The sequence below is a fragment of the Agrobacterium sp. 22-210-1 genome (genome assembly GCF_053522525.1).
Genome location: NZ_JBNWCI010000001.1, coordinates 1 through 55,281, shown reverse-complemented (window position 1 = coordinate 55,281; position 55,281 = coordinate 1). Strand labels below are relative to the sequence as shown.

The following is a 55,281-nucleotide window of genomic DNA, read 5'->3' as shown; positions in this document are numbered from 1 at the left end:
ATCGCCAGCCCATTCTCACCGGCATCGGCAAGGGCGGAACGCTGGCACTGGCGATGATCGCGCAAAGCCCGGTCTCCACCATCCGCGACGCCATTGCCGTCGACCCCAAGGCAGGCCTGCCGCTTGAGAAGATACTCTGCACGCCCGCCACCAAGGACAAGGTGGATGGCGAAACGGTCTATGGCCTGACCGATGGTCCGCTGCCAGCGCCCGTCAGCGTGCTGTTCACCCCCGCTGCGGATCAGAAGGGCCGCGACCATGTCAACACGCTCGTCAAGCTGCATCCCGATATCGATGTGACTGACGTAGATGACAAGGCGGACGAAATCCTGACACAGACCCTGTCCGACCAGATCGACGCCGCCGGCGATACCGACAACCCGCTCGGCCTGCCGATCAAGGTTCTGGAAACGAACCCTGTCATGGACACCATGGCGGTGATCTATTCCGGCGACGGCGGCTGGCGCGATCTTGACGAGGAAGTGGGCGGTGCGCTGCAGAAACAGGGCATTCCCGTGATCGGCGTCGATGCGCTGCGTTATTTCTGGAAAGAAAAGCAACCACAGGAAGTGGCAAGCGACCTTGGCCGCATCATCGACACCTATCGCAAACAATGGAAAGTCCGCAACGTCGTATTGATCGGCTATTCCTTCGGTGCCGACATCATTCCTGCAACCTACAATCTTCTGCCGGAACGCGCGAAATCCCACGTCGTGCAGCTCTCCCTGCTGGGTTTGTCGACGGAAGTGGATTTCGAAATTTCCGTTCAGGGCTGGCTTGGCGTGGCGGGCGAAGGCAAGGGCGGCAAGACGGTGGACGACATCGCCAAGATCGATCCGAAGCTGGTACAGTGCGTATACGGCACGGAGGAAGAGGATGAAGATCCCTGCCCCGGCCTGAAGGCGAGGGGTGTGGAAACGATCGCTATTGAAGGCGGTCACCATTTCGACGAAGACTATGAGGCACTCGCAAAGCGGATTGTGACATCGCTGAAGACCCGGCTGCCTAAATAGCGTATTTTTGACCTTAAGGGGCTTCGGGAGAATTTCCGAAGCTCCGAACGTAAATTGGCAGCCTCCCTCCGCAGAAACATCATCTCCCGCAGCCTTCCGACTCCCCTGAATGACCGGCGGCAGTTCGAAACCCGTCTTCGATCGACACCCGCGCTTGCGGAATCGATTAAATTATTATTCAAAAGAACCCGGCCGGCGGCGAATGTTCATGGCGTTTCCTCAACCATGCTTCTGTTGATTGCCAACCATGGATTTTATATTTTCGGACCGGTTCAGGGAGCCGCCGCATGCCCGCCTTAAAGCGAAAGACAAAAACACCCGTCCTCGTGGAACGCATCGACCAATTCGTCGCTGGCGTCAGAGAAGCGATGAAAAGCAGCGACGCTGTGCGGAACAAGAAAATCCGCGATCTGTGGGATGCCGAAGTCCGCTACCATTTCGACAATGGCCGCACCGAAAAGACGCTCGAACTCTACATCATGAAATATCGGTATGCCCTGAAGGCCGAGTTCGGCCCAAAGAGCACACCGCTTGCCATCTGCAACATGAAAAAACTGCGCGAGCGGCTGAATACCTATATCGAGCGGGCCGACTATCCGAAAACCGGCGTGGCGACATCCATCGTCGAAAAAATCGAACGGGCGGAATTCAACACCGCAGGACGAAAGCCGACGGTTCTTCTGCGCATCGCGGATTTCATTGCAGCAATGAATGGCGTGGCCAAAAAAGAGGAAATGCAGGCCCTCTGGAATGCTGAGCTCAGCATCATGAAGGACAGGGCGCAGACGACGATCATCTCCTACATCACCAAATACCGCAATGCGATCCGCGAAGCCTTCGGCGACGAGCATCCGATGCTGAAGATCGCGACCGGCGATGCCGCGATGTATGACGACGCCCGCCGGGTCAAGATGGAAAAGATCGCCAACAAGCATGGCGCGCTGATTACATTCGAAAACTACCGGCAGGTTCTGAAGATTTGCGCCGATTGCCTGCAGTCGGCCGATCCGCTGATGATCGGCATCGGCCTGATCGGCATGACGGGACGGCGTCCCTATGAGGTCTTTACCCAGGCCGAATTTTCCCCCGCCCCTTATGGCAAGGGCGTTTCCAAATGGAGCATCCTGTTCAACGGCCAGGCCAAGACGAAACAGGGCGAAGGAACGAAATTCGGGATTACCTACGAAATCCCGGTGCTTGCCCGCTCCGCCACCATTCTGTCCGCCTATGAACGCCTGCGCGCAAGCGGGCAGGGAAAACTGTGGCACGGCATGTCGATCGATGATTTTTCATCGGAAACCCGCCTGCTGCTCCGGGACACGGTTTTTAACCTGTTTGAGGATTTCTGGCCGAGGCAAGAACTTCCCAAGCCCTATGGCCTGCGGCACCTCTATGCCGAGGTCGCCTATCACAATTTCGCACCGCCCCACGTCACCAAGAACAGTTATTTCGCCGCCATTTTGGGACACAATAACAACGACCTCGAAACCTCGTTGTCCTACATGACCTACACGCTGCCCGAAGATCGCGACGACGCGCTGGCGCGCGCCAAGCGTACGAATGAGCGGACATTGCAGCAAATGGCGAGCGTTGCGCCGGTCTCAGGCAAAAAGCCCTAAGGCAGCCGCAGCCACTCCCCCCAAAAAACTGGCACACCTTAAAACTGCACAGGAAGCGCGGCCGGCGGGGATTTCCGCCTGCCGCTTTCAGACGCCTGTTGCCCTTGTGCAGTTTTTATCTGCGCGAGAACCCACGGGGTAACATCAAGAAAAATCCTTTATATCTGAATATAAATTTTCTAATTTAACAATACATAATACTTATTATGAATATAATTTTATTAAATACAGTCTCGCGCAAGAAAATACTGCGATAATTCATTTATAGTATTTGTTCACGCATGGATTTCGACAACAATTTTCCCGGAGGCACATGGTGCTGCCCGCATACACGACTTATGCCCTCTACAATCGTGACCTCGGCCTGTCGCTGAAACGTGTCGCGAACGACTCCGCAGTATCGCGAGACGCCAAATATTATGCGGACAATATCGGCAAGGTTAAAAACCTCGATGAGTTTCTGAAGGACTACAAGCTCTATTCCTACGCCATGAAAGCCTATGGGCTGGAAGACATGACCTACGCCACCGCCTTCATGAAGAAGGTGCTGGAAAGCAACCTCAACGACCCGAACAGTTTCGCCAACAAGATGAAGGATACACGTTACCGCGACTTCGCGGCAGCGTTCGATTTCGGCAGTATCAAAGCGGAAAAATCGGTTCAAACCAAATCCCAGCAGGAACGGCTGGTTGCGGCCTATCACGATACGGTCAAGCAAAGAAATGAGGAACTTAAAGAGGAAACGCGTTATTACAATATCGTCATCGACAAGGTCGGCCATGTGGACGACATCTTCAAAAACACGCGGCTTAGGGATTATGTTTTCAAGTCTTTCGGCATCGACGCCGGGATCTTCAGCTACAAACATCTCAGGGATGTTCTGACCAGCAATATCGGCAGTGCCGACAGCTATATCAACAAAACCTACAAGCCAATGATCGCTGACTGGCAGGCAAAAACAGCCGATCTGCGCACAGAGCGTGCAAAAATCCCCTCCACCGACAAAACAGCGCTCGAAAAGAGCGATTATCTGATCAGCCAATACAACAAACGCATCACCGATGCCTACAAGCTGTTCGAAATGGCGGCGGCCGTTCAACTTCCGCGACGATGGCGTCGTCGATACCGGCATGCCGGCGCAGACGGCAGCGCAGAAGCGGTTGATCAACGAAACCTACGTTCTCTCAAATCCACGCCTGACGCAGACCGGAGCCATTCTCAACCGCGACTTCTTCGAACAGAAGATGAAGGGCATCACCGATGCCGAGCAGATGATCACCAATGTCCGCCTGAGGACGATGCTGATCGTCGCCTTCAATCTGCGCGACGACGCCGACACCGACAAGAAAATCCAGTGGGCTCTGCGCGAAAACCCTGATGATCCGCAAAGCGGGCTTCACAAGGAAAGGGACAAGGGTCTTCTCAATCTCGCCAAAGCCTTCAATTTCGGCAAGGACGGCAAGGTTGCGACGGGAAAGACGGTCCAGACCGATGTTCAACTGAGCACGATGATGAACTTCTATTTCAGCCATTACGACGACAGGGATGAAGTCGCCGATGAAAAGGCGATCAAGGACTACAGGCGCTATATCGGCCTGACAAAAAATCTGGAGGATTTTTTGTCGAATGCGCAGGCGGCAGTCACCATCCGCAACTTCGCGCTGAAGGCGTTCGGCATCAGTCCCGAGGAGGCCTCCACATTTAAACTGAAAAAAGTTCTTACAAGCGATCTGTCGGATCCGAAAAGCTATGTTCGCAATTTGAAAGACGACAGGTTCGTGCGACTGGCGAAAGCCTATAATTTCAATACCGAAGGCATGATCGGCTCGCCGCGCCTTGCCCAGGCAGAAAACGAGATCACCCGCATTTCGCGAAATTATCTGACGGAAGTCACCCGTTGGGACAAGGACAAGAAAGTCAGGGAGAAGGGAGAGAAGGAAGTCTCCTACTATCGCGAAAAAATGGAGACGCTCGAAACCGTCGATCAATTGCTTGCAGACCGCCGCCTGCTCGATTTCATGCTGGTCGCGGAACGCATCGTCCCCAAATCGGTCACCACCGATTATCTGAAGAAGATTTTCAAGTCCGACCTCAAAGACCCAAAAAGCTTTGCCAATACGGAAAAAGATGCCCGCTTCCGTGCGCTTACCGGCTCGTTTAATTTCGACGCCAAGGGAAATATCGCCGCGAAAGCCGGCCAGAGCGTTCAAAATGCCCGCAGCCTCATGGAAACACGCGACAAATATGTTCGCCAGACCCTGGAGGAGCGGGTCGGCGAAGAAAATTCCGGCGTTCGCCTTGCCCTCTATTTCAAGCGGATGGCCGGCGGCATTTCCAATCCCTACGACATATTGGCCGACAATGCGCTGGCTGAATTCACCCGTACCGCTCTTGGAATCCCCGCCGAAACCGCAAATTCCAAGGTGGATGTGCAGGCAAAGATGATCGAGAAGAGGCTTAAAATAAAGGACCTGCAGGATCCCAAGGAAGTCGAAAAACTGGTCAGCCGCTTTTTGGTGATGTTTGAAGCGAACAATTCAACCTCCGACCCGCGCATGGCTCTGTTCAGCAACAACACAGGAATCAGCGGCAATACGCTTGCGACCCTGGCGCAACTCCGCAGTGGTCGCAGAGGCTAGAGTTTGTCTCCTCGGGTATGCTGGCCGCAGGTTTTACCCCACGGCCAGCATCGCGTCCGTCAAACCCGCTCGTCGCCCGATGTGCGGTAAAGCAGCGTCAACACCGTCAGCAACAAGCCTACCAGCGCGACCGAGCCGAAAATGTAGAAATTCCACTCTGGAGCCAGCCCCCGTTGCAGGACGAGGCCGCCGATCATGGGGCCGGCAATGCCGCCCAGCCGCCCGACCGCCAGCGAAAAGCCGAGACCGGTGCCGCGAATATGGACGGGATAAAGCCGTCCAACCAGAACATTGGCAAGGATCTGGGTGCCGATCGTTCCGGCACCCGCAAGCGCGACGAAGAGATAGAGCAGCGGCCCCTTGTTCACCGTCAGGGCCCAGATAGAGGCGGCGCCGATGGCAAAGAGCACGGCGACGACCACCTTGACGCTGCCCTTATCGGCAAACCGCCCGCCAATGAGGATGCCGATCGCGGCCCCGACATTGAGCATGATCGAGAAGCTGAGCGCCGAACTGATATCATAACCCATCTTGTTCATGATGGTGGGCAGCCAGTTGACCATACCGAAGGTCAGAAGCAGCGAGCAGAAGTGAATGCCCCAGGCATTCAGCGTCGAAAGCAGCCGGCCTTCCGAAAACAGCGCGCCGACACCACCCTTTTGAATTTTCGCATGCGGTACGATGCGTTGCAGACCGTAGCTGTCGCAAATGCCGTCAGCCTCCGCCTGCCGGCCTTTGCTTGCCAGCCATTCCGGCGATTCCGGCAGAAACCGCATGAACAGCGGCAGAAGAATAAGCGGCAGACCGCCGATCAGCATCAGAGGCCGCCAGCCATAGCTCTCCAGCAGAAGAATACCCATGAGGCCGGATATGATGCCGCCGAAGAGATAACCGAGGAAGGATAGGGAATTGGCCTGCGCCCTGCGTTTGGGCGGCGAGAATTCCAGCACCAGCGCCGTGACCGTTGGCAAAAGTGCGCCAAGCCCGAGACCGGCGAAAAAGCGCGTGATTTCGAAAGCGAGAAAATTCGGTGTCATGGCAGAGGCGATCATCATCGCCGAAAATCCGGCAAGGCTGATGAGGACGACCTTGCGGCGGCCGATACGGTCCGCCATGGTGCCGGCAAACAGCGCGCCGAGCAGCATTCCCACCAGCGTCAGCGCCGCAGCGCGACCGACCATGGCAGGATTGAGCGCCCATGCGCCCTCTTTCAGCAGCGCCGGCGCAACCGCGCCGTAAACGACCAGATCGTAGCCGTCAAACATGATCATCAGACCGCATGTCGCGATGACGCCAGCCGGGTTTTTCGTCCGCACTGAGGCGGCGCTCATATAATTCGTGGACATCTTCCTCCCTTTCACGCCTGAACGCGCTATCCGGAATGGATTGCGTCTCCCGTTCTTGGCGATAGCTCCGCGAGTGCCCGGCCTGCTCCACCCTGATATGTGTCCCGCTCCTGTCAAGACACATATCGCCGATATCACCCGTCTTCGATTAAGCATTGCATTTGCAAAAATTGCAAATGCAATATTGATCATTATCAGGTCCCACGACCCGACAGAAATGTCAGCCAGGCTTCAGTCCAGGAAACCTCGACAGTGTCGGTGTCCAGCGCAGAATACGAACGCGCTTATAGACACCGTGAATGACGAATGGATCGGCATCGCTGAAGGCAATCATATCTTCAATGCAACGGGCTTCGGCAATGACGAGTGCGGCGGATGACCCGCCGTTTTCCGCCTGCAAGGGGCCGGATGCCAGGATCCTGAACCCCAAGGGCGCGGTCTCCTCGCTGCGCAAATAGGCCTTGTGAGCGTCCATCTGCACCGTCCGCTGTTCCACGGCGGCGAGGTCGCTTTCGGCAAAACGCACATAGAGTCCTGTCTGGTTGCCGCCGCTCATCGGGCCAGCACGAAGTCGTGGTTCACCGACCAGAACCAGTCGCCGGTGAAACCCAGTTGCCCGGCCTTTTCCGCATCCTCCACCCGCTGGAAATCGGCCAGCAGGCTCTCCTTCACGCCGAACACCGCATCCGAACGGATATAGGGATCATCAGGATCGAAAATATGCGTGACGAGCGTGGTAAACCCTTCTGCCGAAACGATATAATGCAGATGCGCCGGCCGGTAGGGGTGGCGTCCCATGGCCCGCAGCAATCGCCCGACCGGGCCGTCATCCGGGATCGGATAATATTTCGGCTTCGTCGCCCGGAACCAGTAGCGCCCGTCCTCGCCGGTGACGAAAACACCCCGCAGATTGAAATCGGGCTGAATGCCCTTCTGCTGCACGTCGTAAAAACCTTCGTCATTGGCCTGCCAGACATCGATGCGCGCGCCGGCAACCGGTGCACCTTCGGTATCGAGAATACGACCGGTCACGACCATGTCCTCGCCCTTGCCATCGAGGCAGATATTGGCGCCCATCGGCATTTCCGGTGCGTCAGCCACATGGAAAGGCCCGAGAACGGTGGATTCCGACGCGCCGCTCGGCTTGCGGTGATTGATCGCGTCAACCAGCATGGAAACGCCGAGAATATCGGAAAACAGGATCCACTCCTGTCGCCATTCATTGCAGATCTGGCCAACCTCGGTGAGAAAATGAATGGCCTTCATCCATTCTTCCTCGGTCGGCTCGATCTCTTTCACCGCCTCGTGCAGCTTGCGCGTCACGACCGCCATGATCTCCTTCAAGCGCGGATCGTCACAGTCGCGCATACGGGCAATCACGGTTTCAGCCGAACGCTCCTCAACGAAATAGCCGTCATCGCTGGTCATCTTCGTATCCGTCATGTCTTCCTCCCATCACTCCGGCCGCGCGCCCTCAAAGGCGCGCTGCAACAGGTCGCGGATCGCGGTTTTTTCGATTGGCCGCGGGCACCAATAGGGATTTGCCGTCGCAAGCTCGGCCATGGGGTCGAGATCGCCAAGCTGCAGCCCAAGAGCGGCGAGGCTAGATGGGGCGCCAAGTCGGGCGGCAAAATCGAAAAGCCCGGCCCCGGCCTTGCCACCGACAAGTGCGGCAAGCGGCGCGAGCAGATCCGGCACCGCCTGTTCCACATAGGCGACGGTGTGCGGCAAAAGCACCGCGTGGGTTTCCGCATGTGGCAGATCGAGACTTCCACCCAGCGTGTGGCAAAGCTTGTGATGCAGCGACATGCCGACGGCGCCTAGCACCGTGCCGCACAGCCATGCGCCATAAAGTGCCGTTTCGCGCGCCGCGATATTCTTTGGCTCGGCCTTCACACGGGCAAGCGCTTCGACCATTGCCCGCAATCCTTCGACTGCCATCAGGCTGGCGATAGGGTTGCGGTCCTGGGCATAAAGCGCCTCGGCCGCATGGGCCATGGCGTTCAGTCCGCTCGTCATGCTGATAGCCACAGGCAGCCCGAGCGTCAGTTCCGCATCATAGATCACCACTTCAGGCAGGATTTCCGGGCCCCGCATAGTGGTCTTAACCCCATTTTCCGTCTGGCCAAGTATGGGCGTCGCCTCGGAACCGGCATAGGTGGTCGGAATGACGATCTGCGCCGCATCGGTGCGCAACGCAATGGCCTTGCCGAGACCGGTGGTCGAGCCGCCGCCCAGCGCCACGACACAATCGGCATTGGCGGCGCGGTAGTCTTCGACCGCCCTTTTCGTCACCTCAACCGGCGTGTGCATGGCGGCCTCCGAGAAGACACCGACCGCAAGACGACCGAGCCGGGCGGCCAGCACTTCCGCATCACCCTTCTGCTGTGGTGTGGAGAGCACCAGCGCCCGCGACAGGCCAAGGCGGCGGATTTCCTCCGCCACCCCCACTGAGCTGCCCACGCCGAAGACGATGCGGGCCGGCGCTGCCATGTAGACGAAGGGCTGCATGGCTCAGGCCCCGTCGAGCTTGAACAAGCGGCGCGCATTGGTGCGGCCGATCTTCACCCGGTCGGCTTCCGCGATGCTCGTGGCGTTGAACCAGTCCGAGGCGTGGTCGATATTTTCAAAGGGCCAGTCGGTGGAGAACAGGATGCGGTCCGCCCCAACCTCAAGAATTGCGTCGATCAAGGTCTGGGTCCGGAAATTACCCGAGGTGGTGATGTGGAAATTCTCGTTGAAATAATCCACGAAACGGCGCTTGGCCGGATAGCGCGGCGGCAGCTTCACCCAGGCATTGCGGTGGTCGATACGCCACATCATGTAGGGCAGCCCCTCGCCCATATGACCGAGAATGATGTTAAGGCGCGGATGTTCGTCAAACAGGCCCGACGCCATGAGGCGCAGCGCGTGTACCGCCGTTTCCTGCGCAAAGGCCCATGTGGGGCCAAGCAGCCAGGGATGGCCGTCATAGATGCGCGAATCCTGCGGCAGCGGATTGCGCGGATGCAGGTAGAACGGCACGTCAAGCTTCTCGACCTCTCCCCAGAACGGGCGATATTGCGGCAGGTCGTAATAAAGCGGCGTCTGGCCGTCGCCCTCCTGGCTGAAACCATTGACGAGCGCACCGACGAAACCGAGATCGTTGACGCAGCGCTGAAGTTCCTCGGTCGCCGCATCCGGATCCTGCAAAGGCAGAGCGGCGAAGCCAAGGAAACGATCCGGCCGCTTGGCGCATTCTTCTGCAAGAACGTCATTGGCGCGCCGCGCGATCTCGATCGCCTTCTTTTTATCAGGAATAGCCTGCACAGCCGGCGCATTCAGCGATAGGATCATGGTTTCGATACCATGCGCATCCATCAGCTTCAGGCGCGTATCCTGAATGTCGAGCAGGCGGTGCTGCAGCTCCTTCCAGTAATCGCCGGGTACGAAACCGGCCGAATCCTGAAGTGTTTCAGGAATTGCGAAATGCTCCTCGAGAGCGACCTTGCCTTGCATGTTGTTTCCTCCGAAATCGCTGTTCATGTGCCGCCGGCCAGACGTTCCATACCGGCGGTCAATATTGGCCCTTGGGTTCCAGCCCGAGCATGCTCTGGCCGATCATGGTTCCCACGGCATCCCAGTTCATGCTGATGTGGCGGCCAACCGCATTGGCATCGCGCCAGGCCCGCTGCACGGGATTGGCAAGATCAAGCCCGACGCCGCCGGTGGAGTCGTTCAGCGCCTGCACGGCGCGTAGTGCCAGAGACACCGCAAAGGCCTGCCCACGACGGCTCAAAAGGCGGTCATCCACCGTGAATTCCGCCCGGCCTTCGATCCGGGCCTGTGCCAGCACCTGTGAACGGACAACATCGCGCAGCAGGATTTCGCAGGCGGCATCGACGCTCGCCGCCGCTTCGGCAACGCGCAGCTGAATGGTCGGGAATTCCGCCATACGGTTATTGCCACCGGCCACCGCACCTCGCGTCACCCGGCCGCCGACATGATCGACATAAGCGGCAAGCGCGCCCTTGGCCGCGCCGACGCCGGCCGCCGCAAGACAGGAAGGAATGCCGGTCAAAAGCGGCATGTTGAACAGGCCTTCCTCGGCATAATATTGCCCGCCGGGCGTCTTGCCGCTGGTGGCATCCGGAAAGGTGAGAACCCGATGTTTGGGAACGAAGACATCATCGAGAACCAGTGTCTTGGAGCCCGTGCCGGCCAGCCCCACCACATGCCAGGTGTCTTCAATGACATAGTGGCTGGCGGGAACGAGAAGGAACGCGGGAACCGGCCTGCCCTCACCCTGCGGCGGCAGAATGGCGGCACAGAGAGACCATTGCGCATTTTCGCAACCCGAGGCGAAGGCCCATTTGCCGCTGAGGCGATAACCGCCTTCAGCCACATCAGCCATTTTCACCGGGGCGTAGGAACCACACAGCAGCGCGTCAGGGTTTTTACCCCAGACATCGGCCTGCGCCTCTTCCGGAAACATCGCCAGCAGCCATTGATGCGCGGAAAGCAGACCGGCAACCCAGCCGGTTGACGCACAGGCGGCCGAAAGCTCGATATTGGCTTCGACCAGTTCTGCGAATTCACCGCCCTTTCCGCCGAAGGCGCTGGGTTTGACGATATCGAAATAACCGATACCACGCAGCGCCTCGATATGGCTGGCGGGCACGCGTCGCGCCTCTTCCGTCTGGCGGGCGCTCGCCCGGAAAAGATCGGCTATCTCGGCAACACGACCCGTCAGGCGGACACGCGGGGTCGTCTGCGCCGGCTGTGGCGCATGGCTCATATCGTTCATGATTGTCTCCTTCCGGAAGTGACTTGGCCGGGAATTATCTGGCCGGAAATATCAGGCCGGCAAGCCAGCCGGACTTGCGGCGCAATATTGGGCATTTTCGTAAAGCAGCGGCCGTGTTGTCTCGCTGACATCAGCCGAAACCACCTGCCCGATGAACACGGTATGCGTTCCATAGGGCATCGCCGCCACCCGGCGGCAGGCGATGGCCGCATGGGCCGTGGGCAGATAAAGGACACCGTTTTCGTGGCGCTGCCAGTCACCATTACCGAAGCGCTCCTCCGGCGACACCTTGCCGCTGAAGGCATCCGAAAGCGCGGTCTGATCCTGCGTCAGCACGTTGACGATGAAATCCGGCCGGCACAGCAGCAATTCATGCAGCAAGGTGCGGTTGTTCAAGCAAACCAGAAGAGAGGGCGGCTCCATCGAGACCGAAGTGACAGCGGTCACTGTCATGCCGTGATCACGCTGATCGCCGGAAGCACAGGCAGTAATAACCGTCACGGTTGCCGGAAAACGGCGCATCGTCGTGCGAAAAGTCTGGCCGACGCCTTCCGGTGCAAGGTTGTTCAGGCCGAACAGTGCTGATGTCATGAGATCCTCCCAAATCCTGCATTCTTATTTATTTGCGTTTGCAACATTTGTCAATGCAAATGTTTTTTGTCATTTCAGGCAACGAGACAGCCTCGCATTCCCCGGTCTTCTGGAGCGAAGCTATTGAAACGGATGAATTGTGCCGGTACAGCCGATAGGCACACATCAGCATCTGCGCAGATGGTTCTCAAACGGGGATTTGCTTCGTGTCTTATCAGTTCACCGACTCGGTACCCTACCTGCTCAACTGGGTGGGCGTTCGGCTTGGCGAGCGTTTTTCCCTGCGACTGGCCTCCTATGACATCACTCTGCCGATGTATCGCGTACTGGCGACACTGAGACAGCAGGAGAGCAAGACGCTAACCGAGCTTTCGGACATGGTGTCGGTGGAGATTTCCACGCTGTCCCGGCTGGTGGGACTGATGGTCCGGCGCAACCTCGTCAGCCGCGAGCGACCGGCCGACAATGCCCGCATCGTGCGCATCACGCTGACGGCAAAAGGCAAGGAATTGGCCGACGAACTGATGCCCATCGCCGCCATGTTCGAAAAAACCGCGATCGAGGGTCTCGATCCCAATGAGGTAAAACTTTTCAAGAGCATCCTGCGGCATATCGGCCGCAATATCGCCGGCCTCTGACACCCGCTCCCCGCTCGCCTTACGATCTTTACGTGCAATGTACTTGCAATGACCGGTTCCTATCCCTGCGAAAATCCACCGCAGCTGAAAGGAATTCCCATGTCCGACAGATCGTCACTTGCAGTCCCGGCAGCGATCATCCTCATCGCCGCCGTATCGGCCGTGCTCACCGCCTGCGCCTCGACGGTCATGAAAGGCTATATTGGCGCGCCTATCACCAGCGTTATGCTGGACTACGGACCGCCGGACAATATTTACAGCATGGGTCCCGGCCAGCAGGCTTACCAGTGGCGGAAGAACAAGACACAGGTCGTTGCCGGATCATCCAGCGGTGAAGTGCGGTCGACCCGGCATGGCGAGCGCTACGAAGTGTCGGAGACACCGGGTTATGTCGAACGCATCGATTGTTTCTATACATTCTACACCCGCAATTCCGGGAGCGAATGGTATGTGACGAGCTTCCGGCAGCCTTCGCTCGAATGCGAATGATGGTTTCGGGATTTCATATCCCCCGGCCCTGCCCGTTTCGCGCCATGCATTGTTTTACCGCCGCTTCCAAGCTGAAAGCGGCGGTATTCTTTTGAAATCTCCCTGGAATCAGTCATCGGATCGGTCTCAGAAACGATAGTTCAGGCCGGCTTTGATGACATGATCGGTCACATCGGTTTTTGACCGCCCGCTGGAAGTCGTCGTGCTGACATTTCCGGTGCTCACATAATTATACTCAAACTTGGCCGACAGACCGCCGCCAAAGCTCTGTTCCAGACCTGCTCCCAGCAGATAACCCTGTTTCCAGCCATCGGGACCGTTAACGCCATTCGTATCCTTGAATTTCGTCGTGGTCAGGCCGGCGGTGCCGTAAACGAGGGTGCGGTCGAGCGCGACACCGGCCTTCAGCTTGGCTGCACCCCGGAAGCGCTCTCTCAACCGGCCGTTCGGCACGCGTGCTTCATTTCCAAGATAGGAACCTTCAAGTTCCGCACCGACAACACCGGAGCCGAACTGGAAATTATAGCCGGCCTGTACACCACCCGTCAGACCCCGGCCGCTGGCCAGCGGATTGAATTTTGGGGAGGCGATGCCGCCATGGGCACCGACATAAGCCCCGCCCCAGGAAAAGGCCGGGGGATTGGCATAGTCGTATTGCTGCGCGTTATAGTTGGTAAGATCAGCCGAATAGGCACTGGTTGCCACCATCATGGCAGCCGTTACGGTGACAAGCGATTTTGCGATGAACGACATGAATGACTCCAGGTGAAACCGATGCGCCATGCTCTGACGGCTGCAGGGTTTCCGTTCGCGTTGAAGAACCGGAAACCGGCTCCCGTTGATCTCCTGTGCGGATGGGCTCAGCAGATACGGACATTTTCCCCACGAGAATTACGCCTGGATTGCATGAAACGAATTTGTTGAAAAATAATTCAGTAATTTAATATAGTTAAATGAAATTCCTTAACTAAATTGTAAGAAATTTCCCCATGCCGACACAGCCTGATGCCTGATATTTTTAGACAGCGGTAACAGCCTCATCTCGCAAAATTATCGATCGAATTTCCAGCCGAACGCCAAAGCCGGGGTCAAGGTCGAGGAACTGAACCCGGCCGCCATGAAGCTCCGCCGCTCTCTGGACCAGGTTGAGACCCAGACCGGCACCGGAAGAGTTCGTATTGATGCGATGGAATGGTTCAAATACCTGCTCCCGTTCCGCAACGGGTATGCCCGGCCCCTCGTCGCAGACATCTATGGTTCCCGCTGCGCCAATCCGGATGACGATTGCACCTTCGCCGCCGCCATGATCGATGGCATTGCGAATGAGGTTGACGACCGCCATCTCGATGATCGAGGTCTGAACCGTAAAGAGAGCCTTTCCTTCGCTCGGTTCGAAATCGAACTCATAACCGGCATCCATCGCAATCGGCGCAAGATCGGTCGCGATACGTTCGACGAGAACGTTCAGATCCTGCTCTTCGGCAGGCAGCTCCACCGCGCCCACCGCCTGCATTTCGAGAAGCTGATGCGCGACGCGGGTAAGCCGGTCGATATCCGCTCGCAGCTGCCGGCTCAGCGCGTCATCGGGCAAAAGATCGGCGCGAATGCGCGCAATCGCGATCGGTGTCCTCAGTTCATGGGCGGCATCGGCCAAAAAGCGGTTGCGGCGATTATAGCCCTCGCCCAGTTTCGAGAGCGCAACGTTGAAGGCATCCACCAGCGGAATGATTTCATTGGGCACCTTCGAACGATCGATCCGGGCGGATCGGTTCTCGAAATTGATCGATTGTGCCTGGGCGACCGTTTCCATGAGGCCGCTCAGCGAACGGCCAACCGCACGGGGCGTCACCAGCAATGTCGCAATACCCGTCAGCAGCAGCATGGGCACGACGGCGACAAGGATGATGAAACCGACACCGGGCAGTACTGTCAGCCAGCGAATGGCGCCATTGGCATCCTTTTCCAGATCCAGCTGTACATTGATCCAGAGACTGATGCCGTCATTCGGGAAGCCTTTTTCCGTCCCGGCAATGAACTGCAGCCGCCCGGCCGGTGTATCGCGGTTTTCCATGGTGGCCCGGACTGTTTCCCCCGCCTCCAGACGCGCCCTCTCGATGCTCCGGGGAAACACCGCCGCCAGGGCAGGCGCCGGGATATCCCCATATTGCAGGACGATTGCGTCGGCGTCCCGCACCACAAACCAGAGATCAGGATAGCGCTGTTTCAGCGCTTCCAGATCGGGCGTAGCCGACACCTGTGCCCGGCCCTGCCCATCCTTTGTCACGCTTTCCGCAATGATGCGGGCAGCCTCTTCATTGGCACCCTCAAGTCGCGGATCGATGATCCAGATCCAGCCGATGAGAAGGACGACGAAGAGAACGAGAAAAAAAGCCTGCAGGGCGAAAAGGCGCTTCATCAGCCCCCATCGCAGGGATCGGTTGCGCTCCGGCCTCATGTCTTTGCCCGAATGAGATAACCAATGTTGCGCACGGCTCTTATTTCCACCGTCGCTTCGGCCTGCGCCAGCTTCTTGCGAATGCGCGAAATATGCGCATCAAGCGCATTGGACTCGATCTCATCGTCGAGCTTATAAACAGACTCGATCAGGCTGGACCGTGTCACGATGCGGTTCGGACGCCGCATCAGGGCTTCGAGCGCCAGATATTCCCGGCGCCGCAACTCGAGGATGGAACCGGCAACGCTGACCTCATTGCTCTTCGGATCGATACTGAGATTTCCGAAGCTCGTATATTTGTCGGAAATCGAAGGGCTGCGCCTGTGAAGCGCTCTGAGGCGGGCAAGCAGTTCCTCGATTGCGAAAGGCTTGGCGAGATAATCGTCCGCCCCCGCATCCAGCCCATCGACCCGGTGATCGACACTTCCAAGCGCCGTCAGAACCAAAATCGGCACGGAATGTTTCCGGCGGCGAAGCGACGATACGAGGCTCAGCCCCTCGCCATCGGGCAGGCGGCGATCCAGAACCAGCACATCGTAGGAGCCATCACGCGCAAGGGCATCGGCATCGCTGATGGTGCTGACATGATCGGCAAGCACATCACGCCGGCGCAGGGCTTCGAGCAGCGCACGCGCCATTTCGGGTTCATCCTCAAGAAGCAGGATTCGCAATGACTTTCCCCCAAAGATGAGCTCTTGCCATCCCCACCACTGTTCGGTGAATGTTGCAGGTAGATTGCAGGCGGCCGGCCCTTCTTCTTGTACCACCCCAACCGACATAATCCGACTGGCATCGCAGGTGTTTTGGCGACACCACTTATTGCCGTACCGTGGGTCGTCCGGGCATGCGGTGATCAGCAAACGGGCGTCAGGCCTCGGGGTTTGGCCTGTATCCATGCCTGGCATAAAAGCGGTCAAGCTCACGCTGCTGCGGCACCTCACCGGTGTAGATCGCGATATAGTCCGCAATCCTTCTCATCCGCACTGCCACATCTTCCTCGACCTGCATGGAAATATAACCGATCTGCACGAGATAAGTGGTGCGGGCGCGCACATCCGCCATGTTCTCAGGGTGGCCGAAACGCATGAACATGCGCGAAAGCGCCTCCATTCTCATCTGGTCGGCCTTGCGAACCTCGGCAAGAATATCAGCAGACTGCAACGCCCAGCTTCGCACCGCGAATTCGAATTTGCTGTCGAAAAGCGAGGAATCCAGCCAGCAATCGAAAACATTCAGCATCGCCTCGGCCAGGGTTTCCGCATAGGCCTCCGATTGCCTGAGGATACTTCCCGTATTCTTCTCGCGCCAACGGGATAACAGCGCCGCCAGCAATTCCTCCCGGTCCTTGAAGAACCAGTAGAAGCTGGTGCGTGAGAGATTGAGCTTTTTCGCCAGAGGCAGGATCTTGACGGAATCCACCCCGGATTCCAGCAGTGCCGCGTAGGCGGCCTCAAGCCAACCTTCCTGCGATCCACGCCAACCGGTCTCGTTCAATGTCGCTTCCATGACAATTGCGTAGCAAATCAGTCCCTGCGCGACAAGGCAAAGCGTACACTCTTGTCGAACTCATAAACACCAGTGTTTTCTTAATTGACACATATGTACATTTTCTCTTAGCCTTGTCTCATACCCGTTTTGGAGCAGGCACATGTCGAACGATCCCCTTCTTCAGCCCTATCAACTCAAGCATCTGACGCTGCGCAACCGCATCATCGTCACCTCCCATGAACCCGCCTACCCTGAAGACGGCATGCCGAAAGGGCGCTACCGCGCCTATACCGTCGAACGGGCCAGGGGCGGCGTGGCGCTGACGATGACGGCAGGCTCGGCCGCCGTATCGAAAGACAGCCCGCCCGTCTTCAACAACCTGCTGGCCTACAAGGATGAAATCGTTCCGTGGATTCGGGAAATGACCGACGCCGTGCATGAGGCGGGTTCGGCGATCATGATCCAGCTGACGCATCTTGGCCGCCGTACCCGCTGGGACAAGGGCGACTGGCTGCCGGTCCTCGCGCCATCGCATCAAAGGGAAGCGGCGCACCGGGCCTTTCCGAAGAAGATCGAGGACTGGGATATTGAGCGCATCATCAAGGATTTTGCCGATGCTGCCGAACGGATGAAAGCGGGCGGCATGGATGGGGTGGAACTGGAAGCCTATGGCCACCTCATCGACCAGTTCGTCTCACCGCTGACCAACGAGCTTGACGGCCCCTATGGCGGCTCGCTTGAAAACCGCATGCGCTTCTGTCTCGACGTCTTCAAGGCGATGCGCCAACGCGTCGGCGACGATTTTATCCTCGGGGTTCGTTATACCGCCGATGAATGTCTCGAGAACGGCACCGGCAAGGCGGAAGGCATCGAAATCTCCAGACGGCTGAAGGAGAGCGGCCTGATCGACTATCTCAACGTCATCAGGGGACATATCGACACCGATCCCGGCCTGACCGACGTCATCCCCATTCAGGGCATGGCGAGCGCGCCGCATCTTGATTTCGCAGGCGAAATCCGCACGGCGACCAGCTTCCCCGTCTTCCATGCCGCCAAAATTCAGGATGTCGCCACCGCACGGCATGCGATTGCCGCCGGCAAGGTCGACATGATCGGCATGACCCGCGCCCACATGACCGATCCGCATATCGTCCGCAAGATCATGGAAAAGCGGGAGGAGGACATCCGTCCCTGCGTCGGCGCCAATTATTGTCTTGATCGCATCTATCAGGGCGGCCTCGCCTTCTGCATTCACAATGCGGCAACCGGCCGCGAGGAAACCATGCCACATGAAATCACCAGGGCTGAGAAAAGCCTGAAGGTGGTGATCGTCGGCGCGGGGCCGGCAGGTCTCGAAGCCGCACGGGTCTGTGCGGAACGTGGCCATACGGTCATGGTCTTCGAGGCCGCCAGCGACGCCGGCGGCCAGGTCCGCCTGACTGCACAGAGCGAACGCCGCCGCGAAATGATCGGCATCATCGACTGGCGCATGAGCCGGTGCGAGAAGCTCGGCGTCATCTTCCATTTCAACAGCTGGGCGGAGGCGGATACGGTTGTCGCCGAAAAACCCGACGTGGTGATTATCGCTACCGGCGGACTGCCACATACCGAGGTGCTTTCGAAGGGCAACGAGCTGGTCGTCTCCGCATGGGATATCATTTCCGGAGACGTCAAGCCGGGCGCCAATGTTCTCGTTTATGACGATGCGGGAGACCACAGCGGTCTCCAGGCTGCCGAATTCATCGCCAAGGCGGGCGGCAAGGTCGAAATCATGACCCCGGATCGCTCTTTCGCTCCGGAAGTCATGGCCATGAATCTCGTGCCCTATATGCGCTCGCTGCAGAAACGCGACACGACATTCACCGTCACCTACCGGCTGGAAGCGGCGGAAAGAAGCGGAAATCAAATCATCGCCCATGTCGGCAGCGATTATGGCGGCGTTTCGAAACAGCGCATCGTCGACCAGATAGTCGTCAATCACGGCACAATCCCGCTGGACGAGCTTTATTTCGAGCTCAAGCCCGGCTCAAAGAACCTCGGCGAAATATCCTACGACGCGCTCATTGCGGGCACGGCCCAGACCGTCGAGCGTAATCCGGCCGGCACCTACCGGCTGTTCCGGATCGGCGATGCGGTTGCAGCACGCAACACCCATGCAGCAATCTACGACGCGCTGCGCCTCGCAAAGGACATCTGAAAGAGAGCCGCCCCGTGGCGGCCTCCTTTATAACTCAAGCGATACTGCGAACCGCTGACCGAATTGCGAAAACTGCAATCGCCCGCCCAGCCGGTCGATGGCCATCTTGACAATGGCAAGCCCAAGGCCGCTTCCACCGGGTTCCGATCGCGGCGAACGGTAGAAGCGCTGCAGCACCCGTTCCTGTTCGTCCATCGCGATCCCCGCCCCTTCGTCGATGACCACCACATTGACCTTGCCGTTTGCCAGTTCCGCCCGGCATTCCACCGTTGATCCCTTCGGCGAGTGCTGTACGGCATTTTCCATCACGTTACGGATCGCAAGACGAAGCAGGGACCGATCCGCCTCGATGAGGATCCTATCCGCCTCTTCCGAAAGCTGGCAGGTAATTTCAACCTCGCGTGCTCGCCTGAGCGGCTCCAGCTCCTGTATGACATCGAGGACCAGACGGGGAATGTCGACGCCGGATTTCACCGCCTGCGCTTCGGTGGCGTCGACGGCAGCCAGATCGATAAGCTGTTTTGCCATCCGGCTTGTCCGGTCAACGCTCTGTTCGATGCGCCGCAGCGCCTGTTGCTGCACCTCGGGATCGGTGGAACGCATGGCCACCTGCGCCTGCGTCTTCAGGCCGGCAAGTGGCGTCTTCAATTCATGTGCGGCATAGGTCGTGAACTCCCGTTCCCTTTCCCGCGTCGCCTGCACACGCGCCAGAAGGCTGTTCAGCGCATGGATCATCGGCCGAAGCTCTGATGGCGTTCCCTTGTCGGCAAAGCCGTGGAGTTCAGTCGCGTCGCGCGCTTTCATGCCGTTTGCGAGCTTTTGCAAGGGCGCAAGCCCCCGGGAAACACACAGCCAGATAAGGCCAGCCATCAATGGCATGATGAAAAGCGCCGGATAAAGAAGCCCCTTGATGACATCGTCAACCAGCCGGTCGCGAACCTCGACACTGTCACCCACCAGAACCCTGACACCGAGGTCGGGTTTCACGACCGCATAGACACGCCATTCGATGCCGTTGATGACCGTATTCTGGAAGCCCGAGGCATGATCCGAAAGGGAAGCATCCGGGGCGCTGTCCGATTTGCTGAGCAGACGGCCGCTAATGGACCAAATCTGGCAGGCGAGCTGGCGTTCGTAGGAGGGGATCGCCGCAGCATCAGCGTCCGCGTCCTCATCATGCGTCGGTGAATGGCCGTCTATCAGGCGGATATCGACCGGGCGGTCGCCGACGAGGGATCCGACCATTCTTGCCGATTCCACCAGCCGCGCATCGAGAACATGCTCCAGCCGCGCCTTCGTGCTGGTATAGATCCACACGCAGGCCGAAAGCCAGACGAGGCCCGTCATCAGCAGAAGCACGGTAAACAATCTTGCCCGGATCGACATCACGCAACCCTCCCGACGCGGTAACCAACGCCGCGCACCGTCTCGATGAAACCGGCGCCCAGTTTGGAACGAAGCTTGTGGATGTGGACCTCAATGGTGTTGCTTTCCACATCCTCCTGCCAGCCATAGAGCTTTTCTTCCAGAACCGGCTTTGAAAAGATCATGCCAGGGTTCTGCATCAGGGCATGGATTATCGCGAATTCACGGCGCGACAGCGCAATGACACTGTCATCCTTCTTCGCCACCATCTTCGCCGGATCGAGCGTCACGCCCAGCGCCGACAGCGTGCCCTCGGAACGGCCCTCGCCGCGGCGGATGATCGCCCGCAGCCGGGCGGCCACCTCATCGAGATCGAAAGGCTTACCCAGATAATCATCTGCGCCGGCATCGAGGCCGCAAATCTTGTCCGTGGTCGCATCCTTGGCGGTGAGCAGGAGGATCGGCACCCGGTTGCGCTCATTGCGGGTGTGGCGCAGAAGATCGAGGCCTGACCCGTCAGGCAACATCACATCAAGGACAACGGCGTCGAAACGGCAATTCTCAAGGGCGATTTTTGCGTCGCCAAGCGTCATGACAGCATCGACGGTGAAGCCGGCAAGCTGCAGCCCGACACGCAGACCATCAAGCAGGACATCATCGTCCTCGACCACCAACAGACGCATTGAGCACTCCATCATTCCGGCACACGGGTATTTTGATGCGCGGGAACCTGAAAAACGAACCTTAAGGCTGGCTTAAGCTTCCAGCCGGAAGCCTGCGCCATCCATGGCTTATCCCACAAGGCCTACCCCATAAGGAAAGAGAATGCGTTTCAATTTTTCGTTCGTGCTCCTCGTTCTGCTGTCCATTTGCGGACCGGCGCTCGCGCTCGGTCCGCCGATGGACATGGCGGATGCGTTCAAGCTTTCGATAGACCGCACGGGAACAGCGGCCACCTTCCGCTGGCAAGTCGCCGAGGGATATTATCTCTACCGGGAGAGCCTGCAGGCCACCACTGACGACGGAACGAAGCTTGATCTCAGGACGCCGGCCGGCGAGATGAAGGATGATCCCGGCTTCGGCAACACCGAAGTCTATTTCGGGCAAGCCGCCGCCACGCTTGCCGACGCGCCGCAGACGATGAAGCTGACATTTCAGGGATGCCAGGATGGCGGCATCTGCTATCCGTTCAGAACGGTCGCCATCGACGGGTTGCGGATCGAAGCGGAGGCGCCATTCGGCATAAGGCCGCAGGATCCACCCGCATTTCAATCCCTCACCCCGATCGCACCGTCCGCGGAACCGGAAAAGGCTGAGCAGTCAGTACCCGCACCCGTACCAGCACCTCTGGCCGAGCCGGGCATGGTGGAGGGCTTTCTTGCCCGGGGCGGAACCGTGCTGCTTCTCGCCTCCTTCATGGGCCTTGGCGTGCTCCTCGCCTTCACGCCCTGCGTGTTTCCCATGTACCCGATCCTCGCGGCCACGCTCGGCCGGCAGGGCGCTTCACTGTCGCCCGGTCGCAGTTTTCTCCTCTCCTCAACCTATGTCGTCGCGCTTGCCGCCGCCTTCAGCCTGTTCGGCATACTGGCCGCATGGCTTGGCCAGAGCTTCCAGATCGCCCTCCAGTCGCCACCGGCCATTCTCATCACCGCCGCCGTCTTTACCATTCTGGCAATCGCCAGTTTCGGCATGGTCGAGGTCCAGCTTCCGGCTGGCCTTCGCGACCGGCTGGCCCGATCGCAGCGTTCGCTCGGCGGATCCTTCGGCTCGACCGCCATTCTCGGTTTCAGCTCGGCGCTGCTGATCGGCCCCTGCGTGACCGCACCGCTTGCAGGCGCACTTCTCTATATCGCCAAGACCGGCAACCTGCTGCTCGGCGCAGCGGCGCTCTTTGCGCTCGGCATCGGCAAGGGCATTCCGCTCATCCTCATCGGCACCTCCGGCGCGGCATTGCTGCCGCGGGCCGGCGCATGGATGGCACAGATACGCTGGCTGTTCGGCTTCATCTTCCTTGCCACCGCGATCTGGTATATCGACCGGCTCATTCCTCCGCCTGTAACGCTCGCGCTCGCCGCAGCGCTGCTCGTTACCATCGGTGTTTTCTTCGGTGCTCTCGACGCGCTGCCGCAACAGGCCGGCATTGGCCGCCGGCTGATGAAATCGGCCAGCCTTCTTTCCATGCTTTATGGGGCGTTTCTCGCTTTCGGCGCGGCAAGCGGCGGCACCAGCATGCTCCAGCCACTGCAATTCTCCGGCGGCCCGGTCGCCAGCCGCTCCCTGCCCGGCCTGACAAAGGCGAGTTTTGCAACGGTTAGTTCCAATGGGGAACTGAAAGCCGCGGTCGCTGAAGCAGGAAAGCCAAGCCTTGTCTACTTCACCGCGGACTGGTGCGTTTCCTGCCGTGTCATCGAGCGCTCCGTTCTGAGCGATCCGCAGGTCGCGGAAAGCCTCAAGGATACAAACCTCGTCTCCGTCGATCTTTCGGACATGACGCCAGACAAACAGCAATTGATGAAGGACAGCAATGTTATCGGCCCGCCGACCATGCTGTTCTTTGACAGAAAAGGCGCCGAACTCCCCTCCATCCGCATGGTGGGCGAGATTTCGGCCCGTTCACTCATCGATACGGCAGCGCAAACGCAGCAGGCGCTTGCAAAACCGGCAATCGACAATACCGCAGGAGCCCGCCAATGACCCTTACCCGCCGACAGCTTGTCGCTATGGCCGGCTTTGCCGCCATAGCTCCCCCATCACTTGTTTTTGCCAGGACAGACCCGACAAGCCAGGAGATGGTGCTGCACGATCCGGAAGCCCCGGTCCTCGGCAATCCGAAAGGCGACGTGACGGTGGTGGAATATTTCGACTACCAGTGCCCCTATTGCAAATCGTCCTACGGCATGGTGCGCGACGTGGTCGAACAGGATGGCAAGGTCAGACTTGTGCTGAAGGATTGGCCGGTCTTCGGCGGCGCATCGGTCATCGCGGCGCAGGCGGTGCTCGCCAGCGCCAAACTCGGCAAATATGAAAAGACGCTCGACGCCATGTTTCACACGCCGAACAAGCTGCAGCAGACCGATGTCGAAAAAGCCCTGAAGAAGGCCGGCCTGACTTTCGACGGTGTCGGCAAGGCCGTTATCGAGCATCAGGCATGGATTTCCGGCCTGCTGGATCGAAACTGGATACAGGCCGCTGCCTTCAAATTCGTCGGCACGCCATCATTTGTGGTGGGAACGACGAGCTTTGCCGGTGTCCTCGACCGCAAAGGCCTGAAGGAAGCAATCGCCAAGGCACGGGGATAGGACGGAGACGGCAAAGGGCATCGGCACTGCCACGCCCGGCCAGAATGTCGAAACGATGGTTTCAGTCCGACTGGGGCTGAAACCATCATTATCGGAACGCTACGCCTGTTCACGCGCTCTTTTGAAAAGATCCGTAAAGGCTTCCGCGCTCTGCACCGCGCCGGGAACGAGGAACTTGCCGATGATGAAGGCAGGCGTTCCCGTCAATTGCAGCGACATCGCCTGTTCATGATTGCGCGCAAGCAGATCATCGATCTCCGCTGCTTTCGATTTCATGTCACGCTCGAGGCGGGCAAAATCGATACTCGTCGCGCGCACGGTGTCGCGCATCTCGTCGGCCTTCACTTTCGGCGTCTTGATCGCCATCAGCGCATCATGGACGATATGGTAGCCGTCCTGATATTTTGCCGCCAGCGCCAGTCGCGCTCCCTCGACGGAGTCAGGCGTTATGATCGGCCAGTCCTTGTAGACCATCCTGACATCCCCGTCTGCCGAGACCGCATTGCTCATGGGAACAGCCGTCTTTTTGCACCAGGGGCAATTATAGTCGAGAAAGGCGACCATGGTGAGCTTGCCGGCAGGATTGCCGGAGACGGGTGCCGCCGGATCGCGCAGGATCATCTCGAGCTTCAGACCGTTGGGCGAAGCCGCCGCCGGTGATGCGGCGGCCGAGACCACCGAAATCGAGCCGAGGAGAAAGGCACGGCGTCCGAGCCCGGCAAGGGCTGAAACATCCGCGCGGTTTCGAACGTCATGTGCCATGGTGATGGGCCTTCTTTCTTTTCCGTGTCGATCGTCAGACGCCAAGTTGCTGGCGTTTCGAGGGGTCGGGAATAACCACGATGGTGCTGCCATCCCTCACATTGTTGTAGAGGTCGATGACATCCTGGTTCAGCAGCCGTATGCAGCCGGAGGAAACCGCCTTGCCGATAGAAAAGGCCTCCGGTGTTCCGTGCAGGCGGTAAAGCGTGTCCCTGCCGCCCTGATGAATGTAGAGCGCCCGCGCGCCAAGCGGGTTCTTGAGGCCGGGCGGCATTCCGCCATTGGCGATACTGTAGGGCTGAAGACTGGGCTGCCGCGCCACCATCTCATCCGGCGGCGTCCATTTTGGCCATGCCCGCTTGTAGGCAACCGTCGCCCGGCCGGCCCAGGAGAAGCCATCACGGCCGACGCCAATCCCGTAACGGGTCGCCTTGCCGCCCGGCAGAATGTGATAGAGAAACTTGTTCGGCGTATCGACGATCAGCGTACCCGGCTTTTCGTCGGACGGATAATCGACGACCTGCCGCCAGTAGCGTGGGTCCACCTGCTTGATGTTCACCGCCGGGATCGGGAATGTCTCATCGGGAAGCGCCGCATACATTGCCGGCGTGGCCGGCGCAGGCGTCTCGGGCAAGGGGTCGTCGTTCCTCGACAGCGTCGCCGGCTTTGGCGGCTGACCGGACGTGGCGCAACCCGCCAGCAGGCCCGCAAGCCCAAGGGCAAGAAGGTTTCTGCGGGTGGTGAAAATCGGGATGTCGTGCATTCTGGGCTGTGTCTCCTATTCGGCGACACATAGCCGGCCCGCACCTTAAGCCAGTCTTAAGGGCATCACCGGCATGGCAATTCGTCCAGATCAGCCGCACCGCGGATCGCCGGCAAGATAAAATGACCACCCCTTGGGGCGGCCATTTCTTCCATGTGTTTGATGCAGTTCACCAGCGGGTCAGGCCAAGCAGCTTTTCACCGCCGAACTGGCGACAGCAGGCCTTTTTGCTGATTCCAAGGTTGGTGCCGCAATCAGCGGATTGGGTATTCCAGATCACTCGGTGCCGTCCCGGCAACATTCAAATGTCGAGATCGACCCAGAGCGCAGCATGATCGGACGCGGCGTCCTCCTGGCGCTTCACCTCATCATAGCTTTCCCACTTCTTCGGCCGAACACCCGGCCACATGCCCTTGCGGAACACGCCACCGTCCTTGACCTTTGCAAAAAGGGCGGGAGACAGCAGGATATAATCGATCTTGTTGGAGGCCGTGCACCCGCCATAGGTGCCGGGGTAACCGCCATCATCGAAAGCGTCATGCTTGAAGATGTCTTTTAACGAAGTGCCGCCAAGAAGTGGCTCCAGCGGGTCACTTTCGGGGGTATCGTTGAAGTCACCGATAACAGCGACATATTCAACGCCCCGTTCGATCAGTTTCTCGTAGATTTCGGCAATACGTTTTGCCTGGGCCTTCCGCTTGGCATCCGACTTGGCTTTCCCGCCATAACCCTTGCTCTTGAGGTGATTGACCATGACGATAAGCCGTGCGCCGGCGGGCGTGGTAATTTCATATTCCGGGCAATCGCGCGAAAAAATCGCTTCACCGTTCGGGGTACAATCATCCACATGGCTGTGCATGGCGCCGATGGGATAACCCTTGCGGGTCATCATGCCGACATCGATCCCGCGCTCGTCATTGCCGTCGATCACCATCACGTGCCGAAACGGTGTGCCGCCGATCGCCGGCAGTATCTCCCGGTTGAAGGCGGAAAGCACCGGGCGGCTCTCGACTTCGACGATACCGAGCACGTCGGCCTCAAGATCGACCATCGCCCGCGCGGTATTGCGCATGGCGTGCTCATTGACCGGCTCGTCACGCAGTTCCAGCGACCCGACCCAGTCAGCCCGGCCATCGGCAACGACCACCACACCGCCCGTCGTCGGCCGCTTGAGCAGACCGCCACGGTTTCGGCGAAGGATGACGAAAGGCCCCGTATCGGACTGCTCCATACCCAGCTCGACGACGAGCCGGGCGATCGCGACCTTGTCTGCATCAATATATTCGACCTGACCAAGCAATTGGTTCAGTGCGGCGAAACGCTCCAGAACGGGCTTTCCCTCTTCCCAGCTGCCAAGGTTCATCGCTTTGGCACGATCAAAGAGATTTTCAACGTTGTAGACAGCAAGACGCATCTGATCCTCCCCAGGTTGCAAGGATGATGCCAGTTTTACATTTCAAAGACACGACAGTTCGGTCTGACAGAGGAAATTCACGACAGGCACGCCGATGGACAAGATCGTCCTGACATCGGCGGACGGCAAGATGGAAATCAGGTTTCAGAGCGATCCCGCTGAAATCTTTACGATTCCCGCACCACGAAAACCCCGCGGAAGCTTAGGCGTTTCGCCAAGTCCGCGCATTGTCCACCGCACGTGCGAAACGATCATGATCTGCGGCATCAACCGACCCATCGGGCGTGAATATCTCGGTATCGTTTCGCATGGCGGCGACATCGATACCGCACAGCTCCGCCAGACCAAGCGCCGTCAACTCCCGCATGGCCGGCACGCAGATGGTCCGGCCGCTGGCGGCGGCCAGAAAACGAGCGAAATAGCGACTATTCGACAGGCCACCGTCGATGGAGATCGTGTTACCGATGGCAGTTGCAGCCGGCATCGCATCGATCAATCGAACCGTCAGCATGGCAATACCTTCCAGCAGCGCGCGCACCATGTCGCGCCGCTCAGTGGCATGTTCCATACCGATGAACAGCGGCACGGCCTGTCTGTCCCAATAGGGTGCAGCAAGGCCCGAAAATGCGGGCACGCATACAAGGCCGCGCCGAATGGCCGATGATCCCTCGAAACCGTCGAGTTCGTCATTATCGGTATATAAGCCGATCTTTCGCGCCCATTCCAGCGCCGCACCCGCATCGTAGACCCCTCCCTCGATGGCGAAAACGGCCGGTGCGCCTTGCCTGTGCCAGCCAATGGCCGGCAAAAGCTCCCCCGTCAGCGGGCGCTCGTTACCAGCGACAGCCAACAGGAAAGCTCCCGTGCCAAAGGTTATCTTGCAATCACCGGGTTTGCGGCAACCATGCCCATAAAGCGCCGCCTGTTGATCAACGATGGAAACGCGGACGGGCGTTGCCTCGATTGCACCGAAACCGCCATCGACAGGGCCGATGGCGGGCAGGCAATCCAGCGGCACACCGTGAAGCATGCAGAGTTCCGGGCTCCAGCCTCCCTTTGCCAGATCAAGCAGCCCGGTGCGCGACGCCGTTGCAAGATCGGTGCGGAAACAGCCGGCCAGCCGATCCAGAAAAAACGCATCGGTGGTGCCCAGCCGCAACCGCCCGGCCGCCCTTGCCTGCGCCACCGCTGGATTATGCTCGACCAGCCAGGACAGTTTGCTTGCCGAAAAATAGGGATCGAGCGGCAACCCGCAAATCTCTTTCGAACGATCCGCCGCCGATGGCGGCAGAGCGGCAAGAGCATCGGCGGTGCGGGCATCCTGCCAGACGATAACCGGCGACAGCGCCTCACCGCTCTCGGCGTCCCACGCCAGGCAACTCTCGCCCTGATTGGCGATGGCTATGGCATCCACCGGCCCGGCGGCGGCAAGCACCGCGCGGATATTGCGCAACAGTTCTTCGGGGTCATGCTCCACATGACCGGGCGCCGGATAGAACTGCGCATGGCGCAGGCTGGAGACGACCTGTGCCATGCCATCGCCGACCACAAGGCATCGGGTCGATGTCGTTCCCTGATCGATCGCTGCAATGCGCATCAATTTGTCTCTCCAACGTGAAAGGCAATCTGGCTTGCTTCAAACGCAGCGCGGGGAATGGGCACGAGCACACGGCGCTCCGGCAGCCACAGGCCGATCTTGCTCCACACTTCCGCTCCATCGAGATGAAGCGAAAGCCGGCCTTGAACACGTTTGGTAAAGCGCAGCTGAAAGTCGCGAAAAGCTGGTCGGTCAAGCCCTCCCGGACGCACCATGGTCGGTACCACGAGTTTGAGCGGGTCGGCGAAAGTGACGGGTACCACCCGGTCGTTGCGGGGTTCGCGGGCGAGATCGTCGGCAACGGCGGCACCCACGCGGCGGCCTTCGCGAAACGACCAGCCACCCGTTTCCACGGCCCGCAACAGGTTTCCGCTGGCGAAAAAGATGGGGTTGGCCATCCGGCCGTCCTGATCGATCATCGGCCCGGCGCTGCCTGCCGCCACATCGACCGCGGATGCATTCAAAAGCGCCGCCTCCGGCGTGAACCGCCCGGTCAGAAGAACACCATCGCACTTGACAGTCAGGAGACGGCCATCCGCCAGTCGGATGTCAGCCTCCTCGACACGGCCGCGCCCGCGAATGTCCATAAGCACGGCACTACAATGAAACGGCACCCCGACCAGTCGCGGAAACCATTGGAAAGGCGACCGCGCCAGCGGTTCCGGCTCTGGTTCGATCATCGCCACCGGCCGCGCGCGATGCGTCAGACAGGTCAGAAGCGCAGAGAACGAAACCAGTTCAGAACCAATAATAAGCGGCCGACGAAAAGGCATGATGCCATGAAAGGCAACATAGGATTGCAGCGCTCCGGTGGTGATCACACCCACCGGCCGGTCGCCCGGCAGAAGCAGCGCCGAGCGTGGTTTTTCCCGTACGCCAGTGGCCAGCACGATGCGCCGGGCCTTCAAGCTCTCGACACCGCGTGCCGAGGTGACCAGCAATGCGCCATCCTGTCCCAGTTCGACCACGGAATGACCGGTGCGGATATCGACACCGGCATCCTGCGCTTCCCTCTCAAGGCGTCTCGCATAGGCCGGGCCGAAATAGACGCGCCCGAATTCGCGCATGCCGAAAGGCGAGTGCGAGCAATGCCGGGGCGCGCCGCCAAGGGCCGGCTCGCGCTCGAGGATCATCACACGCGCGATGCCACGGGCTTTCAGCTCCAGAGCCGCCGCCACGCCCGCAGGGCCGCCGCCAACCACGATGACATCGGCATATGAAGCGTCTTTGCGCTCTTGCTGAAAAAGCTGCACGGTACTCATCGCTCGTCTCCCGCGCCGACCGCGAGCGGTACGGCCAGACGGTCGCCCGTCATCGCCGCAAGTCTGGCATTGCAATAAAACCCCTGGCAGCGACCCATGCCGGCGCGGGTGCGCCGCCGCAGCCCGCCGAAATCGCCCGGAGGCACCGGGCTGGAAAATGTCGCATCGATCTCACGCCGGGTGACGAGTTCGCAATGGCAGATAATTTCGCCATGATCAGCACGCTGCCAGTCCCGCTCGCAGGTTTCAGTCAGGTTGGGCATCGTCACGTCAGGCACGGAGAGAGGCAGGTCAAAGCGGGTACCGAAACCTGCGTGGAGCGTCAACGCATGCTGCGCCAGCCCGAGCGCAGCGCTGAGGCCCGTGGAACGCACACCGCCGAGCGTGATCGCCCGGCGGTCCGGCCGCTCGGAAATCCGGTAATGCTTCTTTTCAGACGCCGGGCGCAGGCCGGCATAGACGGCGGTCACGGAAATGGAGGCCAGCGCCGGAACGATCTCAGCGCCGCGCTTCAGCAGCGCTTCCAGCGTCGCCGTCTCCACGGTCGCACGCTCGCGATCATCCTGCTCTTCCGCCGTCGGGCCGACAAGAACATTGCCGAAAGCGGTGGGACAGACCACGATGCCCTTGGTTATCTCGGTGGGAACGGGCAGGACGATGCGCGGCACATGCCGACGGGCGGCCTTATCGAGAACGACGAATTGTCCCTTGCGCGGCATGATGGTGAATTCGGAGACAAGACCCAGCCGCGCATCGACGATATCGCCAAACAACCCTGCGGCATTGACAATGCTTGCGGCAAGGATCGGACCCGCCGTTGTCTCGATCCGCCACGCGCCATCGAACGAACCGGAGAGGACTTCGGCATTGCGCACCAGTTGCGCCCCCAAACCCACCGCCTGCGTGAGATAGCCAAGCGGCGCGGACCACGGATCGATGATGTGTTCACCCGAAACTTCGAGCGCGGCGGTGAGGTGGCCGGACAGGCCGGGCATGGTTTCGCGGGCCTGCCGGGCCGTGAGCAGGCCGAGTTCGGAAATACCGTTGCGCCGCCCCTGCTCGGCAATCGCCGCCAGTCTCTCCGCCTCATCCGGATTCCAGGCGCACACAAGTGCACCGGTCTCGACAAGGCTGAGGCCCATCTGCCCGTGGATGGACAGATATTCCGCCCGACCCGCCTTTACCAGCTCCAGCTCCAGACTGCCTTCCGGCGCATCGAAGCCGGTATGGAGAATGGCGCTGTTGGCCTTCGAAGCCCCGGAAAGAATATCAGCGCCCTTCTCGATGACGACCACCTTCGCACCAGCCAGAGCGAAACGACGGGCGACCGCGCAGCCGACAACTCCGGCACCGATGACGGCAACGTCGAATTCCGTGGAGAGGCTCTGGACCATCGGCTTCCCTTTACCTTCGTGGTTCAAAAACGAAATCAACAGACGTGACGCGTCGCGCCGATGCAGCAGGCGTTCATCAACGGGAATGAAATTAGCGCTGGTGTCAGTCGGACAGAGCTGGCGCCGACCCTTCGAATTTAATCGGCCTTACGAGGCATATTTCTCGATATGTCTGCCGCCCTTATTTTACGAAAGTCTTCGTCAGGCCCGCCGTTCGGTCGACGATCAGGACGACGGCAAGCGTCAGCACGATCAGAAGAACGGAAATGGCCGCAACGAGCGGATCAGCCTGGGTCTCAACATGCTGATACATGGCGACCGGGAGTGTTGTGATACGCGGACCGGTGAGAAACAGCGAAATCACGGCCTCATCGAACGAGACGAGAAAGGAAAGCGCCGCCGTTGCGACAACGCCCGGCGCGATCATCGGCATGGTGATGCGGCTAAAGACGGTGAACGGCGATGCCCCGAGCGTCGAGGCGGCCTCTTCGAAGATCAGCGGCAGGCCGGCGAGCGACGTGGTGAGCACACGCAGGGCATAGGGCAGCACGATGATGAGATGCGCGATCACCAGGCCGGTGAACGTGCCGAGCAGACCTGCACCGGCGAAAACGATCAGGATCGCAAGACCGAGAACGATGGTCGGCAGAAGCAGGGGCGCAGTGAAGAAGGCAAGCAATGCGTCAGCACCGATCACCCGCATGCGGACGATGGCGTAGGAGGCGGGCAGTGCAATCAGCATCGACAGCACCGTGACGATGACGGCGAGGAGCGTACTGGTGCCCAGCGCGCCAATCATCTTGGAATTGTGCATGAGGTCAATATACCAGCGCAGGCTCCAGCCGGAAGGCGGAAAGGTCATGTAGCTGTCGGCTGAAAAAGAGATCGGCACGACGAGCACCACGGGCGCAAGCAGAAAGAGGAACATGACAAAGGCGACAATTTTCAGCGCCAGCGGAACGGGACGTTCTTCCATCGTCGATCTCCTTTAAAGAACAGCCCGCAGAAGCCGGGAATAGAGCACGAGGGCGGCACCGAAAATCACAAGGATGATCATCGAAAGCGTCGCGGCGAGAGGCCAGTTGAGCGTTACAATGGCCTGATCGTAGATTTCCGTCGCCAGAAGGAAGACGCGCCCGCCGCCGAGCAGCTTGGGGGTGATGAACGAGCTGACGGCGAGAACGAAGGAGAGCAGGCAACCGAGCGCCACACCGGGCATGGTGAGCGGCACGATAATCCGCCAGAAGACTTTCCAGGGCGATGCGCCGAGCGTTTCGGCAGCCTCCTCGACCCGTGGATCAAGCCTGCCGAAACCGGCAAGCAACGCCAGGATCATGTAGGGCATCAGGATTTCGGTGAGGCCGATGACCACGCCGATCTTGTTAAACAACAGGCGCACGCCGCTTTCTGCACCCAGTGCAAAGAGGATGTTGTTGATGAGCCCGTCATCCGCAAGGATCGCGATCCAGCCATAGGTGCGCACCACGGCCGAGGTGAGCAGCGGCGAAATGACCAGCACCAGTAGCAGCGTCTTCCAGCGGCCCTGCGCCCGGTGGAGGTAAAGCGCAATCGGATAGGAGGCGATGAGCGTCAGAACAGTGATCATAAGGCTGGTCAGGATGCTCTGGCCGATCAGCTCGATATAAAAACCGTCGGTAAGCGTGGATGACCAGTTTTCAAGCGTGTGGGCCTCCCCGAGACCGCCGCCACCAAGGCTTTCACGGAAGGAAAGCAGCAACAGGTTGAAGACCGGCATCACGAAGGCCAGACCGTTGACTGCGATGATCGGTCCAAGCAGGAGGGTTGCAAGAAATACGATGGACGAGGTGCGGCTGCCGGGAGCCGTGATCATGACTGACGCTGTCATGGATTCGCTCCGAAAACCAGCGTATCTTCGACGCGCCAGACGAGGCTGACCGCGCTGCCCGCCGCCACCGGCGTTTCGCCGCCGGATGTCGCGCGCTCCACGGACAATGTCTGCCCGCCCGCGGCGATCTCGTAGTGCAGGATGTCACCCGCATAATAGACATCGCGCACCTCGCCGGCGATGCGGTTGACCGGCGCGCCGTCGAAATCAGGCAAAGCGTCACCGGCGACCGTCATGGCCATACGATGCGGCCGTACCATCAGATCGATGCTGCCGCTGTGCGCGCCGGGCGCACGCAAAACCGCATCGCCGACCGTGATGCGATCGCCGGCCGCGTTGCCGACCAGCCTGTTGGTGCGGCCAACGAAGGAAGCGACGAAAGCCGTCGCCGGGCGCTCATAGAGATCGTGCGGTGTGCCGAGCTGTTCCAGACGCCCGCCATTGAGCACGGCGACCTTATCGCACATGCTGAGCGCTTCGACCTGATCATGCGTGACGAAGATGGAGGTGATGCCGAGCTGTTTCTGGATACGGCGGATTTCGGCCCGCATCTCATCGCGCAGCTTGGCGTCGAGATTGGAGAGCGGTTCGTCAAACAGAAGGATGGAGGGCTGGATGACGAGGGCGCGCGCCAGTGCGACCCGCTGCTGCTGGCCGCCGGAAAGCTGGGCGGGACGGCGGTCCTCGCGCCCTTCCAGATGCACCATGGCAATGGCTTCACGCGCGCGGCGCTCGGCCTCTGCAGCAGGCACCTTGCGCATCTCAAGACCGAACATGACGTTCTTGAGAACCGTCATGTGAGGGAAAAGCGCATAGCTCTGGAAAACGAGGCCGATGTCGCGCTTGTAAGGCGCAAGCTGCGTCACGTCCTTGCCGCCAATCAAGATCGAACCCGAGGAGACGGGAGAGAGACCCGCAATCATGCGCAGCGATGTCGACTTGCCGCAGCCGGAAGGACCCAAGAAGGCAACCAGTTCGCCCTTGGGAATCTCGAGGTTGAGATCATCTACGGCGACCATGGTCTCGTAGCGCTTGGTCAGTGAACGAATCGAGAGGAATCCTGGCTGCATGGTGTCTGAAGTTCCCATTCTGGCTTTTTGCCTTTCTCCAGGACATGTCCGGCCGGTTAGGCCTGTCCCTTGATCTATACAGTCGCAGCAGAACTTCGCTGCGCTGTTTCACGGCGTTTCCCGTATCGCAGACATGTCAGAGGCCAAAGGAAATGCATGTCCGTCTACCCACCCCCTCCGCCGACCAGAGCGTCGACAGAGGGAATGCAATGTTCTTGTCCTTCCGCAGCCGCATGGGTGATGCGAAAGATCTGCCATTCTGCACGAGCCTTAGCGGCTGAGCGGAATGACCTTGCGACGCCAGTCCTGCGTGATCTGGTCACGAACCTTTGAGAGGCCGATCCAGTCAACCGGGATAACCTTGTCCATCGCCTTGATGACCGTGCGCTCGCTGACATCGTCGGCAACACTGGCCTTGGTGTTGGTCGGCGCATAATACATGGCGGCGGTAAAGGCGGCCTGCGCTTCAGGGCTCAGCGCATAATCGACGAATTTACGCGCGCCCTGCGACGATGGGCCGCCCTTGACGAGATTGAGCGTATTGATCTGGAGGATCGTGCCTTCCTTGGGAAGCGCAACCTTCATCTTGCCCTTGGAGCCATCGGCATTCACCTGGCTGCGGGCATTCCAGCCCACGCCCAGTGAAACCTGGCCGTTGACGACATTCGGATAGACTTCCGGCTTCGGCTCCCAGGTCTGAATGTTTGGCGCGACTTCAGCCATCGCATTGATGCCGGCGTCGATATTCTTGATGAAGTCAGTGCCGCCATTCATGTGGTCCATGATGATGGTCGTGCCGATACCGACAATATCGGGCGCGCTCAACATGGCGACTTTCCCCTTGAGGGCACTGTCCTTCAGAGCGTTCCAGCTGTCCGGAGCAGTCTTGATCGCATCGGTATTATAGATGAGCACAAGATTGTCGAACGTCACCCCTACGCCGGCCACACCTTCGAAACGGGCGTTAGGATAGAGATCGGCGGCGTTCTTGGTCACGCTTTCATCGATCTTGTCGAACAGACCTTCATCCGTCCCGGTTTTGGCAACGGAGACGTCCATCAGCGCGACGTCGGCCTGCGGCGCAGCCTTCTGGGCGCGCAGCGAACCAAGCATGGCGGCGGAACCCTGCTGCGGGAAATATTCAACCTTGATGTCAGGGTTGGCGGCCATGAAAGGCTCGATGACGGCCTTGGTGTAACGCTCCTGGAAAAGGCCGCTATAGCCGAGGAACGTTACGGTCTGCTGGGCGTGCGCCGGCAGAGCAGCCGCGCCAAGCATGAGAATCCCGCTCAGAAGTATAGATTTCTTCATTGTCCTGTTCTCCTCTATTATTATTGGGAGTGGCGGACTGATCCGCCACCCGTAAGGCGGTGTCAGGCGCTCAGCTTGGCCTGAACGAGCTTGTTGGCGCCGGAAATATCCGGCAACTTCTCGCCGTTGCGCAAACGCTCCAGAAGCACGAGTTCAGCTTCCTGCATGCCGATGGCGCGCTCGGCCATGGCACGGGCCTGGCTCGGATGAAGGGCGACAACGCCGCTTTCATCGCAAAGGATCGCATCGCCCGGATTGATCATCTGGCCACCGACGCTGATCGGAACATTGATCGCGCCTTCAAGGCCAAGGATCTTGGTGGTGATCGGCGAAGGGCCGCGGCACCACATGGGCATATCGACCTTGACGAACTCCGAAAAGTCGGTCGCCGGGCCATCGACCACACCAGCCTTGACGCCGGCCATTTTCATCGTGTTGGTGATGACGCCGCCCCAGCAGGCGTGGCGGGTATCACCGCAGCGATCGATGAGCACGATATCGCCCGGGCGCACAATCTGCGTCAGGTAGTGAAGCATGGTCGAATCGGCGTTCGGGATGCGCAGCGTGACGGCGGTGCCGGCCACCCGCTTGCCCGGAAGGACCGCGCGGATTTCCGGATCGACGAAACCGGAATGAAGCACATGGCCGATCGTTGCGACCTCGACCTTTTCAAGAAGCTCGACGATATCGGCGTCGATCTGCTCCGGCATGGGATTGACGATAAACATAAGTCTTTCTCCGATCAGAGCACGTGGTGGTTTGCCACCGGCACGTTGGCGCGCACCTTGGCCGAATAGTCGAAATCGAGGGCAGCGCCGGCGGTCCCGACAGTGTCGGAGCACTGGGCGACGATGTGGCCCCAGGGATCGATAACCATGGAATGCCCCCAGCAGGCCTTTTTGCCACCCGCATGGGTGCCGATCTGGCCGACAGCCAGAAAGTAGGTCTGGGTTTCGACGGCGCGGGCGCGGGCCAGCACTTCCCAATGGTCCTTGCCCGTCATAAGGGTGAAGGCGGCTGGCAGAACGATCACGTCTGCCCCCCTGTCCCGCAGGGCGCGGAACAGTTCCGGGAAGCGGATATCGTAGCAGATGCCGCAACCAACCGTCTTGTCGCCAACCTTATAGGTCACGACGTCTTCACCGCGGGCGACGGAGTCGGACTCACGGTAGCTGATGCCGTTCGGCGTATCGACGTCGAACAGATGCATCTTGCGGTAACGGGCAATCTGCTTACCGTCAGGACCAAAAACGAGCGTCGAATTGTAGAAACGGTTGCCTTCCTTCTCGACGATGGAACCGGCATGCAGCGTGATCGCGTGCTTTTTGGCGAGGCCCGAAAGCAGCGTATAGATTTCGCCATCGGGAAATTCTTCCCCGCTTTCATGCATCTCCTGAGGATTATCGCCAAGAAATGCAAAGTATTCCGGAAGAACAACAAGGTCAGGATTATCCGACTTGACTGCATTTTCGATAAGTTCGGCAGCAACCTTAAGATTTTCTGCCTTGTCGTTCTGGGTATTCATTTGAACAAGTGAGACTTTCACGTTGCTCTCCTCTCATGTTGCGAGGAGAATTAAGAACGGGAACGGTTTTCATGACAAACGGAAAAACTCTATCGGAACCCATAAGGTAAGCTTATAGATTAATCATTTCGTGTTGCAGCGCAAAATTTAGGCGGGAACGGTCATCCATTGTGTTGTGGTTTCACTGACGATTTCCGTCGCCATGTCGGCAATGGCTCGGGCGAGCGCGTTGTCGCCACGTTCCTGATAAACAGTGTGGAATGTCAGAGGCGGTACCGAAGGCGCGATATCGAGGATACGTGCTTCCCCGGACTTGATGATGCCGTCCACCAGCACGCGCGGCAAAGCGCCCAAGCCGACGGCCGCTGCCACGAGACGGGTCATGATCGACAGGGAATTGGAATTATAAATACGGCTGTCAGACAGTCCGTGGGCATCGAGCAGCGCACGCAATGCCTGATGCGGCTGGGAGCCGGTCGAGAAGGTAAGTAATGGAAAATGCGCGATATCTTCGAGCGTGACCCCTGTTTCCGGCAATGGCAGATCAACCGCGCCAACCCAACAGGACTCGAACGTGCAGAGCGGCGAATTATAGATGTTCGCAGCCATGACCGGTCCCATGATGAAACCGACATCCACTTCGCCGTTTTGAATGCGCTGGGATAATTTCAGGCTGGTATCGATGGTCAGATCGAGGCTGACACCGGGATATTGTTCGTTCATCCGGCGAATAAGAAGCGGCAACCAGGCATAGACAATAGTATCCGCGGCGCCGATACGCACGGTGCCTCTCAGCGCCTCGCGACTGCTCACGATCTGTCGGAATTCCCCGGTCAGGTTGACGATCTTTTCGGCATGTTGCAGCGCCAGACGACCGGCCGGCGTCAGGTTGACGCAGCGCACATCGCGGGTGAACAACACGACGCCAAGCTCTCTTTCCAGAGCGGCAATCCGGTTGGACACCGACGCCTGAGTGGTGTGCAGACGTTCCGCCGCTGCCGAAAAGCTGTTCAACCGTGCAGCCCAGAGGAAGGTTTCGAGAAATCGCGTATTCATGAGGTAAAATCTTCTCGCATGGCTCCGCGATCCAGCAATGCATTGCCGGCTTCGTCTTGCCCTTGGCCCTTGTGGTTCGAGTGTCAGTATGTCCGATGCAGACGCCCATAAGCAAGGGATCGGCGTCGAGTCACTTGGCACGGTGCGCGACGCGCTCATCGAGCTCCCGATCCCGGTGGCTTTCGCGACCATTCAGACCGAGTCGGGCTCAATGATTTTTCCGCTCTTTTCCGCCTCCCGAAACGTCAGACGTAAGCCGCCCTGAGCAGCTTCATGACTGAAGCTTTAAGAGAGCCGATGGCTCCAACGGAACGGGTGTGGATTAAACAGCTTCCTGCAGTGTTCTCTTGGGTATGACTACGCGCGTACAAAGGAGCTTGCGCCGTGAAATCCGCCTATTCCGCCACCTTCTTGCTTGTGACATTGGCTTGCACGCCCGTGTCTGCCAATCCGTTCTCTTCCGCCGCCGGACATTATCGAATTGATTCCGCGTCTCACATCGGGTTTTCAATTGCGCAAGTTGCCGGCCCGGGAATCAAGGGCATCATTCCCGACATATCCGGTCGCTTCGACATCGACCCGGACCAGCCTTCCAGGTCCTTCGTGGAAATCAAACTGAACCCTTCCAGCGTCCAAACGGGGCAGGAACGCGTGGAAAATTTCCTGCGATCCAGTGCGGTTTTTAATATCGCCGCCTATCCGCAAATCATGTTCCGCTCCAGCCGCATTACCCAGGACGGACCGCGCAGCGCGGTGATCGAAGGTGTCCTCACGGCGAGAGGTGTATCCAGATCCGAAACGTTTCATGCAACATTCGTTGAACAGCAAAAGGGATCCGTCACCTTCCACGTCACCGGAAATGTCCCCCGGATGCCCTATGGCATGGGTGTCGGCGTACCGCTCTATTCGAATACCGTCACGTTCGACATAGATTTGAAGGGCGTCAGATAGAACGAAAAGCCAAAAAAAACGTGGCGTGGGATTAAGCGCAGCTGGCTGGTGTTCTGTTTAATATCGGACATGTTGTCCGACCCGTTCCTCTCAACGGACTGACTTATGCATGTACATCATCTCGTCGATGGATCGTCGGCCGGCTATGATGATTGCGCGAAGAAATGGCTGCCACGCGCCGCCTCTAAAACCCACGCGGCGGATGATGACGACAAACCGATCGCCCGCAAGAATAGGACGATGCAGTGGTTATATGGCGGAAAGCCGCCGTATCGCTGGGAGATGAACGAGAAGCCCGGCAACGTCACAGATGATGGCGTCGGCAATATCTGGCACCTTATCAAGGAATAGCACCCATGCCGGATTTTCTGGACGAGATTACAGGTTGCATACCAGCGCTTCGACGCTACGCGAATGCGCTCACGCACGACCGCGACACAGCTGACGATCTGGTTCAGGACTGCCTGGAAAGGGCCATCCGTAAAAAGGCATTGTGGCGACCGCAGGGTCCGTTGCGCCCCTGGTTGTACCGGGTGCTTATCAACATCTACCGCAACAATCTGCGCGGTCGAAATCGGCGACCGTCGCAAATCCCGATTGATGACGTTGCGGAACAGCTGTTCGTGCCGGCGGCGCAGACAAGCCGGATAGCACTTACCGAAATGGCCCACGCTATTGACAAACTCTCCGGCGAACAGCGGGAGGCGCTCCTCCTCGTCGTCGTCGAAGGTCTAAGTTATGCGGAAGCGGCAAAGATTCTTGAAATTCCGTTGGGCACTCTGATGTCCCGTCTGGGGCGAGCCCGAACAGCCTTGGCCCGAATGACCCAGGAAGACCAGCCAAACCTCAAGGTGATAAAATGACTGGCAGCCAGCCGCAGATAACAGAAGCCGATCTTATCTCTTATGTCGACGGGCAGCTTGAGGACCAGCGGCGTGACGCCGTTCGTACCCATCTCGCCGCCAATCCCGCTGACGCACGCAAGGTTGAGCTATGGCAGCAGCAAAATGCCACGTTGGCGGCTCTCTATCCTCCTCTTGATGTAGGCGTTCTACCCGAACGCCTTGATGTTTATGGCATGGAGCGGCGATTGCGCTCAGAGCGCGCCGATTGGCGCAATATGGTGGCGGCATCCATCCTTGTTCTGGCTGTTGGACTGACAGGCGGCTGGTTCGGGCGCGGGCTTGTATCACAGGTCGCGGAGCCTGCCCGTTCCATCGTGGCGGATGCAGCGCAGGCACATCAATTGTTCGCGAGCGACGTTCTCCATCCCGTGGAGGTTCGCGCCGATGGCGAGGACGCTGCCAATCTGCCGAAATGGCTGTCGAAACGGCTCGATCGCAAACTGAATATCCCGGACCTTACGCGCCATGGTCTGTCCTTTGTCGGCGGCCGGTTGCTGCCGAGTTCCGAAGGCGCTGCAGCCCAGCTTATGTACGAAGACAAAAGTGGACAGCGCGTCACTCTTTATATCGTGGCTGCGGCCAACTCGAGCGACACCGCCATGCGGCGCTCCAATGTCGGCTCGCTGGAAACAGTATCCTGGGACGACGAGACGATCCGCTGCGCCCTGGTTGGCAACCTGCCATCCGACCGCATGGATGCCATTGCCAAAGACACCTATCAACAGCTGAGTTAGCCGATGACACATTTCGAGGATCATCGCGATAGCGCACCGACGGATAAACCACTGTGGCGCAATTCGCCTACGTCCTTCGGGCTGGTGGCGATCGCCTTCCACTGGACGATCGCGATCCTATTCCTCGCGCAGCTTGCGCTGGGATATCTGATGAGCCGCGACAACATCGACCCGGTGCTTCAGTTTGACCTTTTTCAGTACCATAAGTCGATTGGATTTCTGGTGCTGGCCCTGGCCGTGCCGCGTTTCATTTGGTCAGTTTTCAGCAGAAAGCCACGGCCACCTGATAGCGACGGTCCAGTTTCCCGGTTGGGCGCCCGGGCCGCGCACGCTGCGTTGCTGTTCCTCACCTTGGCTGTTCCCCTCGCCGGCTGGGCGGTCGCGTCGACATCTCCTCTGCAAATCCCCAGCTATGTATTCGATCTCATCGTCGTGCCGGGGTTGCCCATGGCAATCTCCGACCAATCCGAAGCCTTCTGGACTGATGTTCACGCTACTCTGGCGTATCTCGCAGCAGGAATTGTACTTCTTCATGTGCTAGCGGCGCTATGGCACCATTTCATCCGAAAAGATCCGACCCTTCTGCGCATGATCTCCTATCCCGCAGGCTCGAATAAAAAGAACAGGGCAGCATGATTTCTGCACAAACGCAAAAGCCCTCTGCAATGAGAGGGATTTTTTGTTGAATTTCTTGGTAAATTTTTGTTGCGGGGCCCTGAATCCACGGAGACTTGTCAGATCGGGGCGGGTGGTGGATACACCCCTTCGGTTTCAGCTTTGAAACAATTTATCGATGCGCTATTCGGCAGTATCGAGTGGCAACAGCGCCTTCTTTCGTTCTGCAATCGCCGTTGGATCGCTTATGATGTCCTTCCGCCGGCCCGGCGTAGGGCATGCTTGACGTAGCCATTCTTGTCGCTGTTGCTCTTTATCGTCGGCTTGGCCTTCTGGTCCTGACGCTCCTTAATATAGGCCAGCATATCACCATAGGCTTCGCGTCGCAGGCGCGGCTGACGAAAGATGCGGCCAGCCTATTCATTATTGCGGGGATGCAAACATTCGTTTTGGCAAACGTTTCGAGCGCGGTTTTTAGAAGGTACCTACGCCGATTGTGTGGCGCCAACACTAAACCCTCTTAAAAAAGTAGTGCCCCACACCCCACACGTCACCGCCCTCATGCCCGAAAAGCCCCGCGGTCGCCAGGAAGAACAATCGCCAACGCCTTTCCCACAGCCGGGCGTCGGCACCATAGGTTTGCTGCAGAATGGGTCGGATACGGTCAATTTTTTTGTCGAAATTTTCGAGCCAATCGAGCGCTGTCCGGCGATAGTGCGACCCTGACCAGCGCCACTCCCGCTCGACGGCGAAAAGCTGACTGAAGCGATGGGGAAGGTCGAAGGCCGGCATGATGCCGCCGGTGAAGAAGTGGCGGGCGATCCAGTCGGCAGGATTGTTGTGGTCGAAACGATAGGATCGGTCGCGGTGGTTAAACACATGCATGAAAAACCTGCCGTCCGGCTTCAGCCACGAGTGAACACGCTCGAACAACACGCGCCAATTCGACATATGCTCGAACATTTCCACCGATACGACACGGTCGAATCGATCGCCCGTCGTGAAATCATTCATATCGGCCGTCACTACAGAAAGGTTTGAAAAACCCCGTTCTCGGGCACGAGCGATTATATATTCGCGCTGCGACACGGAGTTCGAGACTGACGTGATGCGCGCATTTGGGAAACGGCCGGCCATATGGAGGGATAACGAACCCCATCCGCAGCCGAGTTCCAGAATATCCATGCCGTCCTCAAGGCCGGCATGGGCCGAGGTCTTGGCCAAAGCAATATTTTCAGCTTCATCCAGCGTCGTCGTGGCATCGTCATAATAACAGCAGGAATATTTGCGCTGCTCTCCCAGAACGAGCGCAAAAAATGCCGCTGGCACTTCATAATGCTGTTTGTTTGCATCGTCGGTATGGCTGGCGACGGGAAACTTCATCATATCCGCCGCGAAAGCCTCTTCCGCATCCGCTGTAATGGCGGCAAGCCGCCGCTTCGTCCGTGCGCAGAGCATATCTATTCCGGCGAGCGTCACGCTGTCGCTGAGCGGCGCGCGCTCGGCGGCGTTGATCGCGAGTGCGAGCATGTTCATGGCTTGTCCTCGTTCTTGCGTGGCCCCGGAAAAAAGGCGTTGACGCGTTGTTGAAGGGCGCGGAATTTTTCCCCGCGCGATTGCAGCATATGGTCTTCAAGCGGCGGAATGCCTGAGACATGGACAAGCAGCCAGTACATCATCGCCGGTGCGACGAGCGATACCCATGACATGGCCTGCCCCTGAATGGCCAGCAGCGGAAAACCGCACCAGAAAAGCCATTCGAAAAAATAGTTGGGATGGCGGGAATAACGCCACAGCCCGGTTTCGCAGACACTGTTTTTTGCCGCTGCGGTCTTGCTGAATTTCCAGAGCTGGGCGTCGGAGAGCGCTTCACCTGCCAGCGCGCCAAGGGCAACCACCATGGCGATAACGTCAACCACACGCGGAAACACATGGGTGTTGCTTGCCGCAAGATAGACCGCAAGAACGAGCACGAAAGCGGCGATTGCCTGTATCTGCAGGAAGATGAACAGCCGCAGGGCGGCAGCGCTCCCCCATTGCTTCATAAGCTTTGCATAGCGGGGATCTTCCCCGCCTCCTTGCGTGCGCATGCCGATATGGCCGGCAAGCCGCAGGGACCAGACAACGACCAGGAAAAGTGTAGCACCGCGCCGCCAGCCGTCTCCGCCGGCGAAAACAACAGCGAAAATTCCGCCAAGCCCGACACTCCCAGCCCAGACCGTGTCGATCCAGCCGCTTGAACCGGTTGCTCTCTGCAACGCCCAAGCGCCCGCCATCAGAAGCGACATGAGAATGGCAAGCGTCAGGACTACAGAAAACATCACTAATTCGCTCGCCATTTTGAATGGTTTGAGGTCGGGTTTCGTGATGGCAAATACGAGCGGACCGGCAAAATAGTTTCAGGCGCCGGACAAAATTTCAAAAAATCGATGCGCCGGTGAAACTGATCGGGCGGCCTCCTCGTACATGTCGCAGTCCCCAAGACTGGATTGGCAGTGCTATAGCGAGGAAAAATGGTCGACAGAGAAGCGAAAAAACAACAAAGCCGCCGCATCGCCGTCGTCGGAACGGGAATTTCCGGTTTGTCGGCGGCCTGGCTTTTGTCGCAACGGCACGATGTAACTGTTTTCGAAGCAGCTGACCGCATCGGCGGCCACACCAATACGGTGACGTTCAGCACGGACCATGGACAAGTCCATGTCGATACCGGATTCATTGTCTATAACGAGCAGACCTATCCCAATCTCACCGCGCTTTTCCAGCAACTGGGCGTGGCGACCGCGACTTCGAACATGTCTTTCGCCGTTTCTCTGGATGATGGCGGCTTCGAATATTCCGGCGGAACCGGCCCTGGCCTGCTGGCCCAGAAGTCCAACATCCTGAGGCCACGTTTCTGGGCGATGCTTGCGGACCTTTTGCGCTTTTACCGCAACGCCCCACGCGACCTGCATTTGATGGGCGATCTGTCTCTCGACGAATATCTCTCCCGCAACAGGTATGGTTCAGCGTTCCGCGACGATCACCTTTACCCCATGGCTGCGGCCATCTGGTCCACGCCGGCCATGGAGGTCGGCCGTTATCCGGCGGCGCATTTCATCAAATTCTGCCGCAATCACGGCCTGCTGCTGCTGCGCAATCGGCCGGTCTGGCGCACAGTCGTCGGTGGCTCGCGCGAATATGTGAAACGCATCACGGCACCGTTTGCGCATCGAATTCTCCTCTCGACGCCGGTGAAGCGCATCCACCGCCTGCCGGGCGGCGTCGAAATCACCACTGCGGACGGCAAAGCCATGCGCTTCGATGACGTGGTAATAGCAACCCATGCGGATCAGGCGCTCGACATGCTCGCGGATGCAACACGCGCCGAACGGCGCATTCTTGGCGCTTTTTCCTACACCCAAAACCGCGCCGTGCTTCACACCGACAGCCGTTTCATGCCGCGCCGCCGCGCTGCCTGGTCAAGCTGGAACTATGTGACCGACACGCGCATTAAAACAAGCCTGCCGAGCATTACCTACTGGATGAACAGGCTTCAGCCGCTGGGCGAAATCCCGGACATTTTCGTAACGCTGAACCCGGCGCGGGAACCGGATCAAGGAAAAATCATCGCCGAGGAAACCTATCACCATCCGGTTTTTGACGCTGGCACCGAACAGATGCGTCAGGAGCTATGGGCCTTGCAGGGTCTGCGAAACACCTGGTTCTGCGGCGCATATTTCGGATCCGGTTTTCATGAAGATGGTCTTCAGGCCGGCCTTGCCGTCGCCGAAGATCTTGGCGGCGTATCCCGTCCATGGAAGGTTGCTGACGACAACGGCCGGATCATCCGCCTGGATTTGGCGACGATTGCGACAGACACGGAAATCATGGAGGCGATGGCATGACGTCTCCCCTCACCTCGGCGCTTTTTCCCGGCCATGTAACACATGCGCGCTTCAAGCCGAAAACCCATAAGCTCGCCTACCGGATTTATTCGCTGCTCCTCGACCTTGATGAGTTGAACGTGCTCGACCGGAAATTGCGATTTTTCTCCGTAGACCGGTTCAACCTGTTCTCGTTTCACACCAGGGACCGCGGCAACCGCAGCGCCATCGGGCTGCGCCAGCAGATCGAGGCAGCCATGACCGCGGCAGGCATGGCAGTGGACGGAGGGCCGATACGTCTGCTCACCATGCCGCGCGTACTCGGCTGGGCCTTCAACCCACTCAGTGTCTTCTTCTGCTACGGGCGCGACTTGTCGCTCAAAGCTATCCTCTGGGAGGTGGACAACACGTTTGGCGAGAGACACTCATACCTGATCCCGGTGGAAGCCGGAAAATCGACCGAGATCGTCCAGCGATGCGACAAGGCCTTTTATGTCTCTCCATTCATGGACATGGATCTCCACTATGTTTTCCGCGTCGCCCCGCCCGGCGACAGGCTGAAAATCGTTATCGATACTTTCGACAATGACGGCCTGGTCTTGACCGCCCGGCATCTGGCCCGGCGTGTCGAATTGACGGACGGTGCGCTTCTGAAAGCTTTCTTCGCCATTCCCCTCCTGACGCTCAAGGTCGTTCTGGGCATTCATTGGGAGGCCCTGAAAATTTGGCTGAAAGGCGTGCAGCTCAGAAAACGGCCGCTGCCGCCTGCCAGTCCAGTCTCCTTCCGTCATCCTTCATCGTCGCAAATCGAGGCCAAAATTCATGACCCCGTTTGACAATCTCACGGAATTATCGGCGAAGAATACGCGCCTGAACGACCGCATCAGCCCAGGCATGTGGCTCATCAACCGGCTGTTGAGCAATATCGACAGGGGAAGATTACACATCACTCTTCCCGGCGGCGACTTCATTGAAAAATCCGGCGCAACGAATGGCAGCGAGGCAATCCTTGTCCTGCATAGCTGGCGCGCGATCCGGCGGATGCTGCTGAACGGCGACATCGGCTTTGCCGAGGGTTTCATCGAAGGCGACTGGACCACACCAGATCTGACGGCGCTGATCCGCTTTGCGGCCCAAAATCGCGAGGCGTTCGCAAGGTCAATGCGTGGCAGCCTGCCGATGCGCCTTCTCAACCGCACTGCGCACGGGTTGAATGCCAATACCAGACGCGGCAGCCGTCGCAATATCGAAGCGCATTATGATCTCGGCAACGAGTTTTACCGGCAGTGGCTTGATCCCTCGATGCTGTATTCGTCGGCGATTTTCGATGACACGGCGTCTACGCTCGAGGCCGCCCAACTGAAAAAACTGGACCGTATCGTCGATAAACTGCGATTGAGCGGCGGTGAAAACATATTGGAGATCGGCTGCGGCTGGGGCGCACTCGCCATTCACCTTGCCACGCAGGCCAAAGCCAACGTCACCGGCATCACTCTCTCCCCCTCCCAGTTAAAATGGGCAAAAAATGCAGCGGAAAAAGCGGACAGTACAGACCGCATCGATCTGAGGCTGCAGGATTACCGCGACCTGAACGGCCAATTCGACAGGATTGTCTCCGTCGAAATGTTCGAAGCAGTCGGCGAGGCCTATTGGCCGAGCTATTTCGAAACGCTGAAAAGATGCCTGAAACCGGGCGGCAGCGTGGTGCTGCAGATCATTTCGATTGAAGAAAGCCGCTTCGATACATATCGGCGTAAGGCGGATTTCATCCAGAAATACGTCTTTCCCGGCGGCTTTCTGCCCTCAGATGCCGCGCTCGAAAAGGCGGTCGGCAAAACCGGCCTGAAGCTCACCGACAAGGAACTTTTCGGCCAGTCCTACGCGCTCACGCTCGCCGAATGGCGCCAGCGTTTTCATGCGCGGTGGCAGACGATTTCCCTGCTCGGCTTCGATGACCGCTTTCGGCGGCTTTGGGATTATTACCTTTGCTATTGCGAGGCAGGCTTTGCCGAGGGGAGCATAAACGTCGGCTTCTACACGATCGAACACAGATAAGGCGGGACCAAACTGCGGAGAGAGACAATGATGATCAACGGGTTGACGGTTGCTTCCGTCCTATGGCCACTGCTGCTCGCGTCCAGCGCGACGGCGGCCGATATCGACGGCAACTGGGCGCGCGGAGACGGCCAGGCGAAAGTACTGATCGCGCCCTGCGGTGAAAATATCTGTGCCACAAACACCTGGATCAAGCCGGGCACCCCGAAGGAAAAGGCCGGGGACCGGCTGATCATGGACATAAAGCAGACAGAGGCAGGCAGCTATTCCGGCACCGCTTTCGACCCCCAGCGGGATAAATCCTACAGGATAACAGTGACAATAAACGGCAACGGCATGACCACGAAAGGCTGTATCGTCGCCGGTCTGCTGTGCAAGGGCATAAACTGGACAAGGATCGACTAGCCACATCTTCACGTTGTTTCGACCCACATCGTCGCTTCCTTATCGATGCCCTGCAAAGGAAAACACCAATGAAAACCTATTTCGCAGCCTACCTTTTTACCCTCGTCGCCTTTTTGGTGATTGATTTCATCTGGTTGAGCACGATGGCGTCGCGTCTTTACCGCCCGGCCATCGGCGATCTTCTGGCAGAAAACTTCCGGCTTGCTCCGGCGGTCGTCTTTTACCTCATCTATGCCGCCGGCCTGACCTTTCTTGCGGTTCGCCCGGCCTTTCAGACGGGGGAATGGACGACCGCGCTGCTTTATGGCGCAGTGGTCGGCTTCATGGCCTATGCCACTTACGACCTGACCAATCAGGCGACGTTGAAAAGCTGGTCCACGACCCTGACCGTCGCCGATCTTCTATGGGGAACCTTCGTCTCCGCGACAGCGGCTACAATCGGCTATCTCATCACGGTGCGGCTGATCGGCCCGCTGGAAAATCCGACGGGCCTATGATGACGACATCCCCTCTTACCGGCCGCTTAAGTCTGATAACCCTGCGGCCCAGTCGTTGCCAGGTTCGCAGCATGAGCATGCATCTCTTGTCTTCCTGCGAAAGACGACCCTATAAAGGAGGCGCAGCAAGGAAGGTTCGAATGCAGGGCACAGAGATCGCAGGCCTTATCAACCGCGTCGGTATGGGTGATCGTTCAGCATTCGTCTCGCTTTATCAGGCAACCAGCCCGAAGCTTTTCGCGATCTGCCTGAAAATCCTGCGTGACAGAACGGAAGCCGAGGAAGCGCTGCAGGAAATCTATATCAAGGTATGGCAGCGGGCTCGAACATTTGCCGCCAGCGCCGGCAAACCCGCCACATGGCTTGCCGCCATTGCCCGCAACCATGCAATAGACACGATCCGCGCACGCAAGCCCATAACCGACGACATTGAGGAAGCCTACGATCTTGCCGACGAGAGCGCCCGCGATCCTGAGCAGCAGATCGTTCTCGCCGATGAAGGCCGCAGGATCGAAGACTGCATGCGCGAGCTTGAGACCGTACACGCACAGGCGGTGCGCCGGGCCTATGTCGAGGGCTTAAGCTATCTCGAACTCGCCGAAGAATTGCGCGTGCCGCTTAACACGATCAGAACCTGGCTGCGACGCAGTCTTCTCAAGCTCAGAGAGTGCATGCAGCGATGACGACGGGCGAACAGAGCGGTGACAAGCATTCGCGAGACGACGTCCTCGCAGGTGAATATGTCCTGGGCGTCCTGCCGCTCGAAAAGCGCCGTGAACTGGAACGACGCGTGCAGGACGACGAGGCCTTCGCACAGCTGGTGCAGCGTTGGGAGGCGGATTTTTCCGACTTCAATGCCGATTACCAGGAGCAGGCACCGAGCGCTGCTGTTCTTGCGCGTATCGAAGAACGCCTGTTCGGCAGCAGGACCGCCAATACCAATGGCAGCCTCTGGAATTCCGCGTCCTTCTGGCGCTGGATCTCGGTTGTCACCAGCGCAACCGCCGTGGCCGCCATCGTTTACGCCGCCTTCCCCGAAAAGTGGCAGGACGCGACCCCGCTGGTAGCCGAACTTGCAACGACCGACAGCCAGGTTAATCTCCTTGCCTCCTATGATGCGGAATCCGGACGGATGCGCATTGTGCCTGTTGCAACCGGCAAGACCGACGAAAAATCGCTGGAACTGTGGCTGGTGCTGGACGGCGGCAAGACCCGCTCGCTCGGCGTCTTCCAGCCCGGCACGAATGGCGATCTTATAATCCCCGCAGACATGCGCAACAGCATCACCGAAGGCACCATCTTCGCGATCAGCGTCGAACCTTTCGGCGGCTCGCCGACTGGTCAGGCAACCGGCCCTGTTATCGCCGTCGGCACGGCGCGATGGGGATGAAGATCCGAAGCTTCCCGATTTCGAGGCGAGTCCCGATGAACGCGTCACGATGCGAGATGGGTCGTAACGATCAGTCTCCGAAGCCGACGATGCCCTTGATTTCGGTGAACTCCTGCAGACCGAACTTGCCATATTCCCGGCCGTTGCCCGACTGCTTGTAGCCGCCGAAGGGGGCGGCCCCATCCCAGGCGGAGCTGTTGAGGCGCACTATGCCGGTTCTGAGCCGTCGTGCGACGGCAGTGTTATCGCCGAATGCACCAATGCCGGGCCCAGCAGACCCGCCACATCCAGAAGACCCGAGAAAAGACCCGCTGCGGCGAGAACAACGTCTATTTCGCCTTCGCCAATGTACTTGATGAGCCACGGGGATATCTGGGCAAGAGTGCCGTGTTCGCGTCGGACTCCTTTGCCTTTCCGGGGCAGGAATCGGTGATACCGGACGCAGAAGGGATTGCCGGTGCGACCGTCGACACTACCAATCTCGATACGCCCTATCCAACGAACATCGCCCGGCTAAAAGACCTTGTTGTCATGCGTCAGCCGCATCATTATCAGCCTCTCGTCAAATGGCATCAGTAAAAGGTCGGCAGGATGTCCACATTCACATTCGCAACCGTCCCGCAGATCATTGCGGGACCGGGCTGTATCGCAAAGCTTTCGGAGCTGAGGAGCATGCTCGGTCCGCGCGTTCTGGTGATTTCGGACGATGGGGTCGTCAAGGCGGGGCTGGTTCAGCCGGCGCTTGCCAGTCTTACAGAAGCCGGCGCCGAAACATCAATCTTCACCGGTGTTGTCGCTGATCCACCGGAAGCCATCATCCATGCGGCTGCGGCACAGGCGGTGACGTTTGGCGCAACCGGTGTGCTGGGCATCGGCGGCGGCTCGTCGCTCGATGTCGCAAAGCTTGTGGCGCTCATTGCCAAAAGCGGCGAAGCGCTCGACACTATCTACGGCGTTGGCAAGGTGACGGGGGAGCGTCTGCCGCTGGTGCTCGTGCCGACAACGGCCGGTACCGGATCGGAAGTCACGCCGATTTCGATCATCACCACGGGCGAACACCAGAAAAAGGGCGTAGTATCACCCGTACTTCTGCCAGACGTGGCGCTTCTCGACGCGAACCTGACGATCGGACTTCCTCCCGCCGTGACCGCGGCGACGGGAATTGACGCAATGGTCCACGCCATCGAGGCCTTCACATCCGCCAGTGCAAACAACAATCCCGTTTCCCGTGCCCTTGCCAAAGAAGCCCTGCGGCTTCTCGGAGCGAATATCGCGATCGCCGTCGAGGATGGAACCGACCTTGCCGCCAGACAGTCGATGCTGCTGGGTGCAATGTTGGCGGGGCAGGCCTTTGCTAATTCGCCTGTCGCTGCCGTTCATGCTCTCGCCTATCCGATCGGAGGCCGCTACGGCGTTCCCCACGGTCTTTCCAACAGTCTGGTACTGCCGCACGTCTTGCGCTTCAACGCGACGGTGTGTGGTGATGCCTACGCGGAACTGGCACCGTGTCTCTTTCCTCACCTTGAGCCTGCCGATCAGAACGGACGGCTCTCCGGTTTCATCGACGGACTAACGATGCTGCCAGTGCGCCTTAATCTTCCCGTAAGGCTGAGGCATGTCGGAATTCCAAAAGAGGGAATTCCTCTGCTCGCGGAAAGTGCGATGGAGCAGACCCGCCTGCTGGTCAACAACCCGCGTACCATGTCGCTATCGGATGCCGCCAGTATCTACGAGGTTGCCTGGTAAGCGGGCCAGTGCACACGTCACATGAGTTATAGCCAGCCTTTCTATAACTCACATCATCAAAATATTGAGCTACCATACAAGCACCAAAACGGAGATATCTGACGCGATTTTTATCGCAGCAACTTCGCGAGGCCCTTGGCGAGGATCGGTCCAGTCGGCCGCCCGGTCGGAGATCCGCCAGCGTCTTCCAGGGTGATCTCGTAGAGCTGGTCCCCCCTTGGTGTTGGCAATTCCGGAACAGCCAGATGCGCCGAGCGCGCACCGTCGATCAGGCCAAGCGATACGGGCCCTGTGTCTTTGGACGGCAGGGTCCAAACCTGGATCGTCTTGTCCCCGGGGATGTTGAAATCGGCCAGCATACGGATCGTCGCCTGCGCGTTGCCGAAATCTTCGACGACCGCCTGCACCTCCCCAGAATCATTGATTAGAACCGCGACGACAAGCGGTTCCACCGTCCGGGTCAGGCTGTAGGCAAGCCCTATCGCGAGCAAAAAGGTGGCGGCGACGGCCGAGATCGCGACCATTCGCCAACCGCTTCTACGGTTGTCATTGGCATTTGAGATCAGAGGCATAACACCGGGTTGATCCTGGACCGGCAAGGCCGCTTCGATGCGCTGCCAAAGCTGCTCGGTGACGATAGCGGGTGCCACGCTCATGTCGAGTGGCAGGAAGCGCTCGCGGCTGGCAGCAATTGCGGCGCGCAGTTCAGCATCGCGTTCCATGGCAACCTCAACCTCGTCAACATCCCCGGCCTCTATCAGGCCCAGGACATATTCATCGGCAATAGCAGGGATATCCTTACGATCGTAGGTCATGCCATGCACTCCCGGAGAGCTGCAAGGCCACGCCTGATCCAGGATTTGGTCGTACCGAGCGGAATGCGCAGCCTCCCGGCGATCTCGCCATGCGAGTAGCCGCCGATATAGGCCATAAGAATGCCGCTCCGCTTACTCTCGTCCAGTCCGCCAAGGCAATCGTAGAGCCGCGAACTGCGGTCCAGCCTGTGCCATGCCGCCATGACCTCATCCGCCTGCTCGCTTTCGCGCAGGGCCTCCACTTCCTCGACTGTGTGCTCGCGCTTTCCATCCCGCAGGAGATTAAGTGCCCGGTTGCGGACAATGGCATAGATCCAGCCTCGGGCGGAGCCGCGATCGGCCCTGTACTGATGCGCATGGGTCCATATCCGGATGAAGGCGTCCTGCACCACCTCTTCGGCAAGCTCGCGACGCCGGACAATGCGCTCGGCGACCGCTATCAGGCGTCCCGCCTCCCGATCAAAGATCAAGCGAAGCGCATTGCGATCACCCTTGGCACAGGCAGCAAGTGCCGTATCGAGATCGTCCGGCCTAGAGCCCATCAGCATCTATCTTCTCCCAACACCGACGAAGAAGACTGTCGGCTTTGAAAGCTATACCCGCCGAATCAACGAATGGATGCAAGTCGAAATTATTTTTTCGAGGCTGCATCCAAACGGCATGGCTGGCGTGTCTTCAGTTCAGGAAGCGTCGAGAGCCGAGCGCTACACGACTTCCGAACGGTTCAACACGGGAGAAAGACATGAAGATCATTCGTTTCGCACTGATTGCCTCCGCTGCTTCCATCACAGTGGCATCGGCCGCATTCGCGGCCCCCGTCCTCGGCCTGACCGGCGACAAGACACTCGTCATCTTCGATACGGAGAAACCGGCGGTGACGAAAAAGATGGACGTGACTGGCGTCGACAAGCTTGCAGGCATCGACTTCCGCCCCGGCAACAAGACGGTGATCGGCGTCACCCCGGATCATCGCATCGTCTCGATCAATCTCGAAACAGGCGCCGCCACCAACGTCGCCAAGATGGACAAGATGCTGACCATGACGCAAGCCCCTGTCGTGGTCGACTTCAACCCTATGGCCGATCGCCTGCGCTTCATGACCGGAACGACCAACCATCGCGTCCACCCGGATACGGGCGCGGTGACGGTTGACGGTGTGCTTGCCTTCGAGGAGGGCGACATGCACAAGGGCGAGACCCCGAACATCGTCGCTGCTGCCTATACCAACTCCGTCGGCAAGCCTGAAAAGACTGCCATGTATAATATCGATGCCACGATCGGCGCGCTGATCCAGCAGACCAAGCCGAATGACGGCACGCTGAAAGCAATCGGCAAGCTCGGCCTAAAAGACAAGCCCGCGGCCTATGCCTTTGATATTCAGGGCATGGCGGACGGCAAGAACGTGGCGTATCTCGCCGCATCCAAGACGCTCTACACGGTCAACCTCGAAACTGGCGCGGCAAGCGAAGTCGGCCCGATCACGGGGCTCGACAACGAAGTGCGCGACATCGCCGTTCTGCCGAACATGTAATTCGGCAGACGTTCAACGATGAAAACTGAAAAGGCCGGCGACCTCAAGTGTCGCCGGCCTTTCTGATGACGGAATGGCCCCGGACTACATCTTGGGCAAAGAACCTTGTCGATGACATGGATGACGCCGTTGGATTGTTTGACGTCGGCGATCGTCATGTGCGCAACACCACCCATCTCGTCGGTGAGCGTGATCTTGCCCATGCTTTCCCCAGCCTTCAGGATGCATCCGCCGACGATGAAACTTTTCGAATTTCGTCAGATGATATCAAAGCTATTTTTCGCCACGCCTGAATGGCCAAACGACGATATTTCCCGCGAAGAGCGCCAACCACACCAGGCAAGGCTGCAAAGGCAATCGGATTAGATGATAGGACCATTGCCATGGCGAAACAGTCACTGCACCGAGGCTCTCGATGGCATGCTTGATATTGGCCGGGAATACGCAGATTGCATAGAACGCCAGGCCAATGCCGGCGGCTTTCCGCAGCCGTGGCACCAGAAGTCCGACGGCGCCGGCGATCTCACACAGACCGGTCAGGAAAATAACCGCCTCGGGCTCAGGAACCCAGGCAGGCGTGATACCGAGGAAGGGTTTGGGCAGGACGATATGCAGAATGCCCGCGAGACCATAGAGGCTGGATAGTCCCCACTGGCACCACCGCTGCCAGACATCAATCCTTGCCGTCACGTGCTATCCTCCGCTCGACATCCCTTTTCACGGCGTTGAGGTTCGACTTGCGGCCTGCGACCGTCTCGATCGCCGCGATTACCAGATCGCTGGCGACGAAATCCGACTTGTGCCCGAGATTGTGCACGACGATCAGACGGGCACCGAGAATATCGCGGGCGAGATGACGGGAGTGGACCTCAGGGGAGACGATACTATCAGTATCACCAGTGATGATGACCGTAGGCACTTTGATTTTGTGGTAATTCACCGAAGCCGCTCTGGCCCAGTCGCTCAAAGCCGCAACCTCTCTCGCATTGTGCCGAAATGCGAGCGGCCGCAGCGCTTGCAGGGCACGTGTCTTGTCGATGTAGTCGGCGGGAACCGGGTTCGGAGCAAAGACGCCTTTCGTAGCATTATCGATCGTCATAAGCCCGATAGGTGGCACGATAAGAGTGCTGAAGAGAGTGCCTGTGATCGGGGCGCTGGCGGCCTCGTAGTACCAGGCGATCCCGCTATTCCATGGGTAGACCGCCGGAGACAGGAAGACGAGGCCTAAGACCATATCCGGATGGCGAACAGCGAAGGACGCGGCAATTGCTCCTCCGAAGGAGTGACCGACAATAATAGCGCGGTTGATGCCTCGCTTCTGCATGAGGGCGGCAATGGAGTCGGCTTGACCGTCGGGCAAAATGTTCTGCTCACCACCGACGTCGGAATTGCCGTGACCCGGGCGATCGACGAACAACAGCTTGGCCCGTTCCTGTAGCTTTGTCCGAAACGAGAACATCGGATCGTAAAGGCTGGCGCTGGCGCCATGAATAAAGACGATTGGTGGCAAGTCTGGCTTCCGACCAGTCTCAACCAGGACGCTATTGAGCTTGAATCCACCGACATCGGTACGGACTTGATCGTCCCGCTTTGGCGCAGCAACCGCTTTAGAAGCAATCAACGCGAAGCAGCCGATCATCAGAAACACGGCGGTCAGGCAAAGAGTTCGATCCGGCATATCCTAGAGCTGCCCCGCGGTGCCACTGGCAAAGATCGGACCTGAAGGAAGGCCCGTCGGCATGAGGACGAAGGCATTGTTTCCCGCCATGACATGCTGGATGATATCGCCCTGGCGTCCGCGGAACGTGTCATAGCCGTAAACGGTCTT

General features: G+C 58.8%; 56 protein-coding genes and 4 pseudogenes (1 of these 60 only partly in view). 25 read left to right on the top strand and 35 right to left on the bottom strand.

Annotated features, from left to right (window positions below; all coding sequences use genetic code 11):
• The 4 genes from ACQZ5F_RS00300 to ACQZ5F_RS00285 form a co-directional block, all read left to right on the top strand.
• Nucleotides 1–1,013, top strand: the 3' portion of a protein-coding gene (locus tag ACQZ5F_RS00300) for a virulence factor (protein ID WP_225339307.1). 358 nt of this gene lie to the left of the window's left edge; 1,013 of the gene's 1,371 nt are visible here — the last part of the coding sequence; the start codon falls outside the window, past its left edge; its stop codon occupies nucleotides 1,011–1,013.
• 287 nt (nucleotides 1,014–1,300) lie between these two features.
• The gene (gene telA / locus ACQZ5F_RS00295) at nucleotides 1,301–2,632 is read left to right on the top strand and encodes a telomere resolvase TelA (RefSeq protein ID WP_046801571.1); all 1,332 of its coding nucleotides are present in this window, start codon (nucleotides 1,301–1,303) and stop codon (nucleotides 2,630–2,632) included.
• Nucleotides 2,633–2,945: 313 nt separating this feature from the next.
• Nucleotides 2,946–4,010, top strand: coding sequence for a DUF1217 domain-containing protein (locus ACQZ5F_RS00290; protein ID WP_448731041.1), 1,065 nt, complete (start codon nucleotides 2,946–2,948; stop codon nucleotides 4,008–4,010).
• Nucleotides 3,904–5,271, top strand: a complete 1,368-nt coding sequence (locus ACQZ5F_RS00285) for a DUF1217 domain-containing protein (protein ID WP_448739317.1) — start codon at nucleotides 3,904–3,906, stop codon at nucleotides 5,269–5,271. Before ACQZ5F_RS00290 ends, ACQZ5F_RS00285 begins: the two co-directional genes overlap by 107 nt.
• A gap of 59 nt (nucleotides 5,272–5,330) precedes the next feature.
• Here the strand turns inward: ACQZ5F_RS00285 and ACQZ5F_RS00280 are convergent, their stop codons facing one another.
• From ACQZ5F_RS00280 to graD, 7 genes are all read right to left on the bottom strand, one after another.
• Nucleotides 5,331–6,617, bottom strand: a complete 1,287-nt coding sequence (locus tag ACQZ5F_RS00280; RefSeq protein WP_225339309.1) for an MFS transporter — start codon at nucleotides 6,615–6,617, stop codon at nucleotides 5,331–5,333.
• Between the two features lie 220 nt (nucleotides 6,618–6,837).
• Nucleotides 6,838–7,173 carry a YciI family protein gene (locus ACQZ5F_RS00275; RefSeq protein WP_225339310.1) on the bottom strand — a complete coding sequence of 112 codons (336 nt, stop codon included), beginning with the start codon at nucleotides 7,171–7,173 and terminating at the stop codon, nucleotides 6,838–6,840.
• Entirely contained in the window at nucleotides 7,170–8,060 is an 891-nt protein-coding gene (graB, locus tag ACQZ5F_RS00270) for a hydroxyquinol 1,2-dioxygenase (RefSeq protein ID WP_052818279.1), read from the bottom strand. The genes ACQZ5F_RS00275 and graB overlap by 4 nt, the downstream gene beginning before the upstream one ends.
• Before the next feature lie 12 nt (nucleotides 8,061–8,072).
• Nucleotides 8,073–9,128: a maleylacetate reductase gene (locus ACQZ5F_RS00265; protein WP_046801576.1), complete on the bottom strand. Its 1,056-nt coding sequence runs from the start codon at nucleotides 9,126–9,128 to the stop codon at nucleotides 8,073–8,075.
• 3 nt (nucleotides 9,129–9,131) lie between these two features.
• Nucleotides 9,132–10,115, bottom strand: a complete 984-nt coding sequence (gene tsdA / locus ACQZ5F_RS00260) for a gamma-resorcylate decarboxylase (protein ID WP_137085231.1) — start codon at nucleotides 10,113–10,115, stop codon at nucleotides 9,132–9,134.
• Between the two features lie 58 nt (nucleotides 10,116–10,173).
• A complete protein-coding gene (gene graA, locus ACQZ5F_RS00255; RefSeq protein WP_225339311.1) occupies nucleotides 10,174–11,403 on the bottom strand; it encodes an FADH(2)-dependent resorcinol hydroxylase oxygenase component in 1,230 nt (409 codons plus the stop codon).
• A 51-nt stretch (nucleotides 11,404–11,454) separates the two neighbouring features.
• A complete protein-coding gene (gene graD, locus ACQZ5F_RS00250; RefSeq protein ID WP_225339312.1) occupies nucleotides 11,455–11,994 on the bottom strand; it encodes an FADH(2)-dependent resorcinol hydroxylase reductase component in 540 nt (179 codons plus the stop codon).
• A gap of 206 nt (nucleotides 11,995–12,200) precedes the next feature.
• Between graD and ACQZ5F_RS00245 the strand changes: the two genes are divergently transcribed.
• Nucleotides 12,201–12,632 carry a MarR family winged helix-turn-helix transcriptional regulator gene (locus ACQZ5F_RS00245; protein ID WP_046801579.1) on the top strand — a complete coding sequence of 144 codons (432 nt, stop codon included), beginning with the start codon at nucleotides 12,201–12,203 and terminating at the stop codon, nucleotides 12,630–12,632.
• A 99-nt stretch (nucleotides 12,633–12,731) separates the two neighbouring features.
• The gene (locus tag ACQZ5F_RS00240; protein WP_225339313.1) at nucleotides 12,732–13,121 is read left to right on the top strand and encodes a hypothetical protein; all 390 of its coding nucleotides are present in this window, start codon (nucleotides 12,732–12,734) and stop codon (nucleotides 13,119–13,121) included.
• Between the two features lie 126 nt (nucleotides 13,122–13,247).
• On the opposite strand, the gene ACQZ5F_RS00235 is transcribed toward ACQZ5F_RS00240, so the two are convergent.
• The 4 genes from ACQZ5F_RS00235 to ACQZ5F_RS00220 form a co-directional block, all read right to left on the bottom strand.
• The gene (locus tag ACQZ5F_RS00235) at nucleotides 13,248–13,874 is read right to left on the bottom strand and encodes an outer membrane protein (protein ID WP_225339314.1); all 627 of its coding nucleotides are present in this window, start codon (nucleotides 13,872–13,874) and stop codon (nucleotides 13,248–13,250) included.
• Between the two features lie 265 nt (nucleotides 13,875–14,139).
• Nucleotides 14,140–15,537 carry a sensor histidine kinase gene (locus ACQZ5F_RS00230; protein WP_225339315.1) on the bottom strand — a complete coding sequence of 466 codons (1,398 nt, stop codon included), beginning with the start codon at nucleotides 15,535–15,537 and terminating at the stop codon, nucleotides 14,140–14,142.
• Nucleotides 15,538–15,572: 35 nt separating this feature from the next.
• Complete coding sequence (locus ACQZ5F_RS00225; protein ID WP_052818282.1) at nucleotides 15,573–16,247, bottom strand: response regulator transcription factor; 675 nt, start codon at nucleotides 16,245–16,247, stop codon at nucleotides 15,573–15,575.
• A gap of 196 nt (nucleotides 16,248–16,443) precedes the next feature.
• A complete protein-coding gene (locus ACQZ5F_RS00220) occupies nucleotides 16,444–17,082 on the bottom strand; it encodes a TetR/AcrR family transcriptional regulator (RefSeq protein ID WP_225339316.1) in 639 nt (212 codons plus the stop codon).
• Nucleotides 17,083–17,224: 142 nt separating this feature from the next.
• Here ACQZ5F_RS00220 and ACQZ5F_RS00215 point away from each other — a divergent pair, with 142 nt between their 5' ends.
• Nucleotides 17,225–19,261 carry an oxidoreductase gene (locus ACQZ5F_RS00215; RefSeq protein WP_225339317.1) on the top strand — a complete coding sequence of 679 codons (2,037 nt, stop codon included), beginning with the start codon at nucleotides 17,225–17,227 and terminating at the stop codon, nucleotides 19,259–19,261.
• Nucleotides 19,262–19,288: 27 nt separating this feature from the next.
• Here the strand turns inward: ACQZ5F_RS00215 and ACQZ5F_RS00210 are convergent, their stop codons facing one another.
• Nucleotides 19,289–20,647 (bottom strand): ATP-binding protein, encoded by a 1,359-nt coding sequence (locus tag ACQZ5F_RS00210; protein ID WP_225339318.1) that lies wholly within the window; start codon nucleotides 20,645–20,647, stop codon nucleotides 19,289–19,291.
• On the bottom strand, nucleotides 20,647–21,309 hold the full coding sequence (locus tag ACQZ5F_RS00205) for a response regulator transcription factor (protein WP_046801585.1): 663 nt from the start codon (nucleotides 21,307–21,309) through the stop codon (nucleotides 20,647–20,649). The genes ACQZ5F_RS00210 and ACQZ5F_RS00205 overlap by 1 nt, the downstream gene beginning before the upstream one ends.
• 142 nt (nucleotides 21,310–21,451) lie before the next feature.
• Between ACQZ5F_RS00205 and dsbD the strand changes: the two genes are divergently transcribed.
• Together dsbD and ACQZ5F_RS00195 are read left to right on the top strand one after the other, a co-directional pair.
• Nucleotides 21,452–23,320, top strand: a complete 1,869-nt coding sequence (gene dsbD, locus ACQZ5F_RS00200) for a protein-disulfide reductase DsbD (protein ID WP_225339319.1) — start codon at nucleotides 21,452–21,454, stop codon at nucleotides 23,318–23,320.
• Entirely contained in the window at nucleotides 23,317–23,925 is a 609-nt protein-coding gene (locus ACQZ5F_RS00195; RefSeq protein ID WP_225339320.1) for a DsbA family protein, read from the top strand. The genes dsbD and ACQZ5F_RS00195 overlap by 4 nt, the downstream gene beginning before the upstream one ends.
• Before the next feature lie 99 nt (nucleotides 23,926–24,024).
• Here the strand turns inward: ACQZ5F_RS00195 and ACQZ5F_RS00190 are convergent, their stop codons facing one another.
• The 13 genes from ACQZ5F_RS00190 to ACQZ5F_RS00130 form a co-directional block, all read right to left on the bottom strand.
• The gene (locus tag ACQZ5F_RS00190) at nucleotides 24,025–24,687 is read right to left on the bottom strand and encodes a DsbA family protein (RefSeq protein WP_052760262.1); all 663 of its coding nucleotides are present in this window, start codon (nucleotides 24,685–24,687) and stop codon (nucleotides 24,025–24,027) included.
• A 34-nt stretch (nucleotides 24,688–24,721) separates the two neighbouring features.
• Complete coding sequence (locus ACQZ5F_RS00185; protein WP_225339321.1) at nucleotides 24,722–25,450, bottom strand: L,D-transpeptidase; 729 nt, start codon at nucleotides 25,448–25,450, stop codon at nucleotides 24,722–24,724.
• 301 nt (nucleotides 25,451–25,751) lie between these two features.
• Nucleotides 25,752–26,864, bottom strand: coding sequence for an endonuclease/exonuclease/phosphatase family protein (locus tag ACQZ5F_RS00180; protein ID WP_225339322.1), 1,113 nt, complete (start codon nucleotides 26,862–26,864; stop codon nucleotides 25,752–25,754).
• Between the two features lie 202 nt (nucleotides 26,865–27,066).
• Entirely contained in the window at nucleotides 27,067–28,461 is a 1,395-nt protein-coding gene (locus ACQZ5F_RS00175; RefSeq protein ID WP_225339323.1) for an FGGY family carbohydrate kinase, read from the bottom strand.
• On the bottom strand, nucleotides 28,461–29,723 hold the full coding sequence (locus tag ACQZ5F_RS00170) for an FAD-dependent oxidoreductase (RefSeq protein WP_225339324.1): 1,263 nt from the start codon (nucleotides 29,721–29,723) through the stop codon (nucleotides 28,461–28,463). The genes ACQZ5F_RS00175 and ACQZ5F_RS00170 overlap by 1 nt, the downstream gene beginning before the upstream one ends.
• Nucleotides 29,720–31,117, bottom strand: a complete 1,398-nt coding sequence (locus ACQZ5F_RS00165) for an NAD(P)/FAD-dependent oxidoreductase (protein WP_225339325.1) — start codon at nucleotides 31,115–31,117, stop codon at nucleotides 29,720–29,722. The genes ACQZ5F_RS00170 and ACQZ5F_RS00165 overlap by 4 nt, the downstream gene beginning before the upstream one ends.
• A gap of 181 nt (nucleotides 31,118–31,298) precedes the next feature.
• On the bottom strand, nucleotides 31,299–32,093 hold the full coding sequence (locus ACQZ5F_RS00160) for an ABC transporter permease (RefSeq protein ID WP_052818291.1): 795 nt from the start codon (nucleotides 32,091–32,093) through the stop codon (nucleotides 31,299–31,301).
• A gap of 12 nt (nucleotides 32,094–32,105) precedes the next feature.
• A complete protein-coding gene (locus ACQZ5F_RS00155; protein ID WP_046801593.1) occupies nucleotides 32,106–32,984 on the bottom strand; it encodes an ABC transporter permease in 879 nt (292 codons plus the stop codon).
• Nucleotides 32,981–34,054 carry an ABC transporter ATP-binding protein gene (locus ACQZ5F_RS00150; RefSeq protein WP_225339326.1) on the bottom strand — a complete coding sequence of 358 codons (1,074 nt, stop codon included), beginning with the start codon at nucleotides 34,052–34,054 and terminating at the stop codon, nucleotides 32,981–32,983. The genes ACQZ5F_RS00155 and ACQZ5F_RS00150 overlap by 4 nt, the downstream gene beginning before the upstream one ends.
• A 270-nt stretch (nucleotides 34,055–34,324) precedes the next feature.
• On the bottom strand, nucleotides 34,325–35,365 hold the full coding sequence (locus ACQZ5F_RS00145; protein ID WP_225339327.1) for an ABC transporter substrate-binding protein: 1,041 nt from the start codon (nucleotides 35,363–35,365) through the stop codon (nucleotides 34,325–34,327).
• A 62-nt stretch (nucleotides 35,366–35,427) separates the two neighbouring features.
• Nucleotides 35,428–36,093, bottom strand: coding sequence for an RraA family protein (locus ACQZ5F_RS00140; protein WP_046801596.1), 666 nt, complete (start codon nucleotides 36,091–36,093; stop codon nucleotides 35,428–35,430).
• Nucleotides 36,094–36,107: 14 nt separating this feature from the next.
• Nucleotides 36,108–36,890: a carbon-nitrogen hydrolase family protein gene (locus tag ACQZ5F_RS00135; RefSeq protein WP_263647269.1), complete on the bottom strand. Its 783-nt coding sequence runs from the start codon at nucleotides 36,888–36,890 to the stop codon at nucleotides 36,108–36,110.
• 147 nt (nucleotides 36,891–37,037) lie between these two features.
• Complete coding sequence (locus tag ACQZ5F_RS00130; protein WP_448731042.1) at nucleotides 37,038–37,946, bottom strand: LysR family transcriptional regulator; 909 nt, start codon at nucleotides 37,944–37,946, stop codon at nucleotides 37,038–37,040.
• A gap of 88 nt (nucleotides 37,947–38,034) precedes the next feature.
• Here ACQZ5F_RS00130 and ACQZ5F_RS00125 point away from each other — a divergent pair, with 88 nt between their 5' ends.
• From ACQZ5F_RS00125 to ACQZ5F_RS00100, 6 genes are all read left to right on the top strand, one after another.
• Nucleotides 38,035–38,211 (top strand): hypothetical protein, encoded by a 177-nt coding sequence (locus tag ACQZ5F_RS00125; RefSeq protein ID WP_225339329.1) that lies wholly within the window; start codon nucleotides 38,035–38,037, stop codon nucleotides 38,209–38,211.
• Nucleotides 38,212–38,330: 119 nt separating this feature from the next.
• Nucleotides 38,331–38,897, top strand: coding sequence for a YceI family protein (locus ACQZ5F_RS00120; protein WP_225339330.1), 567 nt, complete (start codon nucleotides 38,331–38,333; stop codon nucleotides 38,895–38,897).
• Nucleotides 38,898–39,002: 105 nt separating this feature from the next.
• A complete protein-coding gene (locus tag ACQZ5F_RS00115; protein ID WP_225339331.1) occupies nucleotides 39,003–39,248 on the top strand; it encodes a COG4315 family predicted lipoprotein in 246 nt (81 codons plus the stop codon).
• Between the two features lie 5 nt (nucleotides 39,249–39,253).
• Nucleotides 39,254–39,760: a sigma-70 family RNA polymerase sigma factor gene (locus ACQZ5F_RS00110; protein WP_225339332.1), complete on the top strand. Its 507-nt coding sequence runs from the start codon at nucleotides 39,254–39,256 to the stop codon at nucleotides 39,758–39,760.
• Nucleotides 39,757–40,536 (top strand): anti-sigma factor family protein, encoded by a 780-nt coding sequence (locus tag ACQZ5F_RS00105; RefSeq protein WP_225339333.1) that lies wholly within the window; start codon nucleotides 39,757–39,759, stop codon nucleotides 40,534–40,536. Before ACQZ5F_RS00110 ends, ACQZ5F_RS00105 begins: the two co-directional genes overlap by 4 nt.
• Before the next feature lie 3 nt (nucleotides 40,537–40,539).
• Nucleotides 40,540–41,172, top strand: coding sequence for a cytochrome b (locus tag ACQZ5F_RS00100; RefSeq protein WP_225339334.1), 633 nt, complete (start codon nucleotides 40,540–40,542; stop codon nucleotides 41,170–41,172).
• 162 nt (nucleotides 41,173–41,334) lie between these two features.
• On the opposite strand, the pseudogene ACQZ5F_RS00095 reads toward ACQZ5F_RS00100, so the two are convergent.
• The 3 genes and pseudogenes from ACQZ5F_RS00095 to ACQZ5F_RS00085 form a co-directional block, all read right to left on the bottom strand.
• Nucleotides 41,335–41,522: pseudogene (locus tag ACQZ5F_RS00095) on the bottom strand (ISNCY family transposase); the annotation flags it as partial.
• Between the two features lie 139 nt (nucleotides 41,523–41,661).
• Nucleotides 41,662–42,687 (bottom strand): SAM-dependent methyltransferase, encoded by a 1,026-nt coding sequence (locus ACQZ5F_RS00090; protein WP_046801938.1) that lies wholly within the window; start codon nucleotides 42,685–42,687, stop codon nucleotides 41,662–41,664.
• Nucleotides 42,684–43,472 (bottom strand): DUF1295 domain-containing protein, encoded by a 789-nt coding sequence (locus ACQZ5F_RS00085; RefSeq protein WP_225339336.1) that lies wholly within the window; start codon nucleotides 43,470–43,472, stop codon nucleotides 42,684–42,686. Before ACQZ5F_RS00085 ends, ACQZ5F_RS00090 begins: the two co-directional genes overlap by 4 nt.
• A 192-nt stretch (nucleotides 43,473–43,664) precedes the next feature.
• On the opposite strand from ACQZ5F_RS00085, the gene ACQZ5F_RS00080 reads away from it, so the two are divergent.
• The 7 genes from ACQZ5F_RS00080 (at nucleotide 43,665) to ACQZ5F_RS00050 (ending at nucleotide 49,361) form a co-directional block, all read left to right on the top strand.
• Entirely contained in the window at nucleotides 43,665–45,035 is a 1,371-nt protein-coding gene (locus tag ACQZ5F_RS00080) for an NAD(P)/FAD-dependent oxidoreductase (RefSeq protein ID WP_225339337.1), read from the top strand.
• The gene (locus ACQZ5F_RS00075) at nucleotides 45,032–45,850 is read left to right on the top strand and encodes a DUF1365 domain-containing protein (protein ID WP_046801935.1); all 819 of its coding nucleotides are present in this window, start codon (nucleotides 45,032–45,034) and stop codon (nucleotides 45,848–45,850) included. Before ACQZ5F_RS00080 ends, ACQZ5F_RS00075 begins: the two co-directional genes overlap by 4 nt.
• On the top strand, nucleotides 45,837–47,069 hold the full coding sequence (locus ACQZ5F_RS00070) for a class I SAM-dependent methyltransferase (RefSeq protein ID WP_225339338.1): 1,233 nt from the start codon (nucleotides 45,837–45,839) through the stop codon (nucleotides 47,067–47,069). Before ACQZ5F_RS00075 ends, ACQZ5F_RS00070 begins: the two co-directional genes overlap by 14 nt.
• Before the next feature lie 27 nt (nucleotides 47,070–47,096).
• A complete protein-coding gene (locus ACQZ5F_RS00065; protein ID WP_225339339.1) occupies nucleotides 47,097–47,474 on the top strand; it encodes a DUF2147 domain-containing protein in 378 nt (125 codons plus the stop codon).
• A gap of 68 nt (nucleotides 47,475–47,542) precedes the next feature.
• The gene (locus ACQZ5F_RS00060; protein ID WP_225339340.1) at nucleotides 47,543–47,971 is read left to right on the top strand and encodes a DUF2177 family protein; all 429 of its coding nucleotides are present in this window, start codon (nucleotides 47,543–47,545) and stop codon (nucleotides 47,969–47,971) included.
• A gap of 140 nt (nucleotides 47,972–48,111) precedes the next feature.
• On the top strand, nucleotides 48,112–48,654 hold the full coding sequence (locus ACQZ5F_RS00055) for a sigma-70 family RNA polymerase sigma factor (RefSeq protein WP_046801931.1): 543 nt from the start codon (nucleotides 48,112–48,114) through the stop codon (nucleotides 48,652–48,654).
• Entirely contained in the window at nucleotides 48,651–49,361 is a 711-nt protein-coding gene (locus tag ACQZ5F_RS00050) for an anti-sigma factor (protein ID WP_225339341.1), read from the top strand. Before ACQZ5F_RS00055 ends, ACQZ5F_RS00050 begins: the two co-directional genes overlap by 4 nt.
• Nucleotides 49,362–49,431: 70 nt before the next feature.
• Here ACQZ5F_RS00050 and ACQZ5F_RS00045 read toward each other — a convergent pair.
• A pseudogene (locus tag ACQZ5F_RS00045) lies at nucleotides 49,432–49,599 on the bottom strand (aldehyde dehydrogenase family protein); the annotation flags it as partial.
• Between the two features lie 13 nt (nucleotides 49,600–49,612).
• Between ACQZ5F_RS00045 and ACQZ5F_RS00040 the strand changes: the two are divergent.
• Both ACQZ5F_RS00040 and ACQZ5F_RS00035 read left to right on the top strand, forming a co-directional pair.
• Nucleotides 49,613–49,940, top strand: a pseudogene (locus ACQZ5F_RS00040) (carbon-nitrogen hydrolase family protein); the annotation flags it as partial.
• Between the two features lie 12 nt (nucleotides 49,941–49,952).
• Nucleotides 49,953–51,107, top strand: a complete 1,155-nt coding sequence (locus ACQZ5F_RS00035) for an iron-containing alcohol dehydrogenase (RefSeq protein WP_080842872.1) — start codon at nucleotides 49,953–49,955, stop codon at nucleotides 51,105–51,107.
• Between the two features lie 110 nt (nucleotides 51,108–51,217).
• Here ACQZ5F_RS00035 and ACQZ5F_RS00030 read toward each other — a convergent pair whose 3' ends face one another.
• Both ACQZ5F_RS00030 and ACQZ5F_RS00025 read right to left on the bottom strand, forming a co-directional pair.
• Nucleotides 51,218–51,922 (bottom strand): anti-sigma factor, encoded by a 705-nt coding sequence (locus ACQZ5F_RS00030; RefSeq protein WP_137087188.1) that lies wholly within the window; start codon nucleotides 51,920–51,922, stop codon nucleotides 51,218–51,220.
• Nucleotides 51,919–52,464 carry a sigma-70 family RNA polymerase sigma factor gene (locus ACQZ5F_RS00025; protein ID WP_052820903.1) on the bottom strand — a complete coding sequence of 182 codons (546 nt, stop codon included), beginning with the start codon at nucleotides 52,462–52,464 and terminating at the stop codon, nucleotides 51,919–51,921. Before ACQZ5F_RS00025 ends, ACQZ5F_RS00030 begins: the two co-directional genes overlap by 4 nt.
• A gap of 200 nt (nucleotides 52,465–52,664) precedes the next feature.
• Here ACQZ5F_RS00025 and ACQZ5F_RS00020 point away from each other — a divergent pair, with 200 nt between their 5' ends.
• Nucleotides 52,665–53,453, top strand: a complete 789-nt coding sequence (locus ACQZ5F_RS00020; RefSeq protein WP_225339342.1) for a DUF4394 domain-containing protein — start codon at nucleotides 52,665–52,667, stop codon at nucleotides 53,451–53,453.
• 89 nt (nucleotides 53,454–53,542) lie between these two features.
• On the opposite strand, the pseudogene ACQZ5F_RS00015 reads toward ACQZ5F_RS00020, so the two are convergent.
• From ACQZ5F_RS00015 to ACQZ5F_RS00005, 3 genes and pseudogenes are all read right to left on the bottom strand, one after another.
• A pseudogene (locus ACQZ5F_RS00015) lies at nucleotides 53,543–53,689 on the bottom strand (fasciclin domain-containing protein); the annotation flags it as partial.
• A gap of 37 nt (nucleotides 53,690–53,726) precedes the next feature.
• Nucleotides 53,727–54,143 (bottom strand): DoxX family protein, encoded by a 417-nt coding sequence (locus ACQZ5F_RS00010; protein WP_225339343.1) that lies wholly within the window; start codon nucleotides 54,141–54,143, stop codon nucleotides 53,727–53,729.
• Nucleotides 54,127–55,131, bottom strand: a complete 1,005-nt coding sequence (locus tag ACQZ5F_RS00005) for an alpha/beta fold hydrolase (RefSeq protein ID WP_225339344.1) — start codon at nucleotides 55,129–55,131, stop codon at nucleotides 54,127–54,129. The genes ACQZ5F_RS00010 and ACQZ5F_RS00005 overlap by 17 nt, the downstream gene beginning before the upstream one ends.
• Nucleotides 55,132–55,281: the final 150 nt, after the last annotated feature.

Bases quoted from the DNA above. Each gene is read 5' to 3' on its own strand.
- telA (WP_046801571.1), top strand. From the start codon at position 1,301: ATGCCCGCCTTAAAGCGAAAGACAAAAACACCCGTCCTCGTGGAACGC.
- ACQZ5F_RS00290 (WP_448731041.1), top strand. From the start codon at position 2,946: ATGGTGCTGCCCGCATACACGACTTATGCCCTCTACAATCGTGACCTC.
- ACQZ5F_RS00285 (WP_448739317.1), top strand. From the start codon at position 3,904: ATGATCACCAATGTCCGCCTGAGGACGATGCTGATCGTCGCCTTCAAT.
- ACQZ5F_RS00280 (WP_225339309.1), bottom strand. From the start codon at position 6,617: ATGTCCACGAATTATATGAGCGCCGCCTCAGTGCGGACGAAAAACCCG.
- ACQZ5F_RS00275 (WP_225339310.1), bottom strand. From the start codon at position 7,173: ATGAGCGGCGGCAACCAGACAGGACTCTATGTGCGTTTTGCCGAAAGC.
- graB (WP_052818279.1), bottom strand. From the start codon at position 8,060: ATGACGGATACGAAGATGACCAGCGATGACGGCTATTTCGTTGAGGAG.
- ACQZ5F_RS00265 (WP_046801576.1), bottom strand. From the start codon at position 9,128: ATGCAGCCCTTCGTCTACATGGCAGCGCCGGCCCGCATCGTCTTCGGC.
- tsdA (WP_137085231.1), bottom strand. From the start codon at position 10,115: ATGCAAGGCAAGGTCGCTCTCGAGGAGCATTTCGCAATTCCTGAAACA.
- graA (WP_225339311.1), bottom strand. From the start codon at position 11,403: ATGAACGATATGAGCCATGCGCCACAGCCGGCGCAGACGACCCCGCGT.
- graD (WP_225339312.1), bottom strand. From the start codon at position 11,994: ATGACATCAGCACTGTTCGGCCTGAACAACCTTGCACCGGAAGGCGTC.
- ACQZ5F_RS00240 (WP_225339313.1), top strand. From the start codon at position 12,732: ATGTCCGACAGATCGTCACTTGCAGTCCCGGCAGCGATCATCCTCATC.
- ACQZ5F_RS00235 (WP_225339314.1), bottom strand. From the start codon at position 13,874: ATGTCGTTCATCGCAAAATCGCTTGTCACCGTAACGGCTGCCATGATG.
- ACQZ5F_RS00230 (WP_225339315.1), bottom strand. From the start codon at position 15,537: ATGAAGCGCCTTTTCGCCCTGCAGGCTTTTTTTCTCGTTCTCTTCGTC.
- ACQZ5F_RS00220 (WP_225339316.1), bottom strand. From the start codon at position 17,082: ATGGAAGCGACATTGAACGAGACCGGTTGGCGTGGATCGCAGGAAGGT.
- ACQZ5F_RS00215 (WP_225339317.1), top strand. From the start codon at position 17,225: ATGTCGAACGATCCCCTTCTTCAGCCCTATCAACTCAAGCATCTGACG.
- ACQZ5F_RS00210 (WP_225339318.1), bottom strand. From the start codon at position 20,647: ATGTCGATCCGGGCAAGATTGTTTACCGTGCTTCTGCTGATGACGGGC.
- ACQZ5F_RS00205 (WP_046801585.1), bottom strand. From the start codon at position 21,309: ATGCGTCTGTTGGTGGTCGAGGACGATGATGTCCTGCTTGATGGTCTG.
- dsbD (WP_225339319.1), top strand. From the start codon at position 21,452: ATGCGTTTCAATTTTTCGTTCGTGCTCCTCGTTCTGCTGTCCATTTGC.
- ACQZ5F_RS00195 (WP_225339320.1), top strand. From the start codon at position 23,317: ATGACCCTTACCCGCCGACAGCTTGTCGCTATGGCCGGCTTTGCCGCC.
- ACQZ5F_RS00190 (WP_052760262.1), bottom strand. From the start codon at position 24,687: ATGGCACATGACGTTCGAAACCGCGCGGATGTTTCAGCCCTTGCCGGG.
- ACQZ5F_RS00185 (WP_225339321.1), bottom strand. From the start codon at position 25,450: ATGCACGACATCCCGATTTTCACCACCCGCAGAAACCTTCTTGCCCTT.
- ACQZ5F_RS00180 (WP_225339322.1), bottom strand. From the start codon at position 26,864: ATGCGTCTTGCTGTCTACAACGTTGAAAATCTCTTTGATCGTGCCAAA.
- ACQZ5F_RS00175 (WP_225339323.1), bottom strand. From the start codon at position 28,461: ATGCGCATTGCAGCGATCGATCAGGGAACGACATCGACCCGATGCCTT.
- ACQZ5F_RS00170 (WP_225339324.1), bottom strand. From the start codon at position 29,723: ATGAGTACCGTGCAGCTTTTTCAGCAAGAGCGCAAAGACGCTTCATAT.
- ACQZ5F_RS00165 (WP_225339325.1), bottom strand. From the start codon at position 31,117: ATGGTCCAGAGCCTCTCCACGGAATTCGACGTTGCCGTCATCGGTGCC.
- ACQZ5F_RS00160 (WP_052818291.1), bottom strand. From the start codon at position 32,093: ATGGAAGAACGTCCCGTTCCGCTGGCGCTGAAAATTGTCGCCTTTGTC.
- ACQZ5F_RS00155 (WP_046801593.1), bottom strand. From the start codon at position 32,984: ATGACAGCGTCAGTCATGATCACGGCTCCCGGCAGCCGCACCTCGTCC.
- ACQZ5F_RS00150 (WP_225339326.1), bottom strand. From the start codon at position 34,054: ATGCAGCCAGGATTCCTCTCGATTCGTTCACTGACCAAGCGCTACGAG.
- ACQZ5F_RS00145 (WP_225339327.1), bottom strand. From the start codon at position 35,365: ATGAAGAAATCTATACTTCTGAGCGGGATTCTCATGCTTGGCGCGGCT.
- ACQZ5F_RS00140 (WP_046801596.1), bottom strand. From the start codon at position 36,093: ATGTTTATCGTCAATCCCATGCCGGAGCAGATCGACGCCGATATCGTC.
- ACQZ5F_RS00135 (WP_263647269.1), bottom strand. From the start codon at position 36,890: ATGAATACCCAGAACGACAAGGCAGAAAATCTTAAGGTTGCTGCCGAA.
- ACQZ5F_RS00130 (WP_448731042.1), bottom strand. From the start codon at position 37,946: ATGAATACGCGATTTCTCGAAACCTTCCTCTGGGCTGCACGGTTGAAC.
- ACQZ5F_RS00125 (WP_225339329.1), top strand. From the start codon at position 38,035: ATGTCCGATGCAGACGCCCATAAGCAAGGGATCGGCGTCGAGTCACTT.
- ACQZ5F_RS00115 (WP_225339331.1), top strand. From the start codon at position 39,003: ATGCATGTACATCATCTCGTCGATGGATCGTCGGCCGGCTATGATGAT.
- ACQZ5F_RS00110 (WP_225339332.1), top strand. From the start codon at position 39,254: ATGCCGGATTTTCTGGACGAGATTACAGGTTGCATACCAGCGCTTCGA.
- ACQZ5F_RS00105 (WP_225339333.1), top strand. From the start codon at position 39,757: ATGACTGGCAGCCAGCCGCAGATAACAGAAGCCGATCTTATCTCTTAT.
- ACQZ5F_RS00100 (WP_225339334.1), top strand. From the start codon at position 40,540: ATGACACATTTCGAGGATCATCGCGATAGCGCACCGACGGATAAACCA.
- ACQZ5F_RS00090 (WP_046801938.1), bottom strand. From the start codon at position 42,687: ATGAACATGCTCGCACTCGCGATCAACGCCGCCGAGCGCGCGCCGCTC.
- ACQZ5F_RS00085 (WP_225339336.1), bottom strand. From the start codon at position 43,472: ATGTTTTCTGTAGTCCTGACGCTTGCCATTCTCATGTCGCTTCTGATG.
- ACQZ5F_RS00080 (WP_225339337.1), top strand. From the start codon at position 43,665: ATGGTCGACAGAGAAGCGAAAAAACAACAAAGCCGCCGCATCGCCGTC.
- ACQZ5F_RS00075 (WP_046801935.1), top strand. From the start codon at position 45,032: ATGACGTCTCCCCTCACCTCGGCGCTTTTTCCCGGCCATGTAACACAT.
- ACQZ5F_RS00070 (WP_225339338.1), top strand. From the start codon at position 45,837: ATGACCCCGTTTGACAATCTCACGGAATTATCGGCGAAGAATACGCGC.
- ACQZ5F_RS00065 (WP_225339339.1), top strand. From the start codon at position 47,097: ATGATGATCAACGGGTTGACGGTTGCTTCCGTCCTATGGCCACTGCTG.
- ACQZ5F_RS00060 (WP_225339340.1), top strand. From the start codon at position 47,543: ATGAAAACCTATTTCGCAGCCTACCTTTTTACCCTCGTCGCCTTTTTG.
- ACQZ5F_RS00055 (WP_046801931.1), top strand. From the start codon at position 48,112: ATGCAGGGCACAGAGATCGCAGGCCTTATCAACCGCGTCGGTATGGGT.
- ACQZ5F_RS00050 (WP_225339341.1), top strand. From the start codon at position 48,651: ATGACGACGGGCGAACAGAGCGGTGACAAGCATTCGCGAGACGACGTC.
- ACQZ5F_RS00035 (WP_080842872.1), top strand. From the start codon at position 49,953: ATGTCCACATTCACATTCGCAACCGTCCCGCAGATCATTGCGGGACCG.
- ACQZ5F_RS00030 (WP_137087188.1), bottom strand. From the start codon at position 51,922: ATGACCTACGATCGTAAGGATATCCCTGCTATTGCCGATGAATATGTC.
- ACQZ5F_RS00025 (WP_052820903.1), bottom strand. From the start codon at position 52,464: ATGGGCTCTAGGCCGGACGATCTCGATACGGCACTTGCTGCCTGTGCC.
- ACQZ5F_RS00020 (WP_225339342.1), top strand. From the start codon at position 52,665: ATGAAGATCATTCGTTTCGCACTGATTGCCTCCGCTGCTTCCATCACA.
- ACQZ5F_RS00005 (WP_225339344.1), bottom strand. From the start codon at position 55,131: ATGCCGGATCGAACTCTTTGCCTGACCGCCGTGTTTCTGATGATCGGC.